General features: G+C 64.7%; 56 protein-coding genes and 2 tRNA genes (2 of these 58 only partly in view). 29 read left to right on the top strand and 29 right to left on the bottom strand.

Going from position 1 to position 54,069, the window contains the following annotated elements; translation table 11 throughout:
* Both ACSMEV_RS09250 and ACSMEV_RS09255 read left to right on the top strand, forming a co-directional pair.
* Positions 1 to 4: transfer RNA gene (locus tag ACSMEV_RS09250), tRNA-Asp, on the top strand; it begins 73 nt to the left of the window's first position.
* Positions 5 to 256: 252 nt separating this feature from the next.
* Complete coding sequence (locus ACSMEV_RS09255; RefSeq protein ID WP_459208119.1) at positions 257 to 1,975, top strand: Hsp70 family protein; 1,719 nt, start codon at positions 257 to 259, stop codon at positions 1,973 to 1,975.
* Here the strand turns inward: ACSMEV_RS09255 and ACSMEV_RS09260 are convergent.
* From ACSMEV_RS09260 to ACSMEV_RS09275, 4 genes are all read right to left on the bottom strand, one after another.
* A complete protein-coding gene (locus ACSMEV_RS09260; protein ID WP_459208120.1) occupies positions 1,969 to 4,629 on the bottom strand; it encodes a DUF805 domain-containing protein in 2,661 nt (886 codons plus the stop codon). The genes ACSMEV_RS09255 and ACSMEV_RS09260 overlap by 7 nt on opposite strands.
* The gene (locus tag ACSMEV_RS09265; RefSeq protein ID WP_459208121.1) at positions 4,626 to 5,318 is read right to left on the bottom strand and encodes a DUF1266 domain-containing protein; all 693 of its coding nucleotides are present in this window, start codon (positions 5,316 to 5,318) and stop codon (positions 4,626 to 4,628) included. The genes ACSMEV_RS09260 and ACSMEV_RS09265 overlap by 4 nt, the downstream gene beginning before the upstream one ends.
* 118 nt (positions 5,319 to 5,436) lie before the next feature.
* Positions 5,437 to 6,225: a type I methionyl aminopeptidase gene (map, locus tag ACSMEV_RS09270; RefSeq protein WP_459208122.1), complete on the bottom strand. Its 789-nt coding sequence runs from the start codon at positions 6,223 to 6,225 to the stop codon at positions 5,437 to 5,439.
* A complete protein-coding gene (locus ACSMEV_RS09275) occupies positions 6,222 to 6,425 on the bottom strand; it encodes a ParD-like family protein (protein ID WP_459208123.1) in 204 nt (67 codons plus the stop codon). Before ACSMEV_RS09275 ends, map begins: the two co-directional genes overlap by 4 nt.
* Positions 6,426 to 6,559: 134 nt before the next feature.
* Here ACSMEV_RS09275 and pcaQ point away from each other — a divergent pair, with 134 nt between their 5' ends.
* The 5 genes from pcaQ to ACSMEV_RS09300 all read left to right on the top strand — a co-directional run bounded on the left by pcaQ (position 6,560) and on the right by ACSMEV_RS09300 (position 9,978).
* Entirely contained in the window at positions 6,560 to 7,492 is a 933-nt protein-coding gene (pcaQ, locus tag ACSMEV_RS09280) for a pca operon transcription factor PcaQ (protein WP_459208124.1), read from the top strand.
* A 192-nt stretch (positions 7,493 to 7,684) separates the two neighbouring features.
* Positions 7,685 to 8,443, top strand: coding sequence for an FKBP-type peptidyl-prolyl cis-trans isomerase (locus tag ACSMEV_RS09285; protein ID WP_459208125.1), 759 nt, complete (start codon positions 7,685 to 7,687; stop codon positions 8,441 to 8,443).
* Positions 8,444 to 8,731: 288 nt separating this feature from the next.
* Positions 8,732 to 9,172 (top strand): YkvA family protein, encoded by a 441-nt coding sequence (locus ACSMEV_RS09290; RefSeq protein WP_459208126.1) that lies wholly within the window; start codon positions 8,732 to 8,734, stop codon positions 9,170 to 9,172.
* A gap of 99 nt (positions 9,173 to 9,271) precedes the next feature.
* Entirely contained in the window at positions 9,272 to 9,613 is a 342-nt protein-coding gene (locus tag ACSMEV_RS09295) for a helix-turn-helix domain-containing protein (protein ID WP_459208127.1), read from the top strand.
* Entirely contained in the window at positions 9,610 to 9,978 is a 369-nt protein-coding gene (locus ACSMEV_RS09300; RefSeq protein ID WP_459208128.1) for a hypothetical protein, read from the top strand. Before ACSMEV_RS09295 ends, ACSMEV_RS09300 begins: the two co-directional genes overlap by 4 nt.
* A gap of 149 nt (positions 9,979 to 10,127) precedes the next feature.
* Here the strand turns inward: ACSMEV_RS09300 and ACSMEV_RS09305 are convergent, their stop codons facing one another.
* Entirely contained in the window at positions 10,128 to 12,209 is a 2,082-nt protein-coding gene (locus ACSMEV_RS09305; protein WP_459208129.1) for a carboxy terminal-processing peptidase, read from the bottom strand.
* 140 nt (positions 12,210 to 12,349) lie between these two features.
* On the opposite strand from ACSMEV_RS09305, the gene ACSMEV_RS09310 reads away from it, so the two are divergent.
* Positions 12,350 to 13,312, top strand: a complete 963-nt coding sequence (locus ACSMEV_RS09310; RefSeq protein WP_459208130.1) for an NAD(P)H-quinone oxidoreductase — start codon at positions 12,350 to 12,352, stop codon at positions 13,310 to 13,312.
* 60 nt (positions 13,313 to 13,372) lie between these two features.
* On the opposite strand, the gene ACSMEV_RS09315 is transcribed toward ACSMEV_RS09310, so the two are convergent.
* The 6 genes from ACSMEV_RS09315 to ACSMEV_RS09340 all read right to left on the bottom strand — a co-directional run bounded on the left by ACSMEV_RS09315 (position 13,373) and on the right by ACSMEV_RS09340 (position 18,633).
* Entirely contained in the window at positions 13,373 to 14,023 is a 651-nt protein-coding gene (locus ACSMEV_RS09315) for an HAD family hydrolase (RefSeq protein WP_459208131.1), read from the bottom strand.
* Positions 14,024 to 14,089: 66 nt separating this feature from the next.
* The gene (locus ACSMEV_RS09320; RefSeq protein WP_459208132.1) at positions 14,090 to 15,079 is read right to left on the bottom strand and encodes an ABC transporter ATP-binding protein; all 990 of its coding nucleotides are present in this window, start codon (positions 15,077 to 15,079) and stop codon (positions 14,090 to 14,092) included.
* Positions 15,080 to 15,874: an ABC transporter permease gene (locus ACSMEV_RS09325; protein ID WP_459208133.1), complete on the bottom strand. Its 795-nt coding sequence runs from the start codon at positions 15,872 to 15,874 to the stop codon at positions 15,080 to 15,082.
* Positions 15,864 to 16,703: an ABC transporter permease gene (locus tag ACSMEV_RS09330; protein WP_459208134.1), complete on the bottom strand. Its 840-nt coding sequence runs from the start codon at positions 16,701 to 16,703 to the stop codon at positions 15,864 to 15,866. Before ACSMEV_RS09330 ends, ACSMEV_RS09325 begins: the two co-directional genes overlap by 11 nt.
* Positions 16,700 to 17,506, bottom strand: coding sequence for an alkaline phosphatase family protein (locus tag ACSMEV_RS09335; RefSeq protein ID WP_459208135.1), 807 nt, complete (start codon positions 17,504 to 17,506; stop codon positions 16,700 to 16,702). Before ACSMEV_RS09335 ends, ACSMEV_RS09330 begins: the two co-directional genes overlap by 4 nt.
* A gap of 62 nt (positions 17,507 to 17,568) precedes the next feature.
* A complete protein-coding gene (locus ACSMEV_RS09340) occupies positions 17,569 to 18,633 on the bottom strand; it encodes an ABC transporter substrate-binding protein (protein ID WP_459208136.1) in 1,065 nt (354 codons plus the stop codon).
* A gap of 310 nt (positions 18,634 to 18,943) precedes the next feature.
* On the opposite strand from ACSMEV_RS09340, the gene ACSMEV_RS09345 reads away from it, so the two are divergent.
* Positions 18,944 to 19,660, top strand: a complete 717-nt coding sequence (locus ACSMEV_RS09345) for a UTRA domain-containing protein (protein WP_459208137.1) — start codon at positions 18,944 to 18,946, stop codon at positions 19,658 to 19,660.
* Here the strand turns inward: ACSMEV_RS09345 and ACSMEV_RS09350 are convergent.
* From ACSMEV_RS09350 to minC, 5 genes are all read right to left on the bottom strand, one after another.
* Entirely contained in the window at positions 19,650 to 21,818 is a 2,169-nt protein-coding gene (locus tag ACSMEV_RS09350; protein WP_459208138.1) for a mechanosensitive ion channel family protein, read from the bottom strand. The genes ACSMEV_RS09345 and ACSMEV_RS09350 overlap by 11 nt on opposite strands.
* Before the next feature lie 18 nt (positions 21,819 to 21,836).
* Positions 21,837 to 22,472: an RluA family pseudouridine synthase gene (locus ACSMEV_RS09355; protein ID WP_459208139.1), complete on the bottom strand. Its 636-nt coding sequence runs from the start codon at positions 22,470 to 22,472 to the stop codon at positions 21,837 to 21,839.
* Positions 22,473 to 22,654: 182 nt separating this feature from the next.
* On the bottom strand, positions 22,655 to 22,909 hold the full coding sequence (minE, locus tag ACSMEV_RS09360; RefSeq protein WP_296265080.1) for a cell division topological specificity factor MinE: 255 nt from the start codon (positions 22,907 to 22,909) through the stop codon (positions 22,655 to 22,657).
* Positions 22,910 to 22,912: 3 nt separating this feature from the next.
* Positions 22,913 to 23,725: a septum site-determining protein MinD gene (gene minD / locus ACSMEV_RS09365; protein WP_459208140.1), complete on the bottom strand. Its 813-nt coding sequence runs from the start codon at positions 23,723 to 23,725 to the stop codon at positions 22,913 to 22,915.
* Between the two features lie 110 nt (positions 23,726 to 23,835).
* A complete protein-coding gene (gene minC, locus ACSMEV_RS09370; protein WP_459208141.1) occupies positions 23,836 to 24,591 on the bottom strand; it encodes a septum site-determining protein MinC in 756 nt (251 codons plus the stop codon).
* Positions 24,592 to 24,702: 111 nt separating this feature from the next.
* Here minC and ACSMEV_RS09375 point away from each other — a divergent pair, with 111 nt between their 5' ends.
* Positions 24,703 to 25,641: a lipid A biosynthesis lauroyl acyltransferase gene (locus tag ACSMEV_RS09375; protein ID WP_459208142.1), complete on the top strand. Its 939-nt coding sequence runs from the start codon at positions 24,703 to 24,705 to the stop codon at positions 25,639 to 25,641.
* Between the two features lie 104 nt (positions 25,642 to 25,745).
* Here the strand turns inward: ACSMEV_RS09375 and ACSMEV_RS09380 are convergent, their stop codons facing one another.
* Together ACSMEV_RS09380 and ACSMEV_RS09385 are read right to left on the bottom strand one after the other, a co-directional pair.
* Positions 25,746 to 26,573, bottom strand: a complete 828-nt coding sequence (locus ACSMEV_RS09380; protein WP_459208143.1) for an MlaA family lipoprotein — start codon at positions 26,571 to 26,573, stop codon at positions 25,746 to 25,748.
* Entirely contained in the window at positions 26,566 to 27,864 is a 1,299-nt protein-coding gene (locus ACSMEV_RS09385; RefSeq protein ID WP_296265088.1) for a serine/threonine protein kinase, read from the bottom strand. The genes ACSMEV_RS09380 and ACSMEV_RS09385 overlap by 8 nt, the downstream gene beginning before the upstream one ends.
* Positions 27,865 to 28,100: 236 nt before the next feature.
* Here ACSMEV_RS09385 and ACSMEV_RS09390 point away from each other — a divergent pair, with 236 nt between their 5' ends.
* Positions 28,101 to 28,463, top strand: a complete 363-nt coding sequence (locus tag ACSMEV_RS09390) for a hypothetical protein (RefSeq protein WP_459208144.1) — start codon at positions 28,101 to 28,103, stop codon at positions 28,461 to 28,463.
* Here ACSMEV_RS09390 and ACSMEV_RS09395 read toward each other — a convergent pair.
* Positions 28,437 to 30,035, bottom strand: a complete 1,599-nt coding sequence (locus tag ACSMEV_RS09395) for a glycoside hydrolase family 17 protein (RefSeq protein ID WP_459208145.1) — start codon at positions 30,033 to 30,035, stop codon at positions 28,437 to 28,439. The two genes, ACSMEV_RS09390 and ACSMEV_RS09395, sit on opposite strands and share 27 nt — an antisense overlap.
* 279 nt (positions 30,036 to 30,314) lie before the next feature.
* On the opposite strand from ACSMEV_RS09395, the gene ACSMEV_RS09400 reads away from it, so the two are divergent.
* Entirely contained in the window at positions 30,315 to 31,163 is an 849-nt protein-coding gene (locus ACSMEV_RS09400; RefSeq protein WP_459208146.1) for a glycine betaine ABC transporter substrate-binding protein, read from the top strand.
* A 47-nt stretch (positions 31,164 to 31,210) separates the two neighbouring features.
* Here ACSMEV_RS09400 and ACSMEV_RS09405 read toward each other — a convergent pair whose 3' ends face one another.
* Positions 31,211 to 31,804, bottom strand: a complete 594-nt coding sequence (locus ACSMEV_RS09405) for a biliverdin-producing heme oxygenase (RefSeq protein WP_459208147.1) — start codon at positions 31,802 to 31,804, stop codon at positions 31,211 to 31,213.
* Between the two features lie 279 nt (positions 31,805 to 32,083).
* Here ACSMEV_RS09405 and ACSMEV_RS09410 point away from each other — a divergent pair, with 279 nt between their 5' ends.
* Together ACSMEV_RS09410 and nadA are read left to right on the top strand one after the other, a co-directional pair.
* A complete protein-coding gene (locus ACSMEV_RS09410; protein ID WP_459208148.1) occupies positions 32,084 to 33,580 on the top strand; it encodes a YdgA family protein in 1,497 nt (498 codons plus the stop codon).
* Between the two features lie 373 nt (positions 33,581 to 33,953).
* Positions 33,954 to 35,012: a quinolinate synthase NadA gene (gene nadA, locus ACSMEV_RS09415; protein WP_459208149.1), complete on the top strand. Its 1,059-nt coding sequence runs from the start codon at positions 33,954 to 33,956 to the stop codon at positions 35,010 to 35,012.
* A gap of 85 nt (positions 35,013 to 35,097) precedes the next feature.
* Here the strand turns inward: nadA and ACSMEV_RS09420 are convergent, their stop codons facing one another.
* Positions 35,098 to 36,531: a M48 family metalloprotease gene (locus tag ACSMEV_RS09420; protein WP_459208150.1), complete on the bottom strand. Its 1,434-nt coding sequence runs from the start codon at positions 36,529 to 36,531 to the stop codon at positions 35,098 to 35,100.
* Between the two features lie 104 nt (positions 36,532 to 36,635).
* Between ACSMEV_RS09420 and ACSMEV_RS09425 the strand changes: the two genes are divergently transcribed.
* Positions 36,636 to 36,875 carry a sulfurtransferase TusA family protein gene (locus ACSMEV_RS09425; RefSeq protein WP_459208151.1) on the top strand — a complete coding sequence of 80 codons (240 nt, stop codon included), beginning with the start codon at positions 36,636 to 36,638 and terminating at the stop codon, positions 36,873 to 36,875.
* 18 nt (positions 36,876 to 36,893) lie between these two features.
* Complete coding sequence (locus ACSMEV_RS09430; RefSeq protein ID WP_459208152.1) at positions 36,894 to 37,964, top strand: AI-2E family transporter; 1,071 nt, start codon at positions 36,894 to 36,896, stop codon at positions 37,962 to 37,964.
* Positions 37,965 to 38,024: 60 nt separating this feature from the next.
* Here the strand turns inward: ACSMEV_RS09430 and ACSMEV_RS09435 are convergent, their stop codons facing one another.
* Together ACSMEV_RS09435 and ACSMEV_RS09440 are read right to left on the bottom strand one after the other, a co-directional pair.
* The gene (locus tag ACSMEV_RS09435; protein ID WP_459208153.1) at positions 38,025 to 38,498 is read right to left on the bottom strand and encodes a peroxiredoxin; all 474 of its coding nucleotides are present in this window, start codon (positions 38,496 to 38,498) and stop codon (positions 38,025 to 38,027) included.
* 10 nt (positions 38,499 to 38,508) lie between these two features.
* Entirely contained in the window at positions 38,509 to 39,069 is a 561-nt protein-coding gene (locus ACSMEV_RS09440) for a glycine cleavage system transcriptional repressor (protein WP_038412467.1), read from the bottom strand.
* 248 nt (positions 39,070 to 39,317) lie between these two features.
* Here ACSMEV_RS09440 and dapA point away from each other — a divergent pair, with 248 nt between their 5' ends.
* The 7 genes from dapA to ACSMEV_RS09475 all read left to right on the top strand — a co-directional run bounded on the left by dapA (position 39,318) and on the right by ACSMEV_RS09475 (position 44,593).
* Entirely contained in the window at positions 39,318 to 40,196 is an 879-nt protein-coding gene (gene dapA / locus ACSMEV_RS09445; protein ID WP_459208154.1) for a 4-hydroxy-tetrahydrodipicolinate synthase, read from the top strand.
* A gap of 17 nt (positions 40,197 to 40,213) precedes the next feature.
* Positions 40,214 to 41,329 carry an outer membrane protein assembly factor BamC gene (bamC, locus tag ACSMEV_RS09450; RefSeq protein ID WP_459208155.1) on the top strand — a complete coding sequence of 372 codons (1,116 nt, stop codon included), beginning with the start codon at positions 40,214 to 40,216 and terminating at the stop codon, positions 41,327 to 41,329.
* Complete coding sequence (locus tag ACSMEV_RS09455) at positions 41,330 to 42,088, top strand: MBL fold metallo-hydrolase (RefSeq protein WP_459208156.1); 759 nt, start codon at positions 41,330 to 41,332, stop codon at positions 42,086 to 42,088.
* 28 nt (positions 42,089 to 42,116) lie between these two features.
* On the top strand, positions 42,117 to 42,827 hold the full coding sequence (purC, locus tag ACSMEV_RS09460) for a phosphoribosylaminoimidazolesuccinocarboxamide synthase (protein WP_296265113.1): 711 nt from the start codon (positions 42,117 to 42,119) through the stop codon (positions 42,825 to 42,827).
* A 91-nt stretch (positions 42,828 to 42,918) separates the two neighbouring features.
* Positions 42,919 to 43,008: transfer RNA gene (locus ACSMEV_RS09465), tRNA-Ser, on the top strand.
* A gap of 159 nt (positions 43,009 to 43,167) precedes the next feature.
* On the top strand, positions 43,168 to 43,791 hold the full coding sequence (locus ACSMEV_RS09470; protein ID WP_459208157.1) for a dimethylsulfonioproprionate lyase family protein: 624 nt from the start codon (positions 43,168 to 43,170) through the stop codon (positions 43,789 to 43,791).
* 163 nt (positions 43,792 to 43,954) lie between these two features.
* Complete coding sequence (locus ACSMEV_RS09475; RefSeq protein ID WP_459208158.1) at positions 43,955 to 44,593, top strand: LysE family translocator; 639 nt, start codon at positions 43,955 to 43,957, stop codon at positions 44,591 to 44,593.
* Between the two features lie 24 nt (positions 44,594 to 44,617).
* On the opposite strand, the gene ACSMEV_RS09480 is transcribed toward ACSMEV_RS09475, so the two are convergent.
* Positions 44,618 to 45,412 (bottom strand): dienelactone hydrolase family protein, encoded by a 795-nt coding sequence (locus ACSMEV_RS09480; protein WP_459208159.1) that lies wholly within the window; start codon positions 45,410 to 45,412, stop codon positions 44,618 to 44,620.
* A gap of 122 nt (positions 45,413 to 45,534) precedes the next feature.
* On the opposite strand from ACSMEV_RS09480, the gene ACSMEV_RS09485 reads away from it, so the two are divergent.
* The 4 genes from ACSMEV_RS09485 to ACSMEV_RS09500 all read left to right on the top strand — a co-directional run bounded on the left by ACSMEV_RS09485 (position 45,535) and on the right by ACSMEV_RS09500 (position 49,837).
* The gene (locus tag ACSMEV_RS09485; RefSeq protein ID WP_459208160.1) at positions 45,535 to 46,140 is read left to right on the top strand and encodes an outer membrane protein; all 606 of its coding nucleotides are present in this window, start codon (positions 45,535 to 45,537) and stop codon (positions 46,138 to 46,140) included.
* A gap of 69 nt (positions 46,141 to 46,209) precedes the next feature.
* Positions 46,210 to 46,887, top strand: coding sequence for a response regulator (locus ACSMEV_RS09490; protein ID WP_296265122.1), 678 nt, complete (start codon positions 46,210 to 46,212; stop codon positions 46,885 to 46,887).
* On the top strand, positions 46,884 to 48,224 hold the full coding sequence (locus tag ACSMEV_RS09495; protein ID WP_459208161.1) for an ATP-binding protein: 1,341 nt from the start codon (positions 46,884 to 46,886) through the stop codon (positions 48,222 to 48,224). The genes ACSMEV_RS09490 and ACSMEV_RS09495 overlap by 4 nt, the downstream gene beginning before the upstream one ends.
* Before the next feature lie 290 nt (positions 48,225 to 48,514).
* A complete protein-coding gene (locus ACSMEV_RS09500; protein ID WP_459208162.1) occupies positions 48,515 to 49,837 on the top strand; it encodes a dicarboxylate/amino acid:cation symporter in 1,323 nt (440 codons plus the stop codon).
* 67 nt (positions 49,838 to 49,904) lie between these two features.
* On the opposite strand, the gene ACSMEV_RS09505 is transcribed toward ACSMEV_RS09500, so the two are convergent.
* Positions 49,905 to 50,399, bottom strand: a complete 495-nt coding sequence (locus ACSMEV_RS09505; protein ID WP_459208163.1) for a SprT family zinc-dependent metalloprotease — start codon at positions 50,397 to 50,399, stop codon at positions 49,905 to 49,907.
* Between the two features lie 95 nt (positions 50,400 to 50,494).
* Entirely contained in the window at positions 50,495 to 51,094 is a 600-nt protein-coding gene (locus ACSMEV_RS09510) for a Yip1 family protein (protein ID WP_459208164.1), read from the bottom strand.
* 264 nt (positions 51,095 to 51,358) lie between these two features.
* Here ACSMEV_RS09510 and ttcA point away from each other — a divergent pair, with 264 nt between their 5' ends.
* Both ttcA and ACSMEV_RS09520 read left to right on the top strand, forming a co-directional pair.
* Positions 51,359 to 52,183 carry a tRNA 2-thiocytidine(32) synthetase TtcA gene (gene ttcA / locus ACSMEV_RS09515; protein ID WP_296265132.1) on the top strand — a complete coding sequence of 275 codons (825 nt, stop codon included), beginning with the start codon at positions 51,359 to 51,361 and terminating at the stop codon, positions 52,181 to 52,183.
* A gap of 1 nt (position 52,184) precedes the next feature.
* On the top strand, positions 52,185 to 52,856 hold the full coding sequence (locus ACSMEV_RS09520; protein ID WP_459208165.1) for a DNA-3-methyladenine glycosylase I: 672 nt from the start codon (positions 52,185 to 52,187) through the stop codon (positions 52,854 to 52,856).
* 33 nt (positions 52,857 to 52,889) lie between these two features.
* Here ACSMEV_RS09520 and ACSMEV_RS09525 read toward each other — a convergent pair whose 3' ends face one another.
* The 3 genes in view from ACSMEV_RS09525 to arsC are tightly spaced (each overlapping or abutting the next) and all read right to left on the bottom strand, a layout consistent with a single transcriptional unit that may run on beyond the window.
* The gene (locus ACSMEV_RS09525; protein ID WP_459208166.1) at positions 52,890 to 53,303 is read right to left on the bottom strand and encodes a DUF2069 domain-containing protein; all 414 of its coding nucleotides are present in this window, start codon (positions 53,301 to 53,303) and stop codon (positions 52,890 to 52,892) included.
* Positions 53,287 to 53,901, bottom strand: a complete 615-nt coding sequence (gene wrbA, locus ACSMEV_RS09530; RefSeq protein WP_459208167.1) for an NAD(P)H:quinone oxidoreductase — start codon at positions 53,899 to 53,901, stop codon at positions 53,287 to 53,289. The genes ACSMEV_RS09525 and wrbA overlap by 17 nt, the downstream gene beginning before the upstream one ends.
* Positions 53,898 to 54,069 carry the 3' portion of an arsenate reductase (glutaredoxin) gene (arsC, locus tag ACSMEV_RS09535; RefSeq protein WP_459208168.1) on the bottom strand. The gene runs 182 nt beyond the window's last position, so only the last 172 of its 354 coding nucleotides appear in the window; its start codon lies off the right edge, out of view; it ends in the stop codon at positions 53,898 to 53,900. Before arsC ends, wrbA begins: the two co-directional genes overlap by 4 nt.

Here is a 54,069-nt window from a genome sequence, read left to right on the forward strand (position 1 = left end):
GCCATATTGAGTTTTCAGGCCCACTGAACACCTGGAAACGACAGAGAAAGCGACCTTAGGGTCGCTTTTTTTGTGCCTGAGATTTTAGCGGAGTCCGCTGTTTGCCTATGCCGTAGGCTCGATGCAGACACTCGTCCTAACGCCCCCTCTTTGGAACGCCTTCACCTCATCCCCCCATTGCGTCACAATCCCACAGGTCTGCCGGACGCACCTGCGGGTTGCGTGCGGCCCTCCACCGCAAGCCAGAGACCGACCCATGCAGGACGCCCCCACCGCCGACACGCCCGTTTCCACACCTACCGCCACCGCGCCGCTCCTGGGCATCGACCTAGGCACTACCAACAGCCTCATCGCCGTTTGGCAAGACGGTCAGGCGCGGCTAATCGCCAATGCCTTGGGTGAGGTGCTGACGCCGTCGGTGGTCAGTGTCGACGAAGACGGCAGCGTGCTGGTCGGCAAGGCAGCCAAGGCGCGCCTGACCACCCACCCCGAGCGCACGGTCGGCGCGTTCAAGCGTTTCATGGGCAGCGACAAGCGCTTCGAGCTGGGCGAACACCGCTTCAGCCCCGAAGAACTGTCGGCTTTGGTACTGGGCGCATTGAAGCAGGACGCCGAGGCCTACCTGGGTTGCAGCGTCAGCGAAGCGGTGATTTCGGTACCGGCCTATTTCAGCGACGAGCAGCGCAAGCGCACGATGTTCGCCGCGGAGTTGGCAGGCCTGAAGGTGCAGCGGTTGATCAACGAACCCACGGCAGCGGCCATGGCCTACGGCCTGCACGAGCAGACGTTCGAGCGCACGCTGGTGTTCGACCTGGGCGGCGGTACCTTCGACGTCACCGTGCTCGAATACGCCTTGCCGCTGATCGAAGTGCATGCCTCCACCGGCGACAACTACCTGGGCGGCGAGGATTTCACCGAGGCGTTGCTCACCGCCTGCCTGCGCGACTGGAACCTGCCGTTGGAAAGCCTCGCGCCCCAGGCGCTGGCCAGCCTGCATGACGCCATCGAGCAGCTCAAGTGCCAAACAGGTGAGGGCAGCCGTGTGCTCGACTGGAACGGCGACGGCCAGCAACGCCAATGGCAGTTGGACGACAGCGCCCTGCAAAGCATCTGGGCACCGCTGCTGGCACGGGTTCGCGCGCCCATCGAGCAGGCCTTGCGCGATGCCCGCCTGAGCCCGCGCGAGCTCGACAGCCTGGTACTGGTCGGCGGCGCCACGCGCATGCCGCAAGTGCAGCAACTGGTGGCCAAGCTATTCGGCAAGTTGCCCTACCGCCATCTGGACCCGGACACCATCGTCGCCCTCGGCGCCACAGCTCAGGCAGCGTGCAAGGCGCGCGACGCGGCCATCGACGAACTGATCCTCACCGATGTGTGCCCCTATACCCTGGGCGTCGCCTCGCAGCGCGGCGATGACGTTTCCGGCGCGTTCTCGCCGATCATCGAGCGCAACACCGTGATTCCCACCTCCAAAGTGCAGCGCTTCTACAGCACCCACGCCGAGCAGACCAGCGTGCGCATCGCCGTCTACCAAGGTGAGCGGCCCTGGGTGCGCGACAACATCCTGGTCGACAGCTTCGAAATTCCGTTGCAGCTCACCGGCCAGGTGCAGCCGCTGGACGTGCGCTTCAGCTATGACATCAACGGCTTGCTGGAGGTGGACGTGACTTTCATCGACACCGGTCTCAAGCACAGCCACAGCATCGACCGCAGCCCCACCGGCCTCGACCCGCAGGCGCGCCAGGCCAGCCATGAGCGCCTGGCCGGGTTGAAGATCCACCCGCGCGATACGTTGCCCAACCGCACCTTGTTGGCGCGCCTGGAACGCGCCTGGGTGCAGGCGTTGGGCGATGAGCGCGAATTGATCGCGAGCTGGCTCGACGCCTTCAACGGCGTGTTGGCAGGGCAGCAGCCGGGCGAGATCAGCCGCCAGCGCCAGGCATTGAGCCAGGCGCTGGACGAACTGCGCTACTGACCGTTGAGTCGGCGCAGCACGGCTTGCAGGCCGTGTTTGAGCTGATCGGGCGCGTCCGGTGGCGGGCCGTAGCGGTTGGGCAGTCGGTCGCCGGGTAGCGCCAGCAGGACCAGTGTCATGAAGGGCACGACGACGCTCATCCCCAGCAACACCGCCAAAACGACGCCTCCGTAGCCTAGATCGCGGATCCGACGGATCACGGCGCATACCAGCCACGGCACGATCAGCAGCACGATCGCCTCGCGCGGCCCCGCCCAGCCGAGCGCGGCGAGGACGGCTTTCAGCCCGAACATCGCCAGCAGGTGCAGGCCGTAGCTTCTGCGGTCCAAACGGCTACCGAGCTTCCAGCATTTCCAGGCCGGCTCGCTGGGGTAGTTGGCCATGTTCGCCAACATGCGCTCCGACCAGGTCAGCAGCGCCATGATCGCGCAGCGCAGGCCAGGGTCCTGTCGTTCATCGTCCTTGCCCTTTTGCAGGGCTTGCAGCACGGCCGTCCTGGGCGGTCGGCACTCGTCGACCAAGAGGTGCAGCGCCTGCAACGCCTGCTTGAACAGTTTGGCGTCGACGCCCAGGGATTGGATCTCGCTGTCTTTGGGTGGCTCGAACTGGCCGGCGATCAGCTGCTGGCGCAGGGTCTCGAACCAGGCGTGCGGCGCCGCCAGTCTTTCCATCCGCTCGCGCATGTAAGCGCGCTGTTCGGCGTCGAGCGAGCGGTCGTGCAGCAATACCGCACCCAGCAGCAAGTCGCCCAGCGCATGATCGTCGAGTACCCAGGGTTCCTGCACCAGGAACGAATGAAGCTGCGCGGCGCTCGGTAAACGGTCGCTCTGCAGGGCCGTGGCCAGGTTCAGCAGCTTGATGCCGACCATGCTTTGCAGCGGATCGTTGGGGTCCAGCCAGTCGAGCAGGCCTTCCTTGGCCGGGCTGGCTTGGGCCAGGAGCAACTGGCGGTGCAGGCCGTGGAACGGATGCTCGATCGGGTACTGCAGGCGCTGGCTGACGTGTGCGTCGACCAGCTCCATCCAGCGTGTCGGCTGATCGAGCAGGGCCAGCATGAACAGCTGATGGCGATGCCAGTCCCACAGCGCCTCGCCGGCTGGCAGTGGCGGCAGCACGATGCCTTGCTCGGCCATACGGCCTTGCAGGGCCAGGGCGAAGGGCACGGTGAACATGCTGCGCATCTGGAACTGACGGTTCAGGTTCAGCACGGCGGTCGCCGAGTACGGGCGCATGCGCCGCAGCCATTCGCGACAGGCCGGATGCACCTCCAGCGCCAGCAGCGACTCCGGCAGGTCCAGCGTGGCATCGTCGCTGTCGCAGTATTCATTCAATGTCGAAGCGACGGTCGAGGTCTGCAGCCAGAGCATTTGCTGCCGGGCCTGGCGTTGGAAACCTTCGAGAATCAACCCGTCGAGCGGGTCCTCGCTGGGCATGGCCTGGAGGATTCGTTGCAGCAGCCCGGCTTCGCCGCGGTGCAGCGCCCAGGCTTGCCAGTAGCGGCGTTGCAGCACCGGGTCGGGTTGCTCGTCGAGCAGCCAGGCCAGCAGCGGCAGTTCGTCGTCGCCATCCAGCCGCCAGTCGACGAACGTGGCAGCGATGCCGCCCAACCGGCGGCGCGAGGCTTCCGACCAGCGCGACAAGGTGCCGACGTTCTGCGCCGGGGCGCCCAGCAGAGGGTCGTTGAGGCCTTGCGGCAGATGCTCGGGCGCTTCTTGCCGGTCGAACGCCTGGATCAGCAGCGGCAATCGCTCGGGCTGCTCGCGCGCGCAGTAGTCCAGCAGCCAGCGCTCGGCCTGCGGGTGCTGGTGCTCGCGCCACAGGCGAATCCAGCCGCGCAGGGCCTGCTCGGTGTCCATCAGCGCATCGGCCTGACGGGTCAGCAGGTAGAGCAGGTCGGGGTCGTCGGGCGAGGCGTGCAACGCTTCCTGCCAATGGTCGTGGACGAGCGGGTTGGCAATGCCGGCCAAGCTCATCTGCATGTACAGGCGCTCTATCAGCGCCGGGTCGTCCGGTATCGCCAGGCAGGTGTGCTGGCCCATGAACTGCTCGAACTCGAACAGGGCGCGGTGCTGGAAGATGAATTCCAGGGTGCGGAAGTACCACAGGCTTTCCATCTGCACCATGGGCGGCCAGGTACCCATCAGGCCGGTGTCGAAGGGGTCGGGAATCTGCAGGTGTTGCAGCAGGGCTTCGAGTTCCTGTGGGTTTTCCACGCGCAGGAGTTGGTCGGCCCAGGCCAATCGCTGCGCCAGCAGGCCCACGCAGCGGTGCGAGATCGGCCCGCACTCGCTCAGGCAGGCGAGCATCTGCCAGCCGACGGTGTCGAGTTCTTCCAGGGGCAGGTCGTCGAGCTCGTCGACCAGGCGCTGCCAGGCCTGCGGGTCGAAGCGCAGCGCCGGTTCTTCGAGCACGTGGTGCAGGGCCCGCAGGGTTGGATGCAGATTGTCTTGCGCGGCCTCGTCGCCAGCGGGCTCGACGTCGGCCTGGGCCGGTTCCCGGGCCAGCCGCTGGGCCTGCTCGTAGGCTTCGCGCAGGGCCTGGAAACCCTCCGGGTCGGTTTCCGGGTGATGCGCCGGCAGTTGCTTGCGGTAGGCCAGGCGAATGGTGTCGAGGTCTTGGGTCGGTTCGATGCCCAGGCGGGTCCAGCACGTCATGACCAGCAGTCCTCTTCCAGCGTTTGCGGGCGTTCGGGTTCGGATAGCCGCGTGTCCCAGGGCACGTCGACGAACCACTGTTCGGCACCCAGGCGCAGGTTCAGCGCGATGCAGCGGTTCCAGTGCTCGCTGCCCTGGCGCTGCAATTCGGCCTGCAACTGCTCGTCGCTGCACTCCGACGCATTCCACAGCGCCTTGCCCACCAGGTAGCCGGCGATGTAGCCGTCCCAGCTGTCGTAGTAGTGACGGGCGCGCAGGGCCAGGCGATAGTGCAGCCACAGGCTTTCTTCACGGGTCAGATAGGCCTTCTTGACGCCGTTGCGCAGCAGGAAGCTCATGCGCGCCAGGTCCCAGGCGCGGGTGCCGCCCGGGCCGCAGTCGGGGTAGGTGCGCGCGGCGTATTCGTATTTGATGCGCTCGCGTGGCGAAAGCTCGGCCAGGCGGCGCTGCCATTGCAGCGGCAGGCAGCGCTCGTATTGCCAATAGGCGTCGGCCAGCTCCAGGGCGTGGCCGCTGTCGGCCATGTCCAGGGCATCGAGCAGTTGCGCGCGGTTGCCGATGCCCCAACCGCGTTCGAGGTCGGCCTTGTCTTCGTCTTCGTAGTAGTCGGCGGCAGTGAAACTCGCCCCATTGAGGGCGGCGATGGGGGCGGACAGCAGGTGCAGCCAATGCTGCGCGTGTTCATCCATGAAAGGGCTCCAGGCAAGGCTCAAGCGAGGGCGATGGATAGGAAGGGGCGCGGGCGGACGGCTGCGCAGCACCCGCTGCTCTGACCGCCGATCCGCCGCTTGGTGCCGTGTACGGGGGCTAGAGCGCCGACAACGGACCGCCGCGCTCCTGCTCGCGCAAAGTCAGCACTTCGACGCCACTTTCGGTGACGGCCACGGTGTGTTCCCACTGCGCCGACAGGGCGCCGTCGCGGGTGACCACCGTCCAACCGTCGCGCAGGGTACGGGTGCCGCGTGCGCCCTGGTTGAGCATCGGTTCGATGGTGAAGACCATGCCGGGCTTGAGCTTCATGCCCATGCCACGCTGGCCGTAGTGCAGCACCTGCGGCGCTTCGTGCATGTCCTTGCCGATCCCGTGCCCGCAGTATTCGCGCACTACGCTGTAGCCGGCGGCCTCGGCATGGCGCTGGATGGCATGGCCGATGTCGCCCAGGGTGGCGCCAGGCCGGACCTGCTCGATACCTTTGCACATGGCCTCGTAGGTGGTGTCGACCAAGCGTCGGGCCTCGCCGTTGACATGGCCGACGCAATACATTTTCGAAGAGTCGGCGATGTAGCCGCCTTGTTCGAGGGTGATGTCGACATTGACGATCGAGCCGTCGAGCAGCACTTCGTCGTCCTTGGGCATGCCGTGGCACACCACGTGGTCGATCGACGTGTTCAGCGCATAGGGGAAACCGTACTGGCCCTTGCTGGCCGGGCGGGCGTCCAGGGCGCGGATGAACGCTTCGGCGCGGTCGTTGATCTGCAAGGTGGTCACGCCTGGGCGGATGAAGCCGTCAAGGTCGGCGAACACCTGGGTCAGCAGGCGGCCGGCATGGCGCATAAGCGCCAGTTGCGCCGCGTCCTTGATGATCACGTTGCTCATTGCAGCAGCTCCTGCAGGTTGGCCTGCTCCTGGCGCAGCAATTGGCGCAGCAGTTGCTCGTAGGTGGCTTGGGGGTGCAGCTCGGCGAGCATGCCTAGGCGAATCCAGTGTTCGGCCTGGGCGTTGATCGAGCGCGACAGTGCCGTGCTGGCGATGCGCAGATCCTGGTGCAGGGCGTCACCGATCTTGACGATACCCATGGGCAGTCCTCCTGATATACGAAACGTATACAAAGCATATCGTCCGCAAGGGTGGGCGGGCTAGCCCTGCGTGCCGCCTAGGCAGCGGCGATGCGCTAAGCTGCCGGTCCTCACTGGTCTGCGCCCCTCTGCCGATGAACCTCGATACCCGTATCAAATACCGCCACCTGCTGTGTTTTCTCGAAATCGCCCGCCAGGGCAGTCTGGCGCGGGCGGCGGATGCTTTGGCGATCAGCCAGCCGGCGATTTCGAAAAGCCTCAAGGAATTGGAGGCGCTGCTGGAAACGCGCCTGTTCGAGCGTTCCCGCCAAGGCGTCCAACTGACCGCGGCCGGCACGCGCTTCATGCGTTACGCCGCACCCAGCGTGCAGGCCTTGCGCGAGGGGGTGGGCAGTGTCCGCGGCGCGGCACGTGCGCCTTCGCAGGTGCGCATCGGCGTGCTGTCGACGGTCGAAGGGTTGCTCATGCCGGAAGTGCTGTGCCGGCTGCACCAGCGCCATGAGGCGCTGGTGGTGAGCGTGGCCACCGGCGTCGGCGCGCAACTGCTCGGCCAGTTGCACTTGGGCGAGCTGGAGCTGGTGGTCGGGCGCATGACCGACAGCCCGCAGATCCAGGGCTTGTCGTTCGAGCACCTGTACAACGAGTCGATGAGCCTGGTGGTGCGCGCCGATCATCCACTGCTGGGCGCAGGCGCCAAGGCCCGCGAGCGGGTGAGTGGCTATCCACTGGTGCTGCCGCCGGAAGGCACCACCATCCGCCGCCATGCCGACAGCCTGTTCGTGCAGTGCGCCATCGCGTTGCCGGCGCAACGTCTGGAAACCTTGTCGCTGTCGTTGAGCCGCCGGTACGTGCTGGGCAGCGACGCGATCTGGGTGGCCCCACGCGATGCGGTGCTGATCGACCTGCGTCAGGGCGATCTTTGCGAACTCGACCTGGGCGGTCAGGAGCCCGGCGGTTCGGTGGGCATCTGCCGCAACGCGGCGCTGCCGTCGAGCCTGCCGGCGCAATGGTTGTGCGAGGTGTTGCGCGAAGTGGCCGAGGCTTACCGCGCCGGCCTCTATCCCTGAAACGGCCCGCCTCGGCGCATCGATGGGGTGGGGCCGTGCGGCGGGCTGCCCAGGCGTTCGATGAAGAAGCTTTTACCTGAGGAACTTCATGCCACCCCATGGCTCTCATGCCGGTAGCCATTGGTCGTGACCGCCTGCTAAGCTCGCGGCCTTACCTGATTTGCCCCTCTGGCGCATGAACAAGGAATCAGCATGAAACAACATCGTCTGGCGGCTGCGGTTGCCCTGGTAGGTCTGGTGCTTGCAGGCTGCGACGCGAAGACCAGCGACGTCGAGCTCAAGACGCCTTCGCAGAAAGCCTCCTACGGCATCGGTCTGAACATGGGCAAGAGCCTGGCCCAGGAAGGCATGGACGACCTCGATTCCAAAGCCGTCGCGCTGGGCATCGAAGACGCGGTCGGCAAGAAGGACCAGCGCCTGAAGGACGAAGAATTGGTCGAGGCCTTCAGCGCCTTGCAGAAACGCGCCGAAGAGCGTCTGGCCAAGGCCAGCGAAGAAGCTTCCAGCGCCGGCAAGAAATTCCTCGAGGAAAACGGCAAGAAATCCGGCGTGGTCACCACCGCATCGGGCTTGCAGTACGAAGTCGTCAAGAAAGCCGACGGTCCACAGCCCAAGCCTACCGACGTCGTGACCGTGCACTATGAAGGCAAGCTGATCGACGGCAAGGTCTTCGACAGCTCCGTCGAGCGCGGCAGCCCGATCGACCTGCCGGTCAGCGGTGTGATTCCAGGTTGGGTCGAAGGCCTGCAACTGATGCACGTCGGCGAGAAGTACAAGCTGTACATCCCGGCCGAACTGGCTTACGGTGCCCAGAGCCCGAGCCCGCTGATCCCGGCCAACTCGGTACTGGTCTTCGACCTGGAGCTGCTGGGCATCAAAGACCCGGCCCAGGCCCAGCCGCAAGAGTCGGCACCCGAAGCGCCAGCAGCAGAGCCTGCACCCGCGAAGTAATCGCCTCTGTGCTACGAAGCGCCCCGTCTCGACGGGGCGTTGTCGTTTCCGGCCATCGGAGAATCGCTGCGAACCCTGTCTGGATGCCGCGGTCCCACACAATGCAGGGCCAGCTGAAAGGCTTTAGCTGTAGGTCTTCAAACGGTTACAGGTTTGAAATAACTGTGTAAAAAATGCCCGATTTAAGTGCGGCCCTTATCCTGTGGGCGCAATACGCTGAAAACATGACCCTGTTCACAAGGTTATCCACAAAAAATGTGGATAACCCGCCCGTCATTTGGAGGTTTCATGAGCGCACCCTGGAATTTCGCTCGGTTTCTGCCTCTGGCCGAACGCCTGCTCAGCCGCGGTCGGCTGCCCGCCTTGCTGTTCGCGGTCGCGCGCAAGGGGCCGAAGCTCGGCAAGATGCGTGAAGATTTGCGCTTGATGCAGTCGCTATGCCTGGCGTGGTGGCGGGGCGAGTACCGCGCCATCAGCACGCGCGCCTTGGTCACCATCGTCGCTGGCCTGCTGTATTTCGTCAGCCCCATCGATGCCATTCCCGACTGGATCCTGGGCGTTGGTTTTCTCGATGACATCGCCGTGTTGGGTTGGGTGATGAAAACCGTGGCCGACGAACTGGCGCGTTTCCGCGAGTGGCGCGACAGCCAATCGCCGGAAAAGCTGCGCGTCGTCGAACGCCTGCCTGCCAGCCCCGAGGCGTTGCAATTGGAAAAGCGCGACCCTTGATTTGGCCTGTGGCATACCCTTCTGCGCCTGCGTGGATATAATCGGCCCTTCGATCATGCCAACCGGGTGCAGTCGGCACCCCGAACACGAGGGTCAGCAATGGGTATTCAGGTCATCAGCCGCGACGGTCAACCCGAGTACGCCGTGGTCCCCTGGGCGCAGTTCCAGGCCCTGCTCAAAGCGGCCGGCGAGTCGCCTGTCGAAGCCCCCGCCACCGAACGCCCTGTCGAACCCCCGCCGCCCGCTGCACTGCCAGCCTTGATCGAGCTGGGCTCGTTGCGCCAGGCCAAGCAGATCGCCCCCGAGGCCCTGGCGCGCAACGTCGGCATCAGTCCGGCTTACCTGACCATGATCGAAGCCGGGGAACGCGAACCCGGCGCGGCCATCCGCCGTGCCCTGGCCTGGCACCTCGGTGTGGCGGGCTGGAGCGATGAGCCGTGAGCCAGGTCAGGATCAGCCGGCAGCATTGGCAGAACCTGCTCGGCGAACTGGACCTCGCCCGCCGCCAACGCCACCTGCTGACGTACCGTGCGCTGATCGAGCGTCTGCAATTGCCCACTCCGGCCATGCAGACCCTTGCCGCCGCCCTGGAACACCTGGCCATGCTCGATACCCGTGCCGAGCAGCCGTTGCGCAGCGCGCTGGTGATCAGCCAGGGCGCGAGCCGGTTGCCGCGCACGGGTTTTTTCGAGTGCGCCGCACGGCTCGGTCGTTTCAGCGGGCCGGTCGATGGTCTAGAGGCGGCGTCATGGCATGCCTCCGAAGTGGCCAGGGTGTTCGAATACTGCTATCCCGAAACGCAATAGGCATGGGAGTGATCGGTCCATAGGCTCGCGACTTCCTCAACGAGGCCGCGAGACGATCGAACGCTGATCTGCCCACTGCTCGCAGCGGCAACAAAAAAGGCCGGACATTCTCATGTCCGGCCTTATCAGTTCTGCTGTTTACCTAGCGATCACTTTTTGGAAACCGCGCCGCTGGCGCTCAAGTAGTCGATCAGGATGCGCCCGGTCTCTGCGAGGTAGGCATCGTCTTCGGGCTTGGTGTCCTTGTCCTCTTCCGGCAGCGCGTCTTCGTCGACCTTCTTCAGCTCCTTGAGCGGCTCTTCGCCCTTGGCCTTGCGACGGATGTTCTCCAATGCCAATTGCTTGGCATCGATCTCATCGTGGTGGGTGCGGCGCTCCTGCTCGTTGAGGCTGACGGTCTTCTCGGTCATCAGTTTTTGCGTCAGCGCCAAGCGATCGCGGATGTAGATGAACTCCGCGTCCTTCTCGCTACGCGCCTCGTGCTGCGCCTTCAAGCGTGCCAGGTAAGGCTTGAACGGGTCCACGGCGGGCTTGACCACTGGGCGGATGGTGTCCCATGGCATGGCCTCGGGCAGGGCGCTCTCACCGATCTCCTTGGTGTCGATGATCGACGGATAGTCGATATCGGGCAGCACGCCCTGGTGCTGGGTGCTCTGGCCCGAAACGCGATAGAACTTGGCCAGGGTCAGCTTCAACTCGCCATGGTTGAGCGGCTGGATGGTCTGCACGGTGCCCTTGCCGAAGGTCTGGCCGCCGATGATCAGCGCACGGTGGTAGTCCTGCATGGCGCCGGCGAAGATCTCCGATGCCGATGCCGAGAGGCGGTTGACCAGCAAGGTCAGCGGGCCTTTGTAGAACGCACCGGGGTTTTCGTCTTCCAACACATCGACGCGACCGTCACTGTTGCGCACCAGCACCGTCGGACCCTTGTCGATGAACAGGCTGGTCAGCTCGGTGGCTTCCTGCAACGAGCCGCCGCCGTTGTTGCGCAGGTCGATGACCACGCCGTCGACCTTGTCTTTCTGCAGCTCGGTCAGCAGCTTCTTGACGTCGCGTGTGGTGCTCTTGTAGTCCGGATCGCCAGCGCGGAAGGCTTTGAAGTCCAGGTAGAAGGCTGGAATTTCGATGACGCCCAGCTTGTAGTCGCGGCCATCCTGCTTGAGGTTGAGGATCGACTTCTTCGCCGCCTGCTCTTCGAGCTTGACCGCCTCGCGGGTGATCGACACGATCTTGCTGGTCTGGTCGTTCGGCGCATTGTTGGCCGGGATCACTTCCAGGCGCACCACAGAGCCCTTCGGCCCGCGGATCAGCTTGACCACTTCGTCCAGACGCCAGCCGACCACATCGACCATTTCCTTGTCGCCCTGGGCCACACCGATGATCTTGTCGGCCGGGGAGACCTGCTTGGTCTTGGCCGCCGGCCCCGCCGGCACCAGACGCACGATCTTGACCTGGTCGTTGTCGCTCTGCAGCACCGCACCGATGCCTTCGAGCGACAGGCTCATGTTGATGTCGAAGTTCTCCGCGCTGTCGGGCGACAGGTAGTTGGTGTGCGGATCGTAGGACATGGCGAAGGTGTTGATGTAGGCCTGGAAGATGTCTTCGGCACGGGTCTGGTCGAGGCGGGCCAGTTGGTTCTTGTAGCGTTTGGTCAGGGTTTCCTGGATCTGCTTGAGGTCCTTGCCGGCGATCTTCTGGCGCAGCACTTCGTCTTTGACGCGTTTGCGCCACAGGTCGTCGAGCTCGGCGTCGTTCTTCAGCCAAGGAGCGTCCTTACGGTCGACCAGCAGGGTTTCCTGGGTATTGAAATCGATCTTGTCGACGCCCTTGTTCAGTTCGGCCAGGGCGAAGTCCAAGCGCGCCTTCACGCGGTTGAGGTAGCGCTTGTAGATGGTGAAGCCCGGGTCGAGGTTGCCACTTTTGAGGAAGTCGTCGAACTGCGTCTTCCACTTGTCGAACTCGGCGATGTCCGCGGCAGTGAAATAACTGCGCGAGGGATCGAGCAGCTTGATGTAGCTGTCGTAGATGATGACCGAGCGGGCATCGTCCAGTGGCGGCTTGCTGTAGTGGTGGCGCTTGAGCAGCTCGACCACGTTGAGGCTGGCGACCACTTCGTCGCGGTCGGGCTTCAACGAATCCCACTTGTTGGCTGCCGAAGCGTTACCGACCAGCGCGAAGCTGCCCAGACCGATGACAAGGGCGAGTGCGGAGCGAGGTAGGAAGTGCTTCATGCTGATTCGACGTGGGGGCAATTGAACACGCATAGTAGGCCGTCTTTTCCGTGCGCCGGTTCCATCGAGCCGGACAAATACTGCAAAAAGCCCGCGGCGTGGCGCCGCGGGCTCAGTCATGAATCAACTATGGAGGCACTGTGAAGGCATTGCAAGGCGTTGACGGACACGTAGCTTGGGTGGACGCGCCGCGTCCCACCTGTGACGCAGGGCAAGTACGCATTCGCGTGGCGGCTGCGGGATTGAACCGCGCCGACCTGCTGCAAAAAGCAGGCAATTACCCGCCACCGCCGGGTGCGAGCCCCTACCTGGGCCTGGAGTGTGCAGGCGTGATCGAAGAGGTCGGCGCAGGTGTCGATTTCATCGTCGGCGAGCGCGTCTGTGCGCTGCTGGCCGGTGGCGGCATGGCCGAAGAAGTGGTGGTCGATGCCCGGCACGTGCTGCCGGTACCCGAAGGGCTGAGCCTGCACGAGGCCGCAGCGATCCCCGAGGTGTATGCCACCGCTTGGCTCAACCTGTTCCAGCTGGCGGGGCTGCAAGCCGGTGAGAAGGTGCTGGTGCACGCCGGGGCCAGTGGTGTGGGTTCGGCGGCCATCCAGCTGTGCAAGGCATTCGGCAACCCATTGTGGGTCAGCGTCGGTTCGGCGCAGCGTCTGGCGTATTGCGAGTCGCTGGGTGCCAGTGGCGGCGTGGTGCGCAACGAGAACCTCGACGCCCTGAACGAGCTAGGGCCGTTCGACGTGGTGCTCGACCCAGTGGGCGCGGGCTACGTGGACATGAACCTGGACCTGCTGGCACGCGACGGGCGCTGGGTGATCATCGGCCTGATGAGTGGACGCAAGGCCGAGTTCGACCTGGCCAAGGTGCTGAGCAAGCGCTTGCAGATCACCGGCTCCACCTTGCGCAACCGTAGCGACGAGTTCAAGGCGCAGTTGCTGAGCGACCTGCGTCTGCAGGTCTGGCCGCTGTTCAGCGAAGGCCGCTTGAGCCCGCAACTGGTCGACACCTACCCGATTGCCTTCGCCGAAGCGGCCTATGCCGAACTCGAAAGCAACCAGGTGTCGGGCAAGCTGGTGGTGGTGGTCGATCCGTCCTTGAGCTGATCGCCGCATCGACCTGGCCCGTCGCTTCGGCGGGCCAGGCATCGAGGCTGGATGACGCGGTCAGCTCCAGTCGAGTATGGGCCAGCCGTTGGTCTGCGCATGCTCGCGCAACACCGCGTCGGGGTTGACCGCCCGCGGGTGGTCGACGCGCAGCAACAGCGGCAGGTCGTTGCGCGAATCGGAGTAGAAACTCGCCCCTTCGAGGTTTTCCTGTTCCTGGTCCAGCCAGGCCATCAACCGCGTGACTTTGCCTTCTCGATAGCTCAGTTCGCCCCGGGTGTTGCCCGTGTACACGCCATTGGCCGTCTCCAGGTCGATGGCCAGATATTCCTCGACACCCAAGCGCTGCGCGATCGGCCCGACCAGGTGCGCGCCCGACGCCGAGATGATCAGCACCCGATCGCCGGCCTGGCGGTGTTCGGCGATGCAGCGGCAGGCGTCGCCGAAGATGATCGGCTCGATGACCTCTTCGACCCAAGGCTGCACCAAGTGCTCGATTTCTTCCAGCGTGCGCCCGGCGATGGGTTCCAGGCTGAAGGCCATGTACTCCTCCATGCGCAAGTGGCCTTTGCCATAGGCCTCCTGAAGTTGCGCATCGCGACGCAGGAATGCGTCGTCGACCCAACCCAGCCTTGCCATCTGCACGCACCATAGCGCCGAGCAGTCACCGTGGATGAGTGTTTCGTCGAGATCGAATATTGCCAACGCCATGTATGAAAAATTCCTCGAATGCGTGTGGAAGTCGTCTGTGCGCGCAAAGCGCCATCCCTGCCAAACCTAAGCCACTTCGCGCAGCGATGCGGGATCGATGGACAAGGATACCCGCTTACCGTCCTCGTGCAGATCGGCGGCCGAACGGTTGAGCACATCCACCACCAGCTCCACCTCTCGAATCAGCACGCGGTAGCGAACGACGTTGCCCAGCAGGCTGTGGCTGCGGATCAGGGCATCCAGCGCGCCGCCATCGCCCAGGCTGATGGCTTCCGGGCGAATGGCCAGGCGACTCTGCACCGGGCGTTGCAGCAGGCGACTGGCGGCCTCGGCGTCGAGCAGGTTGTAGTTGCCGATGAAGCCTGCGGCGAATGCATCGACCGGGGCGGTGTACAGCGTTTCGGCATCGCCGCTCTGCACGATGCGGCCCTGGTTCATGAGGAAGATGCGGTCCGACATCGTCAGCGCCTCTTCCTGGTCGTGAGTGACGAAGATCGTGGTCAGGCCCAGCTCGCGCTGGATGGCGCGGATCTGTTCGCGCAAATGCTTGCGGATGCGCGCATCCAGGGCCGACAGCGGCTCGTCGAGCAGCAGCAGGCGCGGGCGGGTGACCAGCGAACGCGCCAAAGCCACGCGCTGGCATTGCCCACCGGACAACTGGTGCGGATAACGACCGGCGAACGTGCCCAGCTCGACCAGTTCCAGCGCTTCGCGCACGCGCTGGCGGCTGGCGTCGCCGGCGACCTTTTGCATGCGCAGGCCGAAGGCGACGTTCTGTTCGACCGTCATGTTGGGAAACAGCGCATAGCTTTGGAAGACCATGCCGATGCCGCGCTTCTGCGGGCTGACCGGCACCAGGTCCTGGCCGTCGAGCAGAATGCGCCCGCCGTCCACTGGCGTGAGGCCGGCGATGCAGCGCAACAGGGTGGACTTGCCACACCCGGAGGGGCCGAGCAGGGTGACGAACTCGCCGCGGGCGATCTCGCAATTGATGTCGTCGAACACGGTGCTGTTGGCATAGCGTTTGTGCAGGTGCTGCACGCTGACGAAGCTCATTCAGGTCTTGTCCTTGTTCAAACGGTTGGCGATCCAGGTCATCACCAGCACGAAGCTGAAGTAGGAAATCACCAGCGCACTGTTGAAGTGGCCGCTGCTGTTGCGCATGTTGTTGAGGTACACCTGCAGGGTTTCGTAGCGGGTGCCGACCAGCAGGTTGGCGAACACGAATTCCCCGAACAGGAACGAGAACGACAGCAGCAACGCCACCATCAGACCTTTGCGCAGGTTGGGCAGCACCACCAGCCAGGCCGCCTGCCAGGTGCTGGCGCCCAGCAGTTGTGCGGCGTCCATCAGGTCGCGCAGGTTGATCGCCTGCAGGTTGTTGGTGATGGCCCGGTACATGAAGGGCAGGGCGATGGTGAAGTAGCAGCCGATCAGGATCCATGGCGTGCCGACCATGGCCAGCGGGCCGCTGCCGTACAGTTGTAGCAGGCCCACCGACGACACCACCGGCGGCACCGCGAACGGCAGCAGGATCAGCACGTTCATCAGCCCGTCCAGGCGCGGGAAGTGGTAGTGCACCACGAACAGCAGCGGCAGGATCAGCACCACCGACAGCAGCAGCGCACCCAGGCACACCAGTAGCGACTGGCCGAAGGCCGCCAGGAAGCGCGGCTCGCTCCATAGCGCCACGTACCACTTGAAGGTCAGCCCGCTGGGCAGCAGGCTCGCCGACCAGCTGGTGGCCAGCGAGTACAGCAGCGTGCCAGCCAGCGGCAACAGCAGCAGGGTGAACAGCAGGTACACCACCACGCGGTGGTAAAGCCCGCCCTTGCCAGGTTCAGCGCGCATGGTAGCTCCTGCGTAACAGCCATTGATGGGCCACCGTGACCACCGTCATCAAGCCCACCAGCACCATCGCCAGGGCGCTGGCCAGGTTCGGGTCGAGGCTGATGTCGCCGGCCACCAGCGCGGCGATGCGGATCGGCAGCACGTTGAAGTTGCCGGTGGTCAGCGCGTACACCGTGGCGTAGGCGCCCAGGGCGTTGGCCAGCAGGATGACGAAGGTGCCGAGCAGCGCCGGGGTCAGCACCGGCAGGCCAATGTGGCGCCAGTACTGCCAGCCGTTGGCGCCGAGCAAGGCGGCCGATTCGCGCCAGTCTTCGCGCAAGGCGTCGAAGGCCGGGTAGAGCAGCAGCACCCCCAGGGGAATCTGGAAGTAGGTGTACACCAGGATCAACCCGGTCTTGGAGTAGATGCTGAAGTCGTCCAGCAGGCCGATCTGCTTGAGCAGCAAGGTCAGCGCGCCATTGAACCCGAGCAGGATGACGAAGGCGAAGGCTAGGGGTACGCCGGCGAAGTTGCTGGTCATGTTGGCGAAGGCGCTGACGAAGTCGCGCAGGCGCGAATCGACCTGGCGCAGCGAGTAGGCGCCCAGCACCGCGATGATCAGGCCGAACAGGCTCGACCACAGGCTGATCTCCAGGCTGCGTTGCAGCGCTTGCAGGTAGAACTTGGAGCTGAACACCTTGTTGAAATTGTCCAGCCCCCAACCGGCTTCGCCATGCAGGCTGTTGAGCGCCACCCAGACCAGCGGCGCGATCTGGAACACCAAGAAGAACACGGCGAACGGTAGCAGGCAGAGCAGTGCGAGGTAGCGCCCCTTGGGCCGGGCGCTCATCGCAGCAGCGCCCGGCACAGGGGTTTGTCGTGCGCCGCACCGAGCAGTTCGCAGAGGGTGCCGCACAGTTCGGTCTGCTCGGGTCGGGCGTTGGGATCGAGGCTGAAGCCTTCGCCAAAGACGAACAGCGGCACTTCGCGCTCTTCGGCCAGCAGGCCGTTGTGCGAACGGTCGTTGTTCATGCCGTGGTCGGCGGTGACCAGCACCTGATAACCCTCTTCGAGCCAGCGCGGCAGGTAGTCGGCCAGCAGGATGTCCAGGCTGCGCGCGGCGTTGCGGTACTGGCTGCTGTCCAGGCCATGCTGGTGGCCGGCATCGTCGATGCCCATCGGATGGACCAGCAGAAAATTCGGTGCGTGGCGGCGGCGCAGGTATTCGGCGTCGGCCAGCAGGTGCGAGTCGGGGTAATGGTCGGCGTAATAGAACAGGCCGTGCTGAATCGGCAGCTTCGGCGCGTGGGTGTGGCGATCGCGCTGCGGGTCGAACGGCGAGCGGTTGTACAGCTCGCTGACCCAGTGGTAGGCCGCTGCGGCCGTGCCCAGGTTGGCCTCGCGGGCATAGTGGAACACGCTGCGCTGGTTGGACAGGCGCCTGATCTGGTTGTGCACGATGCCGCTGTCGATGGGCGCGGTGCCGGTGAGGATGCATTCGTACAAAGGGCGCGACAGCGACGGCAGTTCGCACTCCAGGCGGTACAGCGCGGCGCGGCCGGCTTCGACGTAGGCATGCAGGTGGCCCATGGCGTGCTGGGCGACCTGGTAGTTGAGGCCGTCGAGCAGTACCAGGATGACGTTGTGTTTCATGCGGGGCTCCGAACCAGGGCGGGCCGAAGGTGCCAGCAGGCACCCCCGGGGTCAGGCGAGTGTCACTCCATTTCGACGATGACCTGCTCCTGCCACTTCTGCGGCAGCGCTTTGGACGTGCGCTCCCAGGCTTCGGCGTTCTTGATCGGTTGCGCGGGGGCGTACTGCTCGTTGGGCAGCAGCTTGGCCTGTACGTCCTCGGGCAGCTTCAGGTGCTCGGCGCGGATGGGGCGGGCGTGGCCGCGCGCCAGGTTGGTCTGGCCGGCGTCGCTGAAGATGTACTCGCGCGCAAGCTTGGCGGCGTTGGGGTTCTTCGCGTACTTGTTGATGATCGTGGTGTAGCCCGAGGTGATCGAGCCATCGGACGGAATCAGCACTTCGAAACGCTTGGGGTCGATCTGGTCGCGGTAGCTCAGGCCGTTGAAGTCCCACACCACGCCCACTTCCACCTCGCCCTTCTCCAGGGTTTGGATGGTCGGGTTGGCCAGTGACAGGCGCTTCTGCTGGGCTAGCTTGGTGAACAGTTGCAGGCCAGGCTCGACGTTGCTTTCGTCGCCCTTGTAGGCGATGGCGGCCGCCAGCACGCCGTTGGCGGCTTGGGCCGCGGTGCCGACGTCACCGATGGCGACCTTGTAGGTGCCCTTTTCCAGGTCGTGCCAAGTGGTGGGCCGCTGGTCTTCCTTGACCAGGTCCTTGTTGATGATGAACGCGATGGTGCCGGTGTAGGCCAGCGCCCAGTGGCCGTCCTGGTCCTTGGCCCAGGTCGGGATCTGTTCCCAGGTGCTGGGCTTGTAGGGCTGGGTCACGCCCTTGGCCAGGGCAATGGGGCCGAAGGCTGCGCCCACGTCGCCGATGTCGGCGCTGGCGTTGTCCTTCTCGGCGTCGAACTTGGCGATTTCCTGGGCCGAGCTCATGTCGGTGTCGCTGTGCTTGAGGCCGTACTTCTGTGCCAGGTCGTCCCAGGTGCCTTTCCAGTTGGCCCAGGCATCTGGCATGCCCACGCTGTTGAGGGCGCCTTCCTTGCGGGCGGCGTCTTCCAGGGTTTTCAGGTCGGTGTCCGCGGCCATCGCCGAGGTGCACAGGGCGATGCTCGCGCCCAGCAGTGAGGCCATGAAGAACTGTTTCATCCGAAGCTCCTTGGTGGATGCGGTGCATTCAATGTCGAAGGACAGCGTGCTTGCGAACAGAGTGGTCTAGGTCAGCAACTCTCGGGCCAAGGTAGGCCCTGTGCGTGACAGTTTGATGTAGCGGGGCAGCCGAGCTGCATGGGCGGGCGCCCTGGAGCTCAAGCGTAGACTAGGCTGTGGCGTTGCGATGCCAGATGACGAGGGGTGGAGCTAGGGCCTGTCACAGCTTGTTCATGCCCCCTGCCTAGGCTGACAGGGTCCGCCAGCGGCCCCATCGAGGTGCTGGACTAGTCCAGGAAGGTAACTTGTGATGCATCCATCGCCACCACGCGCGGTAACAACCATCTGCCATGCCCTGCAGGAGCAGATCGAACAGGGTCTGCTGGCGGCGGGCGAGCAGTTGCCGGGCGAGCGCCGTTTGAGCGAAGTGTTCGCCACCACCCGCATCACCCTACGCGAAGCGCTGGTGCAACTGGAGGCCAAGGGGTTGATCTACCGGGAGGAGCGGCGCGGTTGGTTCGTCGCGCCGCCACGGCTGACCTACGACCTGATCAAGCGCAGCCATTTCCACGCCATGGTGCAAGGGCAGGGACGCAGCCCGACCACCGAGCTGTTGTCGGCTTGCCTGCAACCGGCCTCGGCGGCGATCTGCGCGCGCCTGCAATTGCCGCCGCTGTCGAGCGTGGTGCGTATCTGCAGGTTGCGGCGCATCGACGGGCGCGCCGTGCTGTATGCCGAGCACTACCTCAACCCGCTGTATTTCCCGGGCATTCTCGCGCTCGACCTGAACCAGTCGCTGACTTGGCTCTATGCGAGCCAGTACGGCATCCACTACGGTCTCGTGGACTTCGAGATCCTGCCCACGGCCTTGCCGGCGGCGGCGGCCAGCGCCTTGCGTGTGTCGGGCGGCAGCGCCGGCCTACAGGTCGTGCGCCGCAACAGCGATCAGCACGGCCGGCTGATCGACTGCGATCTGGAATATTGGCGGCACGACGCCATCCGCCTGCGCGCCCATGTCACTCCGTGACTGTCACCGGCGCCTGGGGCTGCGCCTGCTCACCGCCGGCCGTGACCACCTGCACCGACAGGCGCGGCGTGGCCAGGTCCAGGCCCTGTTGGTCGAGCTCGCGCTTGAGTGCCAGGTTGAATGCCCGCGACACTTCCCACTGCTTGATCGGCGCCGTCTTGAAACGCGCGCGCAGGATGGCCGAGCCCGACTCGAAGCTTTCCACCCCCTGGAATTCCAGCGGCGACCAGATGTTGCGGCGCATCAGCGGGTCGTTACGCATCTTCTGCCCGACTTCGCGGATCAGCGTCAGGGCCGTGTCGATGCTCATGCTGTGCGGCACGGCGATGCGGAAGATGGCGTAGCCGAACTCGCGCGAGTAGTTCTTGATGCTCTTGATTTCGCTGAACGGGATGGTGTGCACGATGCCGTCGATGTCGCGCAGGCGCACGGTACGGATGGTCAGCCCCTCGACGGTGCCGAGGTGGCCACCGACGTCGACGTAGTCGTCGATGGCCAGCGAGTCTTCGATGATGATGAACAGGCCCGTGATCAGGTCGGCCACCAGCGACTGCGCACCGAAGCCGATGGCCAGACCGATCACACCGGCACCGGCCAGCAGCGGCGTGACGTTCATGCCCATGTTGGCCAGGGCCACGATCAAGGCGATGATGGCGATGGCCACGAACAGCACGTTGCGGATCAGCGGCATCATGGTCTGCGCACGGGCGTTGGCCATGCCCCGCCGCGAGCGCACCAGGGCGTGGTGCACGGCGGTGTCGGCCAGAATCCATACCAGCCAGGCGACGATCAACGTAGTGGCCAGGCCCAGCAGACGCATGCTGATGTCGTGGCCCTCGCCGTCGGCGAAGCGCAGCATCGACAGGCCCCATACGCGCAGGCCCAGCTCGATGAACACCAGCCAGATGAACAGGTGCGCCAGGGCGTAGCCGAAGCTCATCAGGCGTTCGGCATACACCGCGTGGCGCCGCTGCTTGAGCGCCGACTTGGCGGCGTGCCGGCGTACCAGGCCGTTGAGTACCATGCACACCACCAGCAGCACGGTGCACACCAGCGACTGGCGCAGGGCCGTGCTGGTGTCGCCTGCGGAGACGAAGGTGGCGAACAGCGAGATACCCACCAGCACCAGTGCTGGCAGGTACCAGAAGCTGCCGAGGATCTCGATGGTGTCGCTCAGGGTACGGCGGGTCAGGCGCCGCGACAGCGGCTGGTTGCGGATCAGGTGGGCGATGGGCCGGCGGAAGCGCAGGATGAACAGCCCCGTGCACAGCGCCGCCAGCACGTTGGCGAGCGTGGCGATGGTGTGCGCCAGATGCGTGCCCAGCGCGGTGGTCAGGCGCGGGTCGCTCATCGCCTCGCCGAAAGCGGCGAAGCTGCCGATCAGCCACAAGGGGTTGAAGGCGCGGTGGCGCAGGATGTGCAGCGCGCGGTGGCGGTGCGGCCCGTCGAGCAGGGAAAAGGCGATCACGCAGATGGCCGAGAAACAGGTGCCGACCACCAGGGCATAGGCCAGCACCATGGCCAGCGACTTGCCCACCGAAGAGGGCAGCACCAGGCTCAGGTAGACCGTGAAGATCAGCGCCACCAACCAGGGCCCGAGCTTGCGCAGGGCAAAGCGCACCAGGTCCCAGGTGCGCGGGTGTTGCGGCAGTTCTTCGCTCAGGCCGAAGCGCAGCCGTACGCGGTGGCTCACCCAGTTGAAGGCATAGGCCAACAGGCTCCACAGGGCGATCACGGCCGCGAAGCCGAACAGGATGGCCGGCCATTGCTGCATCGGCACTACACGCTCGACCAGTTCCGCCTTGGCCTGCTCGAACTCCTGGGACCAGCGCAGGAACGGGCTGGCCTCGCCGCTGAACTGCGCTTCGAAATCGTGCAGCGCACCGGTGATCAGGCCCAGCACCCCTTGCTCGACGGTGGGCTGCGCATGGCGCGTTGCGTCGCGCAGTTTCTTCAGGTCGGTGAGCAGCCTGGCGCGCTGCTGATCGTTCTCGAGGTTCTTGATCACCTCGTCGAGCGACTTGCCCAGCGGTTCGCTGGCTTCGGGTTGCTGCGAGCTGCTGCTGCCGCTACCCAGCAGCCCAGGCAATCCGGCCGCCTGGGCCGGTACGACGAACAGCATCAGCAGCAAGGTCAGGCAACGCAGGAAAACTGGCACGGGGAGATCTACCTGAGGTCAGAACGGGGCGGGGCACTCGAAGCTCAAGCGCTCGCCGCTTTGCGGATGGGTGAAGCGCAACAGGCTGGCATGCAGGCACAGGCGCTCATGGGCGGCCAGGGCTTCGGGGTTGGCGTACAGCCGATCCCCCAGAAGCGGATGGCCGATCGACAGCATGTGCACGCGCAACTGGTGAGAGCGGCCGGTGATGGGCGTGAGTTCGACACGGCAGTGGTCGCCATGGCGTTCCAGCACACGCCAGAAGGTCAGGGCGTGCTTGCCTTGCTCGTGGTCCACCACATGGCGCGGTTTGGTCGGCGGGTCGTAGCGCAGCGGCAGGTCGATGCTGCCGCTGTCCAGCGCCGGCTGGCCCCAGCACAGTGCGGTGTAGGCCTTCTCCGTTTCACGGTCGTGGAATTGCCGCGACAGTTCGCGGTGGCTGGCGGCATCGCGGGCCAACAGGATGATGCCGGAGGTTTCCCAATCCAACCGATGCACGATCAATGCGTCGGGGTAGCCGTTCTCCTGCAGGCGGGTGATCAGGCAGTCCTTGTTGTCGTCGGCACGGCCCGGCACCGACAGCAGCAAGGTGGGTTTGTTGATCACCAGGATGGCGGCGTCTTCGTGGAGGATCTGGACGTTCGACAGCGGCATTACGGGCTCTCGGCAGAGGCCAACGGGCGTTGGCAGAGGGCGGAAACGGAAGGGGAGCGGCGCAGCGTCTCCCCGGTCAGCTCGCCACTATACCCGTTATGGGGCTGCCCGTTATGGAGCAACCCGTTACGGCGCGGTGACAACTGCCGGGGCGACGCTGGGCCGCTCCCCTCGAGGTGCGATCAGCGTTCGGGCAAGGTGATGTTGAGTTCGAGAATCGAACAGTTGCCCTGGTTCTCCAAGGCCACCTGCACATCGTCGCTGCCGATGTTGACGTATTTGCGGATCACCTCGACCAGCTCCTGTTGCAGGGCAGGCAGGTAGTCCGGGGTACTGCGCTGACCGCGCTCGTGCGCCACGATGATCTGTAGACGCTCTTTCGCTACCGACGCGCTGGTGGTTTTCTGCCTGCCACGAAAGAAGTCAAAAAGGTTCATGGTTTATTTGCCTCCGAACAGGCGCGCGAAGAATCCTTGCTTCGGCGCTTCGATGAACCGCAGAGGCTTTTCTTTGCCCAGAAGACGGTCGACTGTATCGCTATAGGCCTGGCCTGCATCGCTCTGGTCGTCGAGGATGACCGGGTTGCCGCTGTTGGACGCCTTGAGCACGGCCTGGGACTCGGGGATCACACCCTTGAGTTTGATCGAGAGGATTTCCTCGACGTCGGCCACGCTGAGCATTTCGCCCTTTTCCACGCGCTCTGGATGGTAGCGGGTGATCAGCAGGTGTTCCTTGATCGGCTCCTCGCCATTTTCCGAGCGCCGCGACTTGCTCGAAAGCAGGCCCAGCATGCGGTCGGAGTCGCGAACCGAAGACACTTCGGGGTTGGTCACCACGATGGCTTCGTCGGCGAAGTACATCGCCAAGTGCGCGCCCTTTTCGATCCCGGCGGGGGAGTCGCAAATCACATAGTCGAAGTTCTCCTTCAACTCGTTGAGTACGCGCTCGACGCCTTCCTGGGTCAGGGCGTCCTTGTCGCGGGTCTGGCTCGCGGCGAGGATGAACAGGTTCTCGAGGCGTTTGTCCTTGATCAGGGCCTGTTGAAGGTTGGCCTCGTTGTTGACCACGTTGACGAAGTCGTACACCACGCGGCGCTCGCAGCCCATGATCAGGTCGAGGTTACGCAGGCCGACGTCGAAGTCGACGATGACGGTCCTGTGTCCACGCATCGCGAGGCCGGTACCGATAGCGGCGCTGGTGGTGGTCTTCCCCACACCCCCTTTGCCGGAAGTCACCACGATAATTTTGGACAAGGTATCTCACCCCTAAATAAATGGGACCGGTGTCCCTGTAAATACAGAAAATGGCAACGATGAATAAGTTGCTATATAGAGTGTTCGTTAAAAATGCCGGCAAGTATCGATCAAAGACGGGTGATGTTCAACACATCTCCACTGAGACTGACTTGTACGCTCGTCCCCCACAGTGGATCGCGGCGCAAGTCTTCGGAAACGCGGTATTGGCCGGCGATGGAAACCATCTCGGCGGTCATCTGCTGGCAGAAGATACGGGCGCGGGTATTGCCCTTGATACCGGCTAGCGCACGGCCGCGCATGGCGCCGTACACATGGATGTTGCCGTCGGCGAGAAGTTCCGCGCCCGGGCTGACCGAGGTGGTGACCACCAGGTCGCCGCCTTGGGCGTATATCTGCTGGCCGCCGCGCACGGGCGCGGTAATGATGCGCGTGGCGCGTATTTCCGGCTCCAGCGTCACGACCACGGGCGGCGGTTCGGGTTTCTTCACCTCCGGCTCGGGTTCGATCGGCCGCTCGCGGGCGCCCGACGGCGGCAGCACCGGCAGGTCGATGGCGATGGCCGCGGCGATGTCTTCGATGCGGTTGGCACGCAGGGCCAGGGTGCGCAGGCCGTGGTGGCGGCAGATGCGCATCAGGGCCGGCAGGTCGAGCGGGCCGGCGCTGGCGGGCAACTTGTCCAGCGCCAACACTAGTGGCGTGTTGCTGAAGAAGTTCGGCGCCAGGGCCACTTTCGCCGCCAATTGCCGGTCGAGTGCATCCAGGTCGTTGCGCGCCAGTTCCAGCACGGTGATGGCCAGCATGCTGCCCTTTAGCTGGAAGGCGGCGGAGGTGTCGGGGGTCTGGTTCAGGCTCATGGTCTGCATAGACGGCTTGTTACGGAAAAAGTGCCCTGACTTATAGCGAGAAACCGCGATGGGCCGCAACCGGTGGCAAAGGTTGTAGAATGCCCGGCCTTCGTCTTGCCGGAAGCTGTAATGGATCGTCCGCGTTTTCGCACCGCATTTCTTCATCCCAGGTTCTGGGCCTTGTGGCTGGGTCTGGGCGTGCTGTGGCTGATCGTGCAGTTGCCCTATCGGGCGCTGCTGGCCATTGGCCGGGCGCTGGGCGCGGTCATGTACCGCGTGGCCGGCGAACGTCGGCGCATCGCCGCACGCAACCTGGAGCTGTGCTTTCCACAGTATTCGAGCGACGAGCGGCAGCGCCTGCTCAAGGAAAACTTCGCCTCCACCGGCATCGCCTTCTTCGAAATGGCCATGAGCTGGTGGTGGCCCAAGGCACGCCTGGCCAAGCTCGCCCACATCGAGGGCCTGGAGCATCTGCAGGCGGCGCAGCGCGACGGCCAGGGCGCGATTCTCATGGCCGTGCATTTCACCACCCTGGAAATCGGTGCCGCCTTGCTGGGCCAGGTGCACACCATCGACGGCATGTACCGCGAGCATGGCAACCCGGTGTTCGATTTCATCCAGCGCAGCGGTCGCGAGCGGCATAACCTCGATTCGCTGGCAGTAGAGCGCGAAGACGTCCGCGGCATGCTCAAGCTGCTGCGCGCCGGGCGCGCCATCTGGTACGCCCCCGATCAGGACTACGGCACCAAGCAGAGCTTGTTCGTGCCGCTGTTCGGCATCCCTGCCGCCACGGTCACCGCCACCACCAAATTCGCGCGTCTGGGCAAGGCGCGGGTGATCCCCTTCACCCAGCGGCGTCTGGCCGATGGCAGCGGCTATCGATTGGTGGTGCACCCACCGCTGGCGGATTTCCCGGGAGAAAGCGAAGAGGCCGATTGCCTGCGCATCAACCAGTGGGTCGAAGGCGTGCTGAGCGAATGCCCGGAGCAATACCTGTGGGCACACCGCCGCTTCAAGTCGCGCCCGGAAGGGGCGGCGCCGTTGTACGAGAAACGCAAGAAGCGCTGAGGGCATGCGGCTCGATGCACGACAGGCATCGATCGGGAAGGGTAGGCCTGCTGAAACGAACTAGGGAGCGCATCGCGCTCCCTAGTTCGTTTTCGGGTAGGGCGTTATTCGGCGATCTGCAACTTGCGCGATTGGGTGTACACGTAGCGCACCTTCTCGTACTCGAACGGCGAGTTGAGCTGGCCGTAGCGGAAGTTGGTGTTGTAGCGCTTGTCCACCGCACGCAGCGCGAAGATCTCCGGATGGCGGCTGGACTCCTCCGGCACGTTCATGTAGTTGATCGACTGCTCGCCGGCGTAATCGACCACCAGCCCCGTGGTGTCGCGCAGGTTGGACGGGCCGAAGATCGGCAACATGATGTAAGGCCCGTCATGCACGCCATAGAAGCCCAAGGTCTGGCCGAAGTCCTCGCTCTGGCGCGGTAGGCCCATCTTGGTCGCCGGGTCCCATAGCCCGCCCACACCGATGATGGTGTTGAACATCAAGCGCGCGGTGATCTGCCCGGCGCGCTCGCCCTTGAGCTGCAGCACGCTGTTGAACAGGTTCGACACATCGCCCAGGTTGTTGAAGAAATTGGTCACGCCGGTGCGCACGAAGTGCGGCGTCACGTAGCGATAACCGTCCACGGCCGGCAACAGCACCCACTGGTCGAAACGGTAGTTGAAGTGGTAGATGCGCCGGTTGATCGATTCCAGCGGGTCATAGATGTTCAACGCCGTCAGGGTCGAACGCTCGAACTCGCGCTGGTTCAGGCCGGGGTTGAACTTGAGCTCGCTCAGCGGGTTGAGAAAACCGTCCGGGCCGGGCGTGAGCACGTGGTGCGGCGTATCGAGCACATCGGCTTCGACCACGCTGGTGCGCGGCGCGACTTCGGCGGCCTGGACGGAGCTGGCGAGCAGCAGGGCGGTGACGATCAGCAGTCGATTAACCACGGAAGAACTCCAGCATGGCGTCGCTGTTGACGCGGTAGTTGAGGTTGCCGCAATGGCCGCCGTGCGGGTAGAGGGTCAGGCGGTCGCCGAAGACCTTGCGCAGGAAGCCGATGTCGCCCGGGCCGAGGATGACGTCGTCGGCATTGTGCATCACCGCCACTTTCGGCGTGTTGTGCAGGTAGTCGGCCAGTGCGTACAGGCTCACCTGGTCGACCAGCTGCGGCAGGCTGTTGCCATCGCTGCGGGCGCGCCACATGGGAATCACCTGCTCGTTCAGGTAGCACTCGAAGTCGCATTGCAGCGCGCGTTTGAAGAACGGCGTGAGGCTGGTGCCTTCGGTGATCGGGTATTTGGGCGGAATGATCAGGCCGCGGCGGTTGATCAGGTCGGAGGTGAAGGCGATGTCGGCCGCCGAGAAGCGGAACGAGGTGCCGATCAGCATGGCCATCTGTTCGTTGGACAGGTGCTGGCGCGAGTTCTGGAAGTCGTACAGCAGCGCCTCGTTGAGGTCGACGAAGCCCTTCTCCTGGAAGTAGCGGGTGAGCTTTTCCAGCATCAGTTCATAGAAGGTGGTGCTGCGGTCGATGCCCTTGACGCGGGTCTGCACCAGCTTGTCGAGGTTGTTGACCGAGGTGAGCAGGTTCACCGGCGGGTTGAGCAACAGCACTTTCTTGAAGTTGAAGCTGCGCCGGGTTTCGTCCAGGCGGCTGACGAAAGCTGCGTCCAGGGCACCGAGGCTGTAGCCGGTGAGGTTGAAGCTGGTCACCGGCAGGCGTGGATGCTGGGCACGCACCGCCTGCATCACGCGGTACAGGTCCTCGGCGTCTTCCTGGCTGACGCCGGGGGTGGCGAAGCGCGAGGCGGCGCTCATGAAGTCCCAGCTGGTGGGCGAGGACAACTGCACCACGTGGTAGCCGGCCTGGTAGTAGAGCTTTTTCAGGTATTCGTTGATGCTCGAGTAATACGGCGCGCCGGTGCCGGCGATGATGAAGATCAGTGGCGCGGCGTGGTCCTGGCGGGCGATGCGGTACTTGAGCTTCTTCACCGACCAGAAGTTGTCGGGCAGGGTGAAGGCGCGCTCCGGGCGCAGGTTGAGGCTGTAGTCCTTCTGATCGATGTCCTCGTCGCTGGGCAGCGTCGGACGATCTTCGGGCGGTGTGGTGGCGATGGTCGCCTCGAACGGGTTGGTCAACGGATAGCCATAACTGGCCGCGTCTATGTCCCGCGCCGAGGCGGCCGCAGCCAGGAGCGAGCCGCACAGCAAGGCGGCGAGGCGCAATGATCGAAGCATCAGGGGTTCCCCAGGAAGAGCAGCAAGACGGTACGTCAGTAGGACAGTCGTGCCATCAGCAAAGTTGCCGAGGGGCGCTACAGTTTATTGCGCCACTTATTGCCGCAGAGGTCGTTGCGCCGACCCTTGACGCGGCGGTGGCTATTTTAAGGCAACATGGGCCGCCTGCCGCTGGCTGTATTTGTAGCGATTGTGTAAACGGACTTGGTTTCCCTGGTGATTCTCTGGAGCGCTGCATGTCACGTGGCACCGCGGTAGTAAGCATTGTGCTGGCCTTGGGCGCGCTGTTGGCGGTCAGTTACGGCGTGCGTTACGCGCTTATGGAGGACGCACGCTGGGTCGGTGCCTGCATGGGCGATGCCGGGCCATGGCAGTGCCGGGTGCGGGCCGGGCTGGGCTGGCTGATTCATTTCAAGGCGATCGCCGGTGCAGCGCTGGCCTGCGCGCTGCTGGCGCAGGGGCTGGCCGGGCGCGTCGGCCGTGCGCTGGCGTGGTTGGCGCTGCTCTTCGGCGTGCCGGCACTGGTGCTGTACAGCGCCAGCCTGGCGGTGTTCGCCGTGGTCCTGGGCGGTCTACGCCTGGTGCGCGGACGCCTCTGAACCCGGCAGCGTGGCGCCAGATTGCAGGCCGCGACGCCGACAGCGCAGCAGTGCCATCGCCATCGCCAGGCTTACGCCGGCCCAGCCCCAGGCCTGAGCGCTGTGCAGCCCCTCCTGGTACAACTGCGGCAGTATGCCCAGGCCTACGATGGCCGCCAGCAAAGCGCATTCGCGCGGCGGCGCGGCCAGAGGGCGCAGCGACAGCACAAGCGCCGGCAGTGCCAGCGCCGCCGTCGGGAAGCTGCGGTAGCGCGGCTCGAACACCATCTCCAGCATGCTCACCGCCGCGGCGAAACCTGCCGCCAGCACCAGCCAGCGACCCACGCCCTGCAACCGTGCGAACAGCGCCGCGCGCCAGCCATGGCGCTGACTCAGGGCCAACGCGGCATGCACCATCAGCACGGCACTGAGCAGTGCGAGCGACACGGCCCACGCCCACTCACCGGCAAAACGCGCATGGGTGCGCGTCAGTTCGCCCCACAAACCCAGGCTGACCGCGCCGAACGCCGCCAGTAACGGCAGGGCCAGGGCTGCGCCCAGGCCGCGCGGGCGACCGGCTACCAGCAAGGTCGCCAGCATCAGTACGCCACTTGCCAGCCACCATTGCGGCCACAAGGCCAGGTTGCTCACCGGCCCTTCGAGCACGCCCTTGTCTTGGCGGTCGGCGTCGTACAGGCCCCAGTAGCCGCCCACTGCCCCCTCGCTCGCGCGCTTCCAGGGCTGGTCGAAGGCTTCGATCAGGTTGTAGCGCCAGCCGCCGGCCTCGGCCTGGGCGACGAAGCCGCGCACGAACCGCGCTTCGTTGGCCCGGCTGGGCAGGGCGGTCTCGCGCTGGCGGCCTTCGCTGGGCCAGCCGGTCTCGCCGATGAAGATCGGCTTGGGCGCGAATCGCTCGACGAACCGCTGGTGGATGCGGGCGACATGTCGCAGCGCGTCGTCGATGTCCCGAGGCTGGTCTTCCCAATAAGGCAAGAGGTGGATGGTGAGGAAATCCACAGCCGGGGCGATCTGCGGATGTTGCAACCAGAACTCCCAGACGTCGGCATAAGTCACCGGCACCGACACCTCGCGTTTGACCTGGGCGATCAGCTCGACCAGGGCGCTGCCGGTGATCTCCTTGCGCAACAGTGCTTCGTTGCCGACGATCACGGCCGTGACCACATCGGGGTTGGCGTTGGCCGCTTCGATCAACAGCCGCACCTCGCGAGCGGTGTCGACCGGGTTGGCGTTGACCCAGGCGCCGAGCATCACTTTCAGGCCGTGTTTGCGTGCCAGGGCGGGAATTGCCTGCAAACCGGTCATGGAGTAGGTACGGATGCACTCGAATCGCTCAGCCAGCAGTGCCAGGTCGGCGTCCATGCGCGCCGGGCGCAACTGGAATGGCTGGTCGAACGGCGACTGGTCCTTGTCGAACGGGGTGTAGGAAGCGCATTGCAGCTTGTGCGTCGGGCCCGTCGCATCGGCCAGAGCCACCGGCTTGCCCAGCCCATGCCACGCGGCGCCCAGGCCCAGCAGGACGAGCATGCAGACGAGCGCATAGAGTGGCATGGGCAAACGGGCAGGGCTGGGCATCGGACGGTCCGTCGTGGGAAGTGGAACGGTGGGTACGCAAGCACAGGCGGGCGCTGCACAAGAGGTGCGTGCGGACGTGGACCTGGCTGTCGGCCGTGCAAGCGTAGCCCGTCGTCGCGTCTTCGACATGCAAGGATCGCGCAGGGCCTTGTAAGCGAATGGCGCTAATGGCCAAGTGCTGTCGCTGAGAACGTGTTGAGAGTCGTAGCTGGAGCAGGTTGACCTGCCACAGCGGTTGATGATGAACCCTCAAACAAGACCTGACGCGGGGATGCTTTGATGAAGATGCGACGTTTGCTGGGTGTGGGTTCGGCTTTGATCCTGGCCATGGGTGCTACCCAGGCGATGGCCAAGGAAGTGAGCATCGGTTATGTGGACGGGTGGGCCGACAGCGTCGCCACCACCAACGTGGCCGCCGAAGTGATCAAACAGAAACTGGGCTACGACGTCAAACTCCAGGCCGTCGCCACCGGGATCATGTGGCAGGGCGTGGCCACCGGCAAGCTCGACGCGATGCTGTCGGCCTGGCTGCCGGTAACCCACGGCGATTACTGGGCCAAGAACAAGGACAAGGTGGTCGACTACGGCGCCAACTTCAAGGACGCCAAGATCGGCCTGATCGTCCCCGACTATGTCAAGGCCAACAGCATCGCCGACCTCAAGACCGACGCCAGCTTCAAGCAGAAGATCGTCGGCATCGACGCCGGTGCCGGCGTGATGATCAAGGCCGAACAGGCGATCAAGGACTACGACCTCACGGGATACAAACTCCAGGCCAGCTCCGGCGCCGCCATGACCTCCGAACTGGGCCGCGCCTACGCCAAGAAGGATTCCATCGCCGTCACCGGCTGGGTGCCGCACTGGATGTTCGCCAAGTGGAAGCTCAAGTTCCTCGAAGACCCCAAAGGCGTGTTCGGCGAAGCCGAAACCGTCAACAGCGTCGGCAGCAAGCAACTGGCGAGCAAGGCGCCGGAAGTGGCCGAGTTCCTCAAGAAGTTCTCCTGGCAGTCCAAGGACGAGATCGGCGAGGTCATGCTGGCCATCCAGGAAGGCGCCAAGCCTGAAGCCGCCGCCAAGGACTGGGTCGCCAAGCACCCGGAGCGCGTGAAGGAGTGGACCGGTAAGTAAAGCTCGCCGTATAGACAGGGGGCTGGCCGGCGCAGTGGCCAGCCCCTTCAGGCGTCGAGCGCGTCGTCGAAGACCGCGCGCAAATGCCCCCGATAGCTATCGAACGCGGCGATCGCGCCCTTTACCGCCTGCGCCTCTTGTTCCTCTTGCAACACCTGCCCATCGACCTGCTCGACGAACGCACGCCAGTGCAAGGCGCGACCTTGCGGGTGCGGCGCCAGGTGACGGGCGCCAAACGCCGCATCGAGCTCCAACTGTTGGGTCTGCTTGAACAGGAACGCCGCGCCCAGGTTCGAACCCTCGCTGCAATACAGCCAGCCCAGCGCTTCGGGAGCCTCCACGGCAACCTGCGCCGGCACGGGCGGCACGCCCAGGCCCAGATCGACCATGTCCGCCTGCACGGCGGCGAAGCGCGACAACTGCGCAAGCCCCGGCAACCAGCGGTTGAGGGTCGCGTCCTGGTACAGCCCCAGCAGACTGCCATGGAAGGCGTGTTGCACGCGCAGAAAGCGCGCATAGCGTTCGCGGTCGGCGAACGGCCGCGCCGCCATCACCAGGGTATCGACGGTATCGTGGTCACGGCTGCTGGCCAGTTTCAGGCGTTGGCAGCGGCCTTGGGCGGGAGCGGGCGAAGGGGGCATCGAAGGCATCCGTAGGCATGAGCGAGTGCGGGCGGTAGCGTAGGCAGTTGACTGTCCAGGGCGCGTTTCGATCCGCTCGGGCTGTGTTGTGACGGCCAGCGTTGCGCGAGGGTCACCGGGCGTTGCGGGAATCTTGTCCGGGCGGCGCGGTCTGCGCTGTGAACGTCATCGCAGTGCGACAGCGGCAGGGCGGTTGTCCCGAGCTGGGTGTGGCGGTCATACTCTTGCACCCCTCGCGGCCATCCGCGTCGCCCCTATGGACAGCAATCGGTTCTATTCATGAAGAAATCAGTAGGCATTCTCTGCGGTCTGGCCGTCGCCATCGCCGCCGTCACCGTCGCCGGCGCCTGGTACACCGGCAAACAGCTTCCTGCGGAGCTGGAGCGCTCCATCGCGCGTGCCAACACCGAGTTCAAGAATGCGGCGGCCGGCACCGGTGGCACCTTGACCGCCGAGCTGGTCTCGCTCGACCGCCATTTCTTCAGCAGTGACGCGCGCTACCGCATCAGTGCCAAGAACCTGTGGCTGGGCGGGCAGAGCGAGCCGCTCAATTTCGACGTCGCCATCGACGACCACATCGAGCATGGGCCATTCCCCTGGTCGCGGGTCAAGTCGTTCAAGCTGCTGCCGGTCATGGCGGTCAGCAACAGCGCCCTGGTCAAGGACGAGCAGACCGCCGCCCTGTTCGACGCCGCCGGCGGCCAGTCGCCGCTGACCGGGCAGGTCAGCCTGGGCTATGCCGGTGGCATCGACAGCCTGCTGCACGTGGCGCCGATGAAAGTCGTCCAGGACGACGGCGGCAGCGTCGATTTCTCCGGCCTGCGCCTGCAGGTCGAAGGCGACCGCGATGGCGATGCCGTGAAGATCCATGGCACCGCCGACCGTCTGCAGGTCAAGATCGTGGGCGATCGCCCACCGGCGACCCTGGTATTCGACGGCTTCAAGATCGGCGGCGACCTGACCAAGACCGACCATGAGATGGTCTACGTCGGCAAGCTCGACCTGTTCTTGTCGCAGTTGCAGGCCACCTTGGGGCCGAAACAGGACGTGCTGCTGCTCAAGGGGCTGGAGCAGAACAACCTCTACAGCCTGGAAGGCAAGGACCGCCTAGGCGGGCGGCTGGAATACAAGGTTTCCGACATCACCTACGCCGACCGCGCCGTCGGCAGCGGGCAGATGGTGTTCAACTTCCGCTCCGTCGACATTCCGGCCATGCGCGCGTTGACCGAGTGGTACCAGACCAAGCTGCCGCAGGTGCAGCAGGCCGCCGCCGAAGGCCAGCAGGTGCCGTCGTTCGAGATGAGCGACGCCGAGCGTGCCCAGGTCCAGGCCAACCTGCAAAAGCTGCTGGCTGCCAAGCCCCGGGCCGAGATCGAAGACCTGTCGTTCAAGACGGCCCGTGGCACCAGCCAGTTCAAGCTGGGCGTCGACTTCACCAACCCGACCTCCTTCGACCTGCCGCCCGACCAACTGGGCAAGCAACTGGTCGCCCTGGTGGACGGCAAGCTGACCTTGTCCAAGCCCATGGTCGGTGACCTCGCCACCTTGCAGGCATTGCTCGACGGGCAGACCGACGCCCAGGCCATCGCCCAGCAATCGAGCCAGGCCGGCGAAATGCTCGGCGTCATGGCGCTGCAAAGCGGCCTGGCCACGGTGCAGGGCGAAGACGTGGTGTCGACCCTGCATTACGCCGACGGCACGGTAGACTTCAACGGCAAGAAGATGCCGGTCGAACAGTTCCTCATGATGCTGGCATCCATGGTGCCGCAACGCTGACGGGCCGCCGACCCCGCCCGCTGTGTGGGCAGGGTCGGATAGCGACGCGTGGGTGCAATGCCCATGGGCTTCGAACGGCCACGACGGCGTTGCGCAGCCCGATGGCGAGGACGTGCGACCGGACCTCTGTCAGCCGCACCGCTCGGCCAGTCCGATCAGGCTGCAACACAGGCTCGAACCACCCTCTCGCGCAGCAGAAATATCGCTTTTGCATTGATCCGATTCTCTGTAGCCTTCGGCGTCCATAACAATCCGGGCCCGCAAATGGGCCGCGACGGCGCCCCCCAGCAGCCGTCCGGCACCTTTAGCCGATTTGCCAGGGCCGGGTGCTACTCTCGACTGACGCGCACACGCGCCCGCAGGTCCAGCGATCATGACCCAGATTTCCGAACGTCTCCTGGTTCAAGCCCACCTTGATGCCAAGCAGCCCCAGCCCCTGACGCCCGAGCAGCAGGCCGACTACCGCGTCGCCATCGCCGCCGAGCTCAAAGCGCAGAACGCCGTGCTGGTGGCCCATTTCTATTGCGATCCGGTGATCCAGGCGCTGGCCGAGGAAACCGGCGGCTGCGTGTCCGACTCCTTGGAAATGGCGCGCTTCGGCCGCGACCACGACGCCGATACGGTCATCGTCGCCGGGGTGCGTTTCATGGGCGAGACGGCGAAGATTCTCACGCCGCACAAGCGCATCCTCATGCCCACCCTTGAGGCGACCTGCTCGCTGGACCTGGGCTGCCCGGTCGAAGCTTTCTCGGCGTTCTGCGACCAGCACCCGGAGCGCACGGTGGTGGTCTACGCCAACACCTCGGCTGCCGTGAAAGCGCGCGCCGACTGGGTAGTGACCTCCAGCTGCGCGTTGGAGATCGTCGAAACCCTGATGGACAACGGCGAAACCATCCTCTGGGGACCGGACCAGCACCTGGGGCGCTATATCCAGAAACAGACCGGCGCCGACATGCTGCTGTGGGACGGTGCCTGCATCGTGCACGAGGAGTTCAAGTCGCGGCAGTTGGCCGACATGAAAGCGCTGTACCCGGATGCGGCGATCCTGGTGCACCCCGAGTCGCCCGAGTCGGTCATCGATCTCGCCGACGCTGTCGGCTCTACCAGCCAGTTGATCAAGGCTGCGCAGACCCTGCCGAACACGACCTTCATCGTCGCCACCGACCGCGGCATCTTCTACAAGATGCAGCAGCTGTGCCCGGACAAGGTCTTCATCGAAGCGCCCACCGCCGGTAACGGTGCGGCGTGCCGCAGCTGTGCGCATTGCCCGTGGATGGCGATGAACACGCTCGAACGCACGCTCGATTGCCTGCGCACCGGCAGCAACGAGATCAGCGTCGATGCGGCGTTGATTCCACGCGCGGTGAAACCGTTGCAGCGCATGCTCGATTTCACCCAGGCGGCGCGTTTGAAGTTGTCGGGTAATGCCTGAGCTGTAGAGGGCGAGGGCGAGGGCGAGGGCGGGGCCGCAACGCGGCTCCGATCGTCTTTTGCACAGGGCCTTGAAGCCCTGCGCACTATCGCATCATGTCCTTGACCATGCGCTCCTGCTCCATGATTTCCCGCTGGCGCTGGTCGATCAACGAAGCCAGCGGGAAGTTGCTGCCCGCACGGCGCTTGGCGAAATCCAACTGCTGGATGGCCTGGTCGAAGTCGCCGACCAAGGTAAAGTATTCCGCCCGCGCCCGGTGCAAGCCGACGGTGTTGCCCGACAGACCACGCACTTCGGCCACTTCGTACCAGACGTCTGGGTCTTCTGGGCGATCCTTCAACAGGCTGTCCAGCACCTTTTCCGCCTCTGCCGGCTTGCCCTGCTTGATCAGCAGGTCGGCGCGCACCTGGTTGAGCGGGTAGTTGCCCGGATACAGGCCTTGCAGACGCTCGACGCGCTGCTGGGCGTCGGCCAGACGGTTGTTGGTGATCTCCAGGTCGATCTGCGCCAGGTTGTAGCTGATGTCGTTGGGCGCTTTGGCCAGCAACGGCTTGAGGTTGGCGCGCGCTTCGTTGAGCTGCCCGCCGCGGATCTGCGCCAGGGCCAGGCCATAACGGGCGGCGTCGAGGGTCGGGTCTTCGTCGAGCTGGGCGCGGAAACGCTTGGCCGCCAGGCCCGGCGTGCCTTCGTAGGTGAGGGCCACGCGCGCACGGATCAACTGATAGCGCAGGCTGTCTTCGACGCCGCCCTTGGGCGCCTGCTCGGCGCGGTTGCGGGTGTCGGCGATGCGCGATTCGGTGACCGGGTGGGTCAGCAGGAATTCCGGCGGCTTGCCGTCGTAACGGTACTGGCGCGCCAGGCGCTCGAACATGCTGGGCATGTTGCGCGGGTCGTAGCCGGCTTTTTCCAGGTTGAGGATGCCGATGCGGTCGGCCTCCTGCTCGTTCTGCCGGGAAAAGCGCCGCTGCTCCTGGATGGCGGCGGCCTGGCTGCCGGCGATCAGGCCGATGCCGGCATCGCCACCGCCGCCGGCGGCCAGCACGATCCCGGCCAGCAGCGCGGCCATCATCGGCAACTGCATGCGCTGCTGCGCCTCGACGCCGCGGGCGAAGTGGCGCTGCGACAAGTGCGCCAGTTCGTGGGCCAGCACCGAGACATACTCGCCTTCGGTCTGGGCATTGAGAAACAGCCCGCCGTTGACCCCGACGATCCCGCCCGGCGCTGCGAAGGCGTTGAGCTCGCGGCTGTCGATGAGGATGAATTCCAGGCGCCGATCCTGCAACTGGCTGGTCTCGGCCAGGCGATAGACGCTGGTCTCGACATAATCCTTGAGCTGCGGATCGTTGAGCTGTTTGACGTTACCGCGCAGCAGGCTCAGCCATGCCCGGCCCAGATCGTGTTCCTGCTTGGGCGAAACGATCGAGGAGCTGGCATCGCCCAGCGACGGCAGGTCGTCGGCATGGCCGGGAACGGCCAGCAGGCAGGCCAGCGCCAGCAGGGTAGGGCGCAGTGGATTCATGGATGCAGCTCGCGTCGGTAAAAGACGTCTACTGTAGCCCGCTCACACGCCACCGACCAGTGGCGCTATCCTAGCGGGCTCTCTACTTTGCCCCGGAGCTGTCCATGACCGAATCCCTCACCTGCGCCGCCGAAGTCGACGCCAGCGGCCTCAACTGCCCACTGCCCTTGCTCAAGGCGAAAATGGCGCTCAATGGCCTGGACAGCGGTGCGGTGCTCAAGGTGGTCGCCACCGATGCGGGCTCGCAACGTGACTTCCACACCTTCGCCCGCCTCTCAGGTCATGCCCTGGTCGACGAGCGCATCGACGGCGGCGTGTACACCTACTGGCTGCGCAAGGCCTGAGCCTTTCAAGGATCTTCAATGTTCAACGTGCTTCGCGGCTGGATTCAGCGTTACTTCTCCGACGAGCAGGCCGTGGTGCTGGCGGTGCTGCTGGTGCTGGCCTTCACCCTGGTCCTGACCCTCGGTGGCATGCTGGCGCCGGTGTTGGCAGGGCTGGTGCTGGCGTTTCTGATGCAGGGGCTGGTCAACACCCTGGAGCGCTGCAAGGTGCCGACCCGGGTGGCGGTGGGGGTGGTGTTCACCCTGTTCCTCGGCGCCTTGGCCGCGTTCCTGCTGATCCTGGTGCCGCTGCTCTGGCATCAATTGATCACCTTGTTCAACGAGCTGCCAGGCATGCTCGGCAAGTGGCAGTCGCTGCTGTTGCTGCTGCCCGAGCGCTATCCGCATCTGGTGTCCGACGAGCAGGTGCTGCGCGCCATCGAGTCGGTGCGCGGCGAGATCGGCAAGTTCGGGCAATGGGCGCTGACCTTTTCGCTGTCGAGCCTGCCGTTGCTGGTCAGCGCGATGATCTACCTGGTGCTGGTGCCGATCCTGGTGTTCTTCTTCCTCAAGGATCGCGAGGTGATCGCGCGTTGGGTATCGGGTTACCTGCCGCGCGAGCGCACCCTGCTCAACCGCGTGGGCGACGAGATGAACCGGCAGATCGCCAACTACATTCGCGGCAAGGGCATCGAGATTCTGATCTGCGGCATCGCCACCTACATCGCCTTCATCAGCCTGGGGCTGAACTACGCCGCCTTGCTGGCGCTGCTGGTGGGGTTGTCTGTGGTGGTGCCGTACGTGGGCGCGGTGGTGGTGACCGTGCCGGTGACCTTGATCGCGCTGTTCCAGTGGGGCTGGGGCGACCAGTTCATCTACCTGATGGCGGTGTACGCGATCATCCAGGCGCTCGACGGCAACGTGCTGGTGCCGCTGCTGTTCTCCGAAGCGGTCAGCCTGCACCCGGTGGCGATCATCTGCGCGGTGCTGTTGTTCGGCGGATTGTGGGGGTTCTGGGGGATCTTCTTCGCCATTCCGCTGGCGACCTTGTGCAAGGCCGTGCTCGACGCCTGGCCCAAGCAGGAACCACCCGTAGCGCCGCTGTTGTAGAGGTCGCCTGAGGCTGGGGGAAGGCCGGTGTGCCGACCCCCACAGTTGTCGGGGATATGCTCAGCCTTGGTGCAGGCTCTGCGCGGCGGCCAGTACCGCATCCACATGCCCCGGCACCTTCACCCCGCGCCATTCCTGGCGCAGCACGCCTTCGCAGTCGATCAGGAAGGTGCTGCGGTCGACGCCCAGGTACTCCTTGCCGTAGAGCTTCTTCAACTTGATCACGTCGAACAGTTGGCACAGCGCCTCGTCCTTGTCGCTGATCAGCTCGAAGGTGAAGCCCTGCTTGGCCTTGAAGTTCTCGTGGGACTTCAAGCCGTCGCGCGACACGCCCAAGACCACCGTGTTGGCCGCTTCGAAAGCCGGCAACTGGTCGCGGAAACCCTGGCCTTGGGTGGTGCAGCCCGGCGTGCTGTCCTTGGGGTAGAAGTACAGCACCACCTGGCGGCCTTTGAAGGCGGCCAGTTCGACGGGCTGGCCGCCGGTGGCCTGGGCTTGGAAGTTGGGTACGGCCTGGTCGAGTTCGACGCTCATGCTGGAGTCCTCACACCGGGTTCTGCGGGCGCCAAGGTTCGATCAGCGCATCGAGGTTCAAGGCATCGGCGAAGTCCAGGAACTGATCGCGCAGCCAGCTGATTTGCGTGCCGGCCGGCAGGATCACGGTGAACTGCGCGTTGAGCATGCTGCTGCCGGTCTGCGGCGCCAGGTAGGTGTCGCAGGTCATGGCGTCGAGCTCGACACGGTGGTCGAGGAAGAACTGGCATAGCTCGTTGATGATGTCGGGGCGATAGGCGGCGCTGACGTAGGCGACATAAGGCAGGGCCTGGGGGCGTACTTCCTGCTCGGCGCTACGAACGACGTCGATGGTCATGCCGTGCTTCTTGGCAAGGCCGGGCAGGGTGCTTTCCAGGCGCGCCAGGGCGTCCCAGTTGCCGCCGACCTGCAAGACCAGGGCGCTGGTCTCGCCGTGGCGCGACAGGCGCGAAGTGACCACCGCGCAGCGGTTGTCGAACGCGGCGCGGCTCAGGATGTTGGCCAGCTCCATGGGGTTGGGCCCCAAGGCGCTGATGACGAGAAATTGTTCGCGAACGGTTGGGGTGGACATGCAGCATTCCTAAAGCGATGAGTGGTCGGTGCGCAGGCCGGTGGCTACCGACTTCCAGGCGTTGCCCGAAGGGGTGCGAACGGACGTTGAACGGCATTGGCGGCCCAGTGGACCCCACGCTGCCGAGCAAAGAGCGCAGGGTAGCGAAATCCTGCCGCCAGGGGAATGCTCCACCCGCCAGCTTCGCTTGTACAAGGCCGAAGGCGCCAGTACCATTACCGCTCTCTTTTTCCGGCAGGAGCAGTTACATGATTGCGGGCAGTATGGTGGCATTGGTCACTCCCATGGATGCACACGGGCGTCTGGATTGGGACAGCCTCGGCAAACTTGTAGACTTCCACCTGGAAAAAGGCACCCACGCAATCGTCGCCGTCGGCACCACCGGCGAGTCGGCCACCCTGAGCGTGGACGAGCACATCGCGGTCATCGAGTTCGTCGTCAAGCGCGTCGAAGGGCGTATTCCCGTCATTGCCGGTACGGGCGCCAACTCCACCAGCGAAGCGGTCCACCTCACGCAGAACGCCAAGAATGCCGGCGCCGACGCCTGCCTGCTGGTGGTGCCGTACTACAACAAGCCCACCCAAGAGGGCCTGTACCAGCACTTCAAGCACATCGCCGAGTCGGTCGACATTCCGCAGATCCTCTACAACGTGCCCGGCCGCACCGCCTGCGACATGCAGGCCGACACCGTTATCCGCCTTTCCAGCGTGCCGAATATCATCGGCATCAAGGAAGCCACTGGCGACCTGGCCCGGGCCAAGGCCATCCTCGAAGGCGTGCCTGCCGACTTCCTCGTGCTCTCGGGCGATGACCCTACCGCAGTCGAGCTGATCCTGCTCGGCGGCAAAGGCAACATCTCGGTCACCGCCAACGTGGCCCCACGGGAAATGGCCGACCTTTGCGAAGCGGCCCTCGCCGGCAACGCCGAAAAGGCCCGCGCCCTCCACGAAACGCTCTTGCCCCTGCACAAGCACCTGTTCTGCGAAGCCAACCCGATTCCAGTGAAATGGGCGCTGGTGGAAATGGGCCTGATGCAGCAAGGCATCCGCCTGCCGCTGACCTGGCTCAGCGCAGGTTGTCACGAACAAGTCCGTACTGCCTTGCGCCAGTCCGGCGTACTGGTTTAATCGAGGAAGTACACCGCATGAAGCGATTGGCTGGTTTATCCGCCCTTGCATTGATCATCTCCAGCACCAGCGGTTGCGGCTGGTTGTGGGGCGACGAAGGTTATTTCCGTGATCGCGGCAGCGACTACCTGCAAGCGCAGACCACTGCGCCCATGCAGTTGCCGCAAGACGCCACCAGCGTCAAACGCCTCGATCCGCTGCTGCCGATCCCGCGCAACATCGCCGACGAAGGCGCCAAGACCGAATTCGAAGTGCCGCGCCCGCAGCCGCTCAATGGCGTCGCCAACGCCAGCGAATACAGCTTGCAGCGCAGTGGCAACAGCCGTTGGGTACTGGCCCAGCGCGCGCCTGCCGAAGTCTGGCCGGTGGCCCGGCAGTTCTTCGAAGACAATGGCTTCCGCATCGCCGAAGAGCGTCCGCAGACCGGTGAATTCAACACCACCTGGCAGCGCTTCGACGAGTTGTCCGCGTCCCTCGGCCAACGTCTGGCCAGCTCCGCCAGCAGCGGCGACAGCCAGGTGCGCGTTCGCGTGCGCATCGAGCCGGGCGTGCAGCGCAATTCCAGCGAGGTCTACATCGCCAGCATCGAGCGGCCCGCCGGCAGCTCCGCCGAAGGTGAGTTCCCGTCCAACAGCAACAACACCGGCGTGGACGCGCTGCTGGTCGACGAAATGCTCGCCAGCATGAACCGCAGCGCCGAAAAAGGCGGCTCGGTCTCGCTGCTCGCCGAGCGCGATTTCGATACACCCAGCCGCGTGACGCTGAGCGAAGACGGCAGCGGCAACCCGGTGCTGTTCGTGGGCTCGGACCTGGACCGCGCCTGGTCGGGCGTGGGCCGTTCGCTGGAGCAGGGCCAGTGGCGCGTCGAAGACATCAACCGCAGCCTGGGCCTGTACTACATCAACCTGTCGGAAAAACCCGAAGACAAGCAGAGCAAGCCTGGCTTCTTCGGCCGTCTGTTCGGCAGCGAGGCCACCGAGCAAGAGCGCGAAGCCCGTGCCGAGCGTTATCAGGTGCGTCTGAGCAAGGTCGGCGAGAACGTGCAGGTCACGGTCGAGAAGAACATCAACACCGTGGCCCCGGCCGATGTCGCCCGTCGCGTGTTGAGCGCCATCCAGGACCACTTGGGCTAAGTGCGCTTCGCGGTCCTCGGAAGCGGCAGCCAAGGGAACGGCACGCTGGTCGCCAGTGATGACACCTTCATCTTGGTCGATTGCGGCTTTTCCCTGCGCGAAACCGAGCGGCGTCTGGCGCTGCTCGGCGTCGCGGCCTCACAACTGAGCGCCGTGCTGGTCACCCACGAACATGCCGATCATGTGCACGGGGTAGGGCTGCTGGCACGACGCTATGGCATTCCGGTGTACCTTAGCCAAGGCACGCTGCGCGGCCTGCGCAAACCGGTCGAAGTGGCGGGTTTTCTGGGCTGCGGCGACAGCCTGAGCATCGGCGGTCTGACGGTCAGCGCGGTGCGCGTCGAGCATGATGCCCATGAGCCTTTGCAGTATGTGATCAGCGACGGCACGCGGCGCTTCGGCATGCTCACCGACCTGGGCAGCTACGACGCTCGTCTGCTGGAGCACTACCGCGAACTCGACGCCCTGCTGATCGAGGCCAACCACTGTCGCGACCTGCTCGCCCGCGGCCACTACCCGATGTTCCTCAAGCGCCGCGTCGGCGGCAGCCAGGGACACTTGAACAACCACCAGGCCGCGAACCTGGTGGCCGAGCTGGGCTGGAACACCTTGCAGCACCTGGTGCTGGCCCACCTCAGCAGCAAGAACAACCTGCCACAGCTGGCGCTCCAGTGCTTCGTCGACACCCTTGGGTGCGACCCGGACTGGCTCCAAGTGGCTAACCAGGACACCGGGCTCGACTGGCGCCACATCGCCTAGCCCACCCACACTGCAAGCGGAGCCCCCCATGGAAAAACGCGACGAACTCTACCGCGGCAAGGCCAAATCGGTTTACCAGACCGACGATGCCGACCGCCTGATCCTGTTGTTCCGCAATGACACCTCGGCCTTCGACGGCAAGCGCATCGAGCAGCTCGATCGCAAGGGCATGGTCAACAACAAGTTCAACGCCTTCATCATGCAGAAGCTCGAAGCGGCGGGCGTGCCGACGCAGTTCGACAAGCTCCTGGGCGACAACGAGTGCCTGGTCAAGAAGCTCGACATGATTCCGGTCGAGTGCGTGGTGCGCAACTACGCCGCCGGCAGCCTCGTCAAGCGCCTGGGTGTGGAAGAGGGCATCAAGCTCGAGCCGTCCACCTTCGAGCTGTTCCTGAAGAACGACGAAAAAGGCGATCCGTTCATCAACGAATCCCACGTCGTAGCCTTCGGCTGGGGCACTGCCGAGCAATTGGTGGAAATGAAGAAGCTGTCGCTCAAGGTCAACGAAGTGCTGACCCAGCTGTTCGATGAGGCCGGTCTGCTGCTGGTCGACTTCAAGCTGGAGTTCGGCGTGTTCCACGGCCAGATCGTGCTGGGCGACGAGTTCAGCCCCGACGGCTGCCGTCTGTGGGACAAGCAGACCCGCGAGAAGATGGACAAGGACCGCTTCCGCCAGGGTCTGGGCGGCGTGATCGAAGCCTACGAAGAAGTCGCCAAGCGCCTGGGCGTACCGCTGTAAGCGGGACGTTAACGCAAGCGTCTGATCCCACGCGGTTTTTTGTAGAAAAAGGTTTGCCTTTCGAAGAATCGCTGGTATGATGCGCGCCACTGGAGAGATGCCGGAGTGGTCGAACGGGACGGATTCGAAATCCGTTGTACTGGCAACAGTACCTAGGGTTCAAATCCCTATCTCTCCGCCATATCGAAAAAACCCCGTAGATCTGATCTACGGGGTTTTTTTTGGTCTGCATTTCCCAGTTTTCGGTTAACAGCCTTACATCCCATCGCCTACTACGCTGAACGACAAAAGGCAGGGGATCCATACAGGCCCTGTCAGCGTTCCGCTCAGGAGTCGACCCGTGACAGCCCTTACCTCCAAAGCCTGCGCCACCTTGGCCGCTGCCCGCGCGTTCAACCACACCGTCGCCGCCCAGCTCGGCGCTGCCCAGGCCTTCAATTGGCAGCGCTCGGCAATCGATCACTGCCGCGAAAGGCTCGAAACCGCCATGTGCGTCATGGCCGAAGACGTCCAGCCCAGGCAACCTCCGGCGCACCTTCGGGCGCTGTTGCAGCAGGCGTCGGTCGATTGCCTCGCGGCCAACCCCGCCTTGTCGCCGATCACCGAGGCCCTGTCGCCTCTTCTGGCACACGCCGACTGGATGAAGCGCGAAGCCGCGCCGGGTGCGGACGACCACTTCGTCGAGCGTCACCGTCATGCGCTGCTGCTGGGGCCCGACCAGCCGATCACCTGTACGTCGCTGTTGCTGGGTGTCGCGATTCTCGAACCGCAGGTCACCTACCCGTTCCATCGACACCCGCCCGAAGAGTTCTACTTGGTGCTTTCGCCGGGCCAGTGGTATCAGGAGGGTCTGGGCTGGTGGCAGCCGGGTTGCGGCGGGGTGGTGCACAACCCACCGGGCGTGCGCCATGCCATGGCTTCGCAGGCCGAGCCGCTACTCGCTTTATGGGGCTTGCTGCTCTGAGCAGAAAAGGTGTGCGGAAACGATTCGCCCTCGGCGCTCATAGGATTGCGCCTGCGGAGCACTGCCACCGCTTCGTCCCGGTACACTCCTTGCACTGCCTTCGAACCCATCCATCCACACTGGCCTTCTTTCAGATCTGCCGCCCAACGCTGTGAGCCTTCGCATGCCTTTCTCCAATGGTTTCCTCCTCAGCCTGTCCCTCTGCCTGGACATCGGCATCGCCAACATCGCCATGATCACCCTCGCCATGCAGCGCGGCTTCCTGCAAGGTTTCTGGCTCGGTCTCGGCACCTGCGTGGGCGACCTGATCTACGCCATCGCCGCGCTGGCCGGGATGACCGTGCTGCTGCAATTCGAAGCCGTGCGCTGGGCGCTGTGGCTGGGCGGTTCTGCGCTGCTGGTGTGGTTCGCGCTGAAGATGCTCTGGGCGGCGTGGCGCGGTGGGCAGGTGCAGGCCGAAGCAGAGGTCAAGGTCGAGTCAGGCTGGCGCGAGTTCATACGCGGTATCGTGCTGGCGATGTCGTCGCCCAGTGCGATCCTGTGGTTCGCGGCGGTGGGTGGGGTGTTGATTTCACGCTCGGGTGCCGGCAGTGCGCTGGACGCTGGGCTGTTTCTGAGCGGGTTCTTCGTGGCAGGCCTGGCCTGGTCGGCCACCCTATGCGGAGTGGCCAGCCATGGCGGTCGCCTACTGGGTGCGCGTTTGTTGACGTGGTCGTACCTGGCTTCGGCGGCGATCTTCTGCTACTTCGCGGTGTACGTGATCGTCTCGGGCTACCGCGAATTCATGGTGATGGGCGGGTGAGTCGGGCCGCCCGACGGCGTCTCGCTACTGCTGGAAGACCTGTTTGAAGAAACGTTGCAGATCGGCCCAGGAGCGCTGGTCGGCGGCTTTGTCGTAGCCGATGTCAGGCCCGCCATGCTCGCCATGGCCCAAACGATCGGCATCCGGGTTGCTGAAGCCGTGCTTGGCACCCGGCAGGCTGACGAACTCGAGGTCGGCGTTGGCGTTGGCCATTTCCTGCTTGAACGCCGCGACCTGCTCAGGGGTGACCATGCTGTCGGCCGCGCCGTGCTCGACCAGAATCTTCGCCCGCACTTGGCCGGGCTGAGCTGGGGTCTGGGTGACCAGCGCGCCATGCACGCTCACCACACCGTCGAGTTTTTCGCCGCGCCGGGCCGCGTCCAGCACCACCTTGCCGCCGAAGCAGTAACCCACGGCGCCCAGGCGATGCTTGTCGGTCTGCGGTTGCAGCTTGAGCAGATCGAGCCCGGCGTCGAACCGTTGCGCGGCGGCCTTGGGGTCCTTCAGGGCAGCGGCCATGAAAGCCTGGGCATCGGCTGGGTGTTCGGTGTGCTTGCCATCGCCGTACATGTCGATGGCCAGGGCGTTGTAGCCCAGGCCCGCCAGTTCGCGGGCGCGGCGCTTGGCGTAGTCGTTCAGGCCCCACCACTCGTGCACCACCAGAACCCCTGGGCGTTTACCGCTCAGCGCGTCGTCGTAAGCGTAGTAGCCGATCAGACGATTGCCATCGGCGTCCTGGTAGGGGATTTCGCGGGTCTGCACCGCCGCCTGGGCGAAAGCAGCGGTGCACATCAAAGCCACGGCAAGCGGAAAACGCATGGTCATTACTCCTGTAAAGGTTCGTTCAGCCGAGGTTCAGCCAGGGTTCAGCGGTCGTTCAGCCTGTGCCGCTTACTCTAGCTGCCAGACACCTCAAGCGCATCCACATGGGAGTGACCTTCATGAAAACCTTCAACAGCCTCATCGCCGCCATGGCCGTTTGTGCCGCAGGCCTTGCCACCAGCGCCCAGGCCGACGACACCTTCGCCAGCCTCACCTACGGCCAGACCAGCGACAAAGTGCGCAAGTCCGGCCTGTTGCAGCGCAATACCGGCCACCTCGACGCCGACGGCATCATCGGCAAGGACGACACCTGGGGCGTGCGTCTGGGCAAGCTCAACGAGCAGGGTCGCTACTACATGACCTACGACAACGTCTCGGGCGACCACAGCGGCCTGAAGCTGCGCCAGGAAAACCTGCTCGGCAGCTATGACCTGTTCTATCCGGTCGGCGACACCACCAAGCTGTTCGGCGGCGCCAGCCTCGGCATGACCAAGCTCACCCAGACCTCGTCTGGCCTGAGCCGGGATACCGACTACGGCTACGCGGCCGGTCTGCAAGGCGGCGTGATCCAGCAGGTCACCGACAATGCGTCGGTCGAGCTCGGCTACCGCTACCTGCGCAGCAACGCCAGCGTGGAAGTCTCGCCCCACAACGAAGCCAAGGCCGGCACCCTGCGCCTGACCAGCAGTGCCCAGACCTACCTATCGGCCAACTACCGCTTCTAAGCGCCAGAACGACTGATATGCTGTGCCGGCCATAGAGCCGGCACAGGCCATTCGCGAGGAGGGGACGGGATGAAACTGCTGGTGGTCGAGGACGAAGCGCTGTTGCGCCATCACCTCTTCACGCGCCTGGGCGAGAGCGGCCATGTGGTCGAAGCCGTGGCCAACGCCGAAGAGGCTCTGTACCAGGCCGACCAATACCATCACGACCTTGCGGTGATCGACCTGGGCCTGCCAGGCATGAGCGGGCTCGAACTGATCGGCGAGCTGCGTCGCCAGGGCAAGACCTTCCCCATTCTGATCCTCACCGCCCGCGGCAACTGGCAGGACAAGGTCGAAGGCCTGGCCGCCGGGGCCGACGACTATGTGGTCAAGCCGTTCCAGTTCGAGGAGCTGGAGGCGCGTCTGAACGCGCTGCTGCGCCGCTCCAGCGGCTTCACCCAATCGACCATCGCCGCGGGCCCCTTGATCCTCGACATCAACCGCAAGCAGGCCAGCCTGCACGACCAGCCGCTGGCGCTGACCGCCTACGAGTACCGTATCCTCGAGTACCTCATGCGCCATCACCAGCAGGTGGTGGCCAAGGATCGGCTGATGGAGCAGTTGTACCCCGACGACGAAGTGCGCGACCCGAACGTCATCGAAGTCCTGGTCGGGCGCCTGCGCCGCAAGCTCGAGGGCGACAGCGGCTTCAAGCCCATCGACACCGTGCGCGGCCTGGGCTACCTGTTCACCGAGCGCTGCCGATGATCCGCTCGCTGCGCCTGCGCCTGATGCTCGCGGCGGCGGTGCTGGCGGTGCTGTTCATGCTGGCGTTGCTGCCGGCATTGCAGAAGGCGTTCAGCCTGGCGTTGCAAGAATCCATCGAACAACGCCTGGCGTCGGACGTCACCACCCTGATTTCGGCCGCGCGCGTCGAACGGGGCCAGTTGAAGATGCCCGCGCTGCTGCCGGACGAGCGCTACAACTTGCCCGCCAGCGGCCTGCTGGGCTACATCTTCGACCGCCAGGGCACGCTGGTCTGGCGTTCCCGCGCTACCAACACCCAGCACATCAACTACCAGCCGCGCTACGATGGCCGCGGCAACGAATTCGCGCGCATCCGTCAAGGCGACGGCGAAGAGTTCTTCGTCTACGACGTCGAGGTCAAGCTGCTCGGCGGCAAGAGCGCCGCCTTCAGCATCGTCGCTCTGCAGCCGGTGAGCGGCTACCAGCACACTCTCGACGGCCTGCGCGAGAAACTCTACCTGGGCTTTGGGGCGGCGCTGCTGGCGTTGCTGGCTCTGCTCTGGGCAGGCCTGACCTGGGGGCTGCGTTCGCTGCGCCACCTGAGCCGCGAGCTCGACCAGGTGGAAGCCGGCGCGCGCGATGGCCTGAGCCGCGAGCACCCCAGCGAACTGCTGCGCCTGACCGGCTCGCTCAACCGTTTGCTGCACAGCGAGCGCGAGCAGCGCCAGCGCTATCGTGATTCTCTGGACGATCTGGCGCACAGCCTGAAAACCCCCCTGGCGGTGTTGCAGGGTGTGGGCGAAGGCATGGGCGCGGGCGAGCGCGAGCAGGCGCGGGTGCTGCAAAGCCAGATCGAGCGCATGAGCCAGCAGATCGACTATCAACTGCAACGCGCCAGCTTGCGCAAGAGTGGGCTGGTACGCCACCAAGTGGAAGTGCGGCCACTGCTCGACAGCCTGTGCAGCACCCTGGCCAAGGTCTACCGCGACAAGCAAGTCCAAGTCAGCCTGGACCTCCCCGAGCGCGCGCGGCTTCCCGTAGAGCAGGGCGCCTTGCTCGAACTACTGGGCAACCTGCTGGAAAACGCCTATCGCCTGTGCCTGGAGCAGGTGCGCGTGAGCCTGCGCCAAGGCGTCGGGTTCATCGAGCTGTGCGTGGAGGACGACGGTCCGGGCGTGCCGGCCGCGCAACGCCAGCGCATCCTGCAACGGGGCGAGCGCCTGGATCGTCAGCACCCTGGGCAGGGCATCGGGCTGGCGGTGGTGAAGGACATCATCGACAGCTACGACGCCGAACTGAGCCTGGAGGACTCGACGCTAGGCGGTGCGGCGTTCCGTATCGTCTTCCTCCTAGATTGAGTCCAAGGCGGATTTCCGCCACAGGCCCTGTACATTTCCCGCCACTGGGCGGAAACCCGCCACGTTTCCTCTCTGAATTTGCGTCATTGCAGCGCACCGCACCCGCGAAAAGCCTGGGCATGCACCGTTGATGGGCATATTGGCATCACCTTTGCTAACTAGCCTGTAGAGGCCTGCGCCATGCAGCTCTACCACAACGACAAATCCCTCCATGTGCAGGAGGGTTAGCGATTCAGGTACCCCTCGCTCTGGGAAGAGTGAAGCCGGTGCCCTCGAGGAAAAATCTAGCCATGACGACACGTCAGCCGCTGTACAAGTCCCTGTATGTCCAGGTGTTGGTCGCCATCACCATCGGCATTCTGCTCGGCCACTTCTATCCGGAAACCGGTGTTGCGCTCAAACCCTTGGGTGACGGCTTCGTCAAACTGATCAAGATGGTCATCGCGCCCATCATCTTCTGCACCGTGGTCAGCGGCATCGCTGGCATGCAGAGCATGAAATCGGTCGGCAAGACCGGCGGCTATGCGCTGCTGTACTTCGAGATCGTGTCGACCATCGCCTTGATCATCGGTCTGATCGTGGTCAACGTGGTCAAGCCCGGCGCTGGCATGCACATCGACGTTTCCACCCTGAACGCCAGCAGCGTGGCCGCCTATGCCGCCGCCGGCGCGCAGCAGACCACCGTGGGCTTCCTGCTCAACATCATCCCCAACACCGTGGTCGGTGCCTTCGCCAACGGCGACATCCTGCAAGTGCTGATGTTCTCGGTGATCTTCGGCTTCGCCCTGCATCGCCTGGGCAGCTACGGCAAGCCGCTGCTGGACCTGATCGATCGCTTCGCCCATGTCATGTTCAACATCATCAACATGATCATGAAGCTGGCTCCGCTGGGCGCCTTCGGTGCCATGGCCTTCACCATCGGCCAGTACGGCGTGGGCTCGCTGGTGCAGCTGGGCTACCTGATGGCCTGCTTCTACATCACCTGCCTGCTGTTCGTGCTGGTGGTATTGGGCGGCATCTGCCGCGCCCACGGCTTCAGCGTGTTGAAGCTGATCCGCTACATCCGTGAAGAACTGATGATCGTGCTGGGCACCTCGTCGTCCGAATCGGCCTTGCCGCGCATGCTGGCCAAGATGGAGCGTCTGGGCGCCAAGAAGTCGGTGGTCGGCCTGGTGATCCCCACCGGTTACTCGTTCAACCTCGACGGCACCTCGATCTATCTGACCATGGCCGCCGTGTTCATCGCCCAGGCGACCGACACCACCATGGACATCACCCACCAGATCACCTTGCTGCTGGTGCTGCTGGTCGCCTCCAAAGGCGCTGCGGGTGTGACCGGTTCGGGCTTCATCGTGCTCGCTGCCACCCTGTCGGCAGTCGGCCATCTGCCAGTGGCGGGTCTGGCGCTGATTCTGGGTATCGACCGCTTCATGTCCGAGGCGCGCGCGCTGACCAACCTGGTCGGTAACGCGGTGGCGACCGTGGTGGTCGCCAAGTGGGTCAAGGAACTGGACGAAGACAAGCTGCAGTCCGAACTGGCTTCCGGCGGCGCGCCGCTGGAGCTGAACCGTCCGACCGACGACCTGGGCGTGGCCGAAGGCCCTGCTCGCTAAGTCGAACCCTGTTGCATGAAAAAGCCTGTCTTCGGACAGGCTTTTTCGTTTCCGGCGCGCGGGCCGCTCACGCCTGGCGGGTTTCGCCGCTGTAGGTGAGCACCTGCCGGCAACGCTTGCAGACGTAGCGCCGGCCCTGGCGCACCAGGCGATGGCGTTGCGCGGTGAAAGGGAAGTCGCTGTCCGGGCATGGGCAGCGGTAGATGTAGCGGGTCACCGTACGGCGCTGCACTGCGTAACTGTGGCAGCGCAGCGGCGCCAGGTCGTAGACGCCGCGCATGATCGACTGCCATTCCCGGCCGTGGGCCTGGATGCCGCCGCCGAATACGTGGTGGGCGACCAAGTGGGCGACCTCGTGGGGCACGGTTTGGCGCAGGAAATCCTCCTGGTTGGCTTGGTAGAGCGTGGGGTTGAAGCGCAGCAAATTGTCGTGCAGGTGCGCCACGCCGGCTTTCAGGCCGCGCAGCTTGAAACTGACTTCGGGGCGGGGGAAAGTGCGCTTGAAGAAAGCCTCGGCCTGCACATAGCAGGCTTCGACCCGTTGTTTGAGCAGTTCGGGCATGGTCGGGAAGTCTCCTGGCCGCGCAGTATGCCGCAAGCGCTGCATGCGACCCAGGCCGCCGGTCAGGCGCCAGATCGGCTCGCTGGCCCTGTCGGTCAGCCGGCGAACGTCGGCCCCAACCCCAGCCCCCACAGCGTCACGGCCACCGCCATGATCGCCACCAGCACCACCAGGCCGACCGCCAGCACGGAGCTGGAAAACAGAAAGCCCTCATCGGGCGGTATGTCCATGAAGGTCGGCGAGCCGACATATAGCAGAAAGACGGTGTAGGACACTGCCGCGACCAGCGTCAGCAGACCCAGCCAAAGGTGCGGGTAGAGCGCCGCCAGACCACCGATGAACAATGGCGTGGCCGTGTAGGTGGCGAAAGCGATGCACTGTGCGAGCGAAGGCGTAGCGTCGTAGGTGCGCGCCATCCAATGCACGAACGCGCCCACGGCGACGACGCCGAGCAGCAGCGCCAAGTAAGTGAGCACGCTCAGGCTCGCCGCGCTCGACGGCGTCAGCAGCACGGGCATGCCGCTAGCGGGGCGCCAGCCGACCTGGGTCGTGCCGATGAACGCCGATACGGCAGGAATGGCGGCCAGCAAGAGGGTGTGGGTAAGGTGCGTGTGGCTGCTGGAAGTCCCTTCGCCACGAATCTGCCGCCACTCCTTGTCAGGGCGAATGAACAGACCCAGCACGTGCTGCATCATGGCGTGGTTCCTCTGCGCGCAGGTGGGCAGCGCTTGCGGTCACGGGCGCATGCCGCCCGGCCAGGTACCTTCAGGGGTGCGGTAGGGTGGCCGTGATTGCCAGTATAGATGTGCGGCGGCCACGGCAAGGGCGGCGTATAGAGCGAAAGGCGCTATCGACGCGCAACCTGATTCGCTCGCGGTCTTTGTCGGATGGGCCTACGCCGCCGCTACCTTTGCGGTTAAACTAGCCGGCTTTTGTCACACCTCGCGGATTCAATCGCCATGGGCACCCTCTCGGTCAACCAGAACAAACTGCAAAAACGCCTGCGCCGCCTCGCCGGCGAAGCCATCGCCGACTTCAACATGATCGAAGAGGGCGACAAGGTCATGGTCTGCCTGTCGGGCGGCAAGGACAGCTACACCATGCTCGACGTCCTGCTGCACCTGCAAAAGGTGGCCCCGATCAGCTTCCAGATCGTCGCGGTGAACATGGACCAGAAGCAGCCCGGCTTCCCCGAGCACGTGCTGCCGGCCTACCTGGAAGCACTGGGCGTCGAGTACCACATCGTCGAGAAGGACACCTACTCGGTGGTCAAGGAGCTGGTGCCCGAAGGCAAGACCACCTGCTCGCTGTGCTCGCGCCTGCGCCGCGGCACCCTGTACACCTTCGCCGACCAGATCGGCGCGACCAAGATGGCCCTGGGGCACCACCGCGACGACATCGTCGAAACCTTCTTCCTCAACATGTTCTTCAATGGTGCCCTCAAAGGCATGCCGCCCAAGCTGCGCGCCGACGACGGCCGCAACGTGGTGATCCGCCCGCTGGCCTACTGCAACGAAAAGGACATCCAGGCCTATTCGGACATGAAGCAGTTCCCGATCATCCCGTGCAACCTGTGCGGTTCCCAGGAGAACCTGCAGCGCCAGGTGGTCAAGGACATGCTGGTGGAGTGGGAGCGCAAGCATCCCGGCCGCACCGAAAGCATCTTCCGCGCCCTGCAGAACGTCGCGCCGTCGCAGTTGGCCGACCGCAACCTGTTCGACTTCGTCAGCCTGAGCATCGACGACACCGCCACGCCACGCTTCCTCGAACTGGTCAACCTCTGACATGCGCGATTACCAGTGGCTGCACGAGTTCTGCCTGAACCGCTTCGGCTCGGTGAAAGCCTTCGAAGCGTCCCTGCCCAAGCCGCGTACGGACGCGCAGTTGCGTGCCACACCGGCGGACCGTTACCTCTCTACCCTGGCCTTGCGCGTCTTCCGCGCCGGGCTCAAGCACAGCCTGGTGGACGCCAAGTGGCCGGCCTTCGAGCAGGTGTTCTTCGGTTTCGATCCGGAGAAGGTGGTGCTGATGGGCGCCGAGCACTTGGAGCGGCTGATGCAGGACACACGCATCATCCGCCACCTGGGCAAGCTCAAGAGCGTGCCGCGCAACGCCCAGATGATCCTCGACGTCGAGCAGACCCACGGCAGCTTCGGTGATTTCATCGCCGACTGGCCGGTGACCGACATCGTCGGGCTGTGGAAATACCTAATCAAAAACGGCAACCAGCTCGGCGGGCTGTCGGCGCCACGCTTCCTGCGCATGGTCGGCAAGGACACCTTCGTGGCCTCGGACGACGTGTCGGCGGCCCTGATCGCGCAGAAAATCGTCGATAAGCGCCCTACCAGCCAGCGCGACCAGGCCGCTGTGCAGGCAGCGTTCAACCAATGGCACGCAGAGAGCGGACGGCCCCTGTGCCAGCTATCGGTGATGCTGGCGCACACCGTCAATCATTGAGGCGGTCGGGGCGGCACCGTCGCCCCATGACACTCAGCCGCCTTTGCCCGCCAAGCGCCGCTCCAACTGATACTTCCAGCGCACATACAGCAGCGCCGCCAGAAACAGTCCCAGGCTCAGCCCGACCTCCATCGCCCCCAGCACGACTCGCGCCGGATCGAACGCCGCCAGCACCCCCTTGATGAAGTACAGGTTGACCACGAAGCAGGTCCAGGCGTGGGCGCGCGCGCTACCCAGCAGCATGCCGGGCAGCAACAGCAGCAACGGCAGCAGTTCGATAGCCAGGATCACGCCGGTGCGCGCACCGTGCAGATTGGCGAAGAACAACGTGTTGAGGCCCAGCAGGGCGATCAGGCCAAGGAAGCAGGCCAGGCTCGCCACGCGGGTGACCGCCACCCGCGGCGCGAGCCAGGCGTGCGCGGGCAGGGCTTTAGGCGTTCTGGCCACGGCTCGGCTCCAGGGCCTTGGCGGTTGCGCCGATGCGCTGGCCGAGTGCGCGGCACAGGCTGATCTCGTGGGTGTCCAGCTCGCGCTTGCCGTCGGCACCGGCATGGTGGCTGGCGCCGTACGGCGTGCCGCCACCGCGGGTATCGATCAGCGCCGACTCGCTGTAGGGCAGGCCCATCACCAGCATGCCGTGGTGCAGCAAGGGCAAGAGCATCGACAGCAAGGTGGTTTCCTGACCACCGTGCAAGCTGGCGGTGGACGTGAACACCGCGGCCGGTTTGCCGACCAGCTCCCCACCCAGCCACAGGCTGCTGGTGCCGTCGAGGAAATACTTCAGAGGCGCGGCCATGTTGCCGAAGCGGGTAGGGCTACCGAGGATCAGACCGGCGCAGTGGCGCAGATCGTCGAGGGTAGCGTAGGGCGCGCCGTTGGCGGGAATGTCGGGCGCCACCGCCTCGCACTCGGTCGACACCGCCGGCACCGTGCGCAGGCGCGCTTCCAGGCCGCTCAGTTCAACGCCGCGGGCGATGTGCCGGGCCATTTCGCTGGTCGCGCCATGACGGCTGTAGTACAGCACCAGAATGTAAGGCGTGCTCATGGCAGGATCTCCAGGACGTTTTCCGGTGGTCGGCCGATCATGGCTTTGTCGCCGGCGACCAGAATGGGGCGTTCGATGAGGATGGGTTGCTCGACCATCGCAGCGATGAGTTGCTCGTCGGTCAGCGCGGGGTCGGCAAGGCCCAGGGCCTGGTAGGCGTCCTCGCCC

It is taken from the genome of Pseudomonas sp. MLB6B, from assembly GCF_054508135.1.

Bases quoted from the DNA above. Each gene is read 5' to 3' on its own strand.
- ACSMEV_RS09255 (WP_459208119.1), top strand. From the start codon at position 257: ATGCAGGACGCCCCCACCGCCGACACGCCCGTTTCCACACCTACCGCC.
- ACSMEV_RS09260 (WP_459208120.1), bottom strand. From the start codon at position 4,629: ATGACGTGCTGGACCCGCCTGGGCATCGAACCGACCCAAGACCTCGAC.
- ACSMEV_RS09265 (WP_459208121.1), bottom strand. From the start codon at position 5,318: ATGGATGAACACGCGCAGCATTGGCTGCACCTGCTGTCCGCCCCCATC.
- map (WP_459208122.1), bottom strand. From the start codon at position 6,225: ATGAGCAACGTGATCATCAAGGACGCGGCGCAACTGGCGCTTATGCGC.
- ACSMEV_RS09275 (WP_459208123.1), bottom strand. From the start codon at position 6,425: ATGGGTATCGTCAAGATCGGTGACGCCCTGCACCAGGATCTGCGCATC.
- pcaQ (WP_459208124.1), top strand. From the start codon at position 6,560: ATGAACCTCGATACCCGTATCAAATACCGCCACCTGCTGTGTTTTCTC.
- ACSMEV_RS09285 (WP_459208125.1), top strand. From the start codon at position 7,685: ATGAAACAACATCGTCTGGCGGCTGCGGTTGCCCTGGTAGGTCTGGTG.
- ACSMEV_RS09290 (WP_459208126.1), top strand. From the start codon at position 8,732: ATGAGCGCACCCTGGAATTTCGCTCGGTTTCTGCCTCTGGCCGAACGC.
- ACSMEV_RS09295 (WP_459208127.1), top strand. From the start codon at position 9,272: ATGGGTATTCAGGTCATCAGCCGCGACGGTCAACCCGAGTACGCCGTG.
- ACSMEV_RS09305 (WP_459208129.1), bottom strand. From the start codon at position 12,209: ATGAAGCACTTCCTACCTCGCTCCGCACTCGCCCTTGTCATCGGTCTG.
- ACSMEV_RS09315 (WP_459208131.1), bottom strand. From the start codon at position 14,023: ATGGCGTTGGCAATATTCGATCTCGACGAAACACTCATCCACGGTGAC.
- ACSMEV_RS09320 (WP_459208132.1), bottom strand. From the start codon at position 15,079: ATGAGCTTCGTCAGCGTGCAGCACCTGCACAAACGCTATGCCAACAGC.
- ACSMEV_RS09325 (WP_459208133.1), bottom strand. From the start codon at position 15,874: ATGCGCGCTGAACCTGGCAAGGGCGGGCTTTACCACCGCGTGGTGGTG.
- ACSMEV_RS09330 (WP_459208134.1), bottom strand. From the start codon at position 16,703: ATGAGCGCCCGGCCCAAGGGGCGCTACCTCGCACTGCTCTGCCTGCTA.
- ACSMEV_RS09335 (WP_459208135.1), bottom strand. From the start codon at position 17,506: ATGAAACACAACGTCATCCTGGTACTGCTCGACGGCCTCAACTACCAG.
- ACSMEV_RS09340 (WP_459208136.1), bottom strand. From the start codon at position 18,633: ATGAAACAGTTCTTCATGGCCTCACTGCTGGGCGCGAGCATCGCCCTG.
- ACSMEV_RS09345 (WP_459208137.1), top strand. From the start codon at position 18,944: ATGCATCCATCGCCACCACGCGCGGTAACAACCATCTGCCATGCCCTG.
- ACSMEV_RS09355 (WP_459208139.1), bottom strand. From the start codon at position 22,472: ATGCCGCTGTCGAACGTCCAGATCCTCCACGAAGACGCCGCCATCCTG.
- minE (WP_296265080.1), bottom strand. From the start codon at position 22,909: ATGAACCTTTTTGACTTCTTTCGTGGCAGGCAGAAAACCACCAGCGCG.
- minC (WP_459208141.1), bottom strand. From the start codon at position 24,591: ATGCAGACCATGAGCCTGAACCAGACCCCCGACACCTCCGCCGCCTTC.
- ACSMEV_RS09375 (WP_459208142.1), top strand. From the start codon at position 24,703: ATGGATCGTCCGCGTTTTCGCACCGCATTTCTTCATCCCAGGTTCTGG.
- ACSMEV_RS09385 (WP_296265088.1), bottom strand. From the start codon at position 27,864: ATGCTTCGATCATTGCGCCTCGCCGCCTTGCTGTGCGGCTCGCTCCTG.
- ACSMEV_RS09390 (WP_459208144.1), top strand. From the start codon at position 28,101: ATGTCACGTGGCACCGCGGTAGTAAGCATTGTGCTGGCCTTGGGCGCG.
- ACSMEV_RS09395 (WP_459208145.1), bottom strand. From the start codon at position 30,035: ATGCCCAGCCCTGCCCGTTTGCCCATGCCACTCTATGCGCTCGTCTGC.
- ACSMEV_RS09400 (WP_459208146.1), top strand. From the start codon at position 30,315: ATGAAGATGCGACGTTTGCTGGGTGTGGGTTCGGCTTTGATCCTGGCC.
- ACSMEV_RS09405 (WP_459208147.1), bottom strand. From the start codon at position 31,804: ATGCCCCCTTCGCCCGCTCCCGCCCAAGGCCGCTGCCAACGCCTGAAA.
- ACSMEV_RS09410 (WP_459208148.1), top strand. From the start codon at position 32,084: ATGAAGAAATCAGTAGGCATTCTCTGCGGTCTGGCCGTCGCCATCGCC.
- nadA (WP_459208149.1), top strand. From the start codon at position 33,954: ATGACCCAGATTTCCGAACGTCTCCTGGTTCAAGCCCACCTTGATGCC.
- ACSMEV_RS09420 (WP_459208150.1), bottom strand. From the start codon at position 36,531: ATGAATCCACTGCGCCCTACCCTGCTGGCGCTGGCCTGCCTGCTGGCC.
- ACSMEV_RS09425 (WP_459208151.1), top strand. From the start codon at position 36,636: ATGACCGAATCCCTCACCTGCGCCGCCGAAGTCGACGCCAGCGGCCTC.
- ACSMEV_RS09430 (WP_459208152.1), top strand. From the start codon at position 36,894: ATGTTCAACGTGCTTCGCGGCTGGATTCAGCGTTACTTCTCCGACGAG.
- ACSMEV_RS09435 (WP_459208153.1), bottom strand. From the start codon at position 38,498: ATGAGCGTCGAACTCGACCAGGCCGTACCCAACTTCCAAGCCCAGGCC.
- ACSMEV_RS09440 (WP_038412467.1), bottom strand. From the start codon at position 39,069: ATGTCCACCCCAACCGTTCGCGAACAATTTCTCGTCATCAGCGCCTTG.
- dapA (WP_459208154.1), top strand. From the start codon at position 39,318: ATGATTGCGGGCAGTATGGTGGCATTGGTCACTCCCATGGATGCACAC.
- bamC (WP_459208155.1), top strand. From the start codon at position 40,214: ATGAAGCGATTGGCTGGTTTATCCGCCCTTGCATTGATCATCTCCAGC.
- purC (WP_296265113.1), top strand. From the start codon at position 42,117: ATGGAAAAACGCGACGAACTCTACCGCGGCAAGGCCAAATCGGTTTAC.
- ACSMEV_RS09475 (WP_459208158.1), top strand. From the start codon at position 43,955: ATGCCTTTCTCCAATGGTTTCCTCCTCAGCCTGTCCCTCTGCCTGGAC.
- ACSMEV_RS09480 (WP_459208159.1), bottom strand. From the start codon at position 45,412: ATGCGTTTTCCGCTTGCCGTGGCTTTGATGTGCACCGCTGCTTTCGCC.
- ACSMEV_RS09485 (WP_459208160.1), top strand. From the start codon at position 45,535: ATGAAAACCTTCAACAGCCTCATCGCCGCCATGGCCGTTTGTGCCGCA.
- ACSMEV_RS09490 (WP_296265122.1), top strand. From the start codon at position 46,210: ATGAAACTGCTGGTGGTCGAGGACGAAGCGCTGTTGCGCCATCACCTC.
- ACSMEV_RS09495 (WP_459208161.1), top strand. From the start codon at position 46,884: ATGATCCGCTCGCTGCGCCTGCGCCTGATGCTCGCGGCGGCGGTGCTG.
- ACSMEV_RS09500 (WP_459208162.1), top strand. From the start codon at position 48,515: ATGACGACACGTCAGCCGCTGTACAAGTCCCTGTATGTCCAGGTGTTG.
- ACSMEV_RS09505 (WP_459208163.1), bottom strand. From the start codon at position 50,399: ATGCCCGAACTGCTCAAACAACGGGTCGAAGCCTGCTATGTGCAGGCC.
- ACSMEV_RS09510 (WP_459208164.1), bottom strand. From the start codon at position 51,094: ATGATGCAGCACGTGCTGGGTCTGTTCATTCGCCCTGACAAGGAGTGG.
- ttcA (WP_296265132.1), top strand. From the start codon at position 51,359: ATGGGCACCCTCTCGGTCAACCAGAACAAACTGCAAAAACGCCTGCGC.
- ACSMEV_RS09520 (WP_459208165.1), top strand. From the start codon at position 52,185: ATGCGCGATTACCAGTGGCTGCACGAGTTCTGCCTGAACCGCTTCGGC.
- wrbA (WP_459208167.1), bottom strand. From the start codon at position 53,901: ATGAGCACGCCTTACATTCTGGTGCTGTACTACAGCCGTCATGGCGCG.